This window comes from Nocardia asiatica NBRC 100129 (genome assembly GCF_000308415.1).
Classification (GTDB): Bacteria; Actinomycetota; Actinomycetes; order Mycobacteriales; family Mycobacteriaceae; genus Nocardia; species Nocardia asiatica.
This window is the reverse complement of record NZ_BAFS01000293.1, coordinates 1-57,190: the sequence shown is the minus strand read 5'-3', so window position 1 is coordinate 57,190 and position 57,190 is coordinate 1. Positions and strand designations below refer to the sequence as shown.

Here is a 57,190-nt window from a genome sequence, read left to right as displayed (position 1 = left end):
GTTGGAGACCGAGCGCTCCAAGGCCAGCCATTCCGGGCGGGTGATCAGCGAGGCCGCGATCACCACCGCCACCCACAGCGTTGCGAGGACGACCCGGACGATGTCGCTGGTCCGCCGGATCAGTGGTTGTAGCAGGCTGCCCGTGACCGGGATCTCCCGCCCGTCCACTCGCATGCTCGCCCCGCCTCTCCGGGTATTCAGGCCGTACTGGTCAGGTGGCGCCGGACCGACACGCAGGTCCTGCGTGGGGTGCTTCTCCGCCTCTCCGGGCCTTCGGGCCGTACGGGTGGGGAGACGTGAGACCCGCGTTCAGGTCCTGCGTTGGGCGCCACTCCTCTTCTGGGCGTACCCGGTGAGTTACCCATGTGCGTACGAAATCAGTTGGTAGGTTCGCTGCAGGATACCGGCCGGAGCCCTCGCCGAGCCGCCGGTGGTGTCGTGCATCGACCGCCTGGCGTGCGCTATCTCACTCTTTTCGAGATTGATCCTCACATTAGTGTCAAGTTCGACCATGAGGGCATGGACAACGAACTCTTCGATTACAGCCCGATCATCGATCGTCCGCCGCTGCGCTGGCCCGGTGGCGCCCGAGTCGCGTTCTATGTGGGGCTCAACGTCGAGCACTATCAGGTGGATCGGCCGTCGACGAGCATCTTTCCCGGCACCGCCGGGCTCGCGCCCGACCCGCTGAACTACGGGTGGCGCGACTACGGACCGCGGGTGGGCATCTGGCGGGTCATCGAGGTGCTGGACCGGCACGGCATCCGGGCCAGCGCGCTGCTCAATTCCGACGTGGTCGAGAAGAATCCGCAGATCGTGGCGGCGGGGGTGCGACGGGACTGGGCGTGGCTCGCGCACGGGAAGAACAATTCGATCCTCCAGCCGGACCTGCCGCCGGACGAGGAGCGCGCGTACCTCGCCGACGTGGTCGCGACCATCGAGCGCGCGACCGGTCGCAGGCCGCGCGGCTGGATGGGGCCCGGGCTCACCGAGTCCTTCCGAACCCCGTCGCTGCTGGCCGAACTCGGCCTCGGCTACGTCTTGGACTGGACCAACGACGACCAGCCCTATCCGCTGTCGGTACCCGGCCTGCTCAGCGTCCCGTACTCGGTGGAACTCAACGACAACACGCTGTTCCTCGGCAAGGCGACCAGCGGCCCGGACTTCGTGCGGATCGTCCGCGATCAGCTCGACCAGCTCTACGCGGAATCGGCCGACAGTGGGCGTGTCATGGCGCTGGCCCTGCATCCGTTCGTGATCGGGCAGGCATTCCGGATCAAATATCTCGATCAAGCGTTCGACTATGTGGCCGACCACGCCGGAGTGTGGCTCACCACCAGCGATGAGATCGCCGAGCACTACTCGGCCGCGTCGAAACTTGCCGAATACCCGCGAGCCGAAGACGATCGGGTCACGTAACCGATGCTCGGGAGGCAGGAATGGCAGTGCGAGACCAGGCACAGGAGAAGGACCTCGCCGGCAAGACGGTGGTGGTGACCGGCGCCAGTTCGGGCATCGGCGCCGCCGCGGCGCAGCAACTCGCGGCGCGCGGCGCCACCGTCGCGGTCGTGGGGCGGTCGCCGGAGCGCACGGCGGAGGTGGCGGCGAAGGCGGGCGCGCAGCCGTTCGTCGCCGACTTCGCCCGGCTCGACGACGTACGCAAGCTGGCCGACCAACTGCTCGACCGGTACCCCCGGATCGATGTGCTGGCCAACAACGCCGGCGGCGCGTGGCCCGAGCGCACCGTCACCGACGACGGCAACGAGCTCACCTTCCAGGTCAACCACTTGGCGCCGTTCCTGCTGACCAACCTGCTGCTGGAGCGCTTGGCCCAGTCCGAAGCCAGGGTGGTCAACACCGCGAGCATGACCTACCGGATGGCCAAGCTGGACCTGGACCGGGTCAACGCGGCGACGGGCTCGTTCAGCCAGCTCGGCGCGTACGGCACGTCGAAGCTGGCGAACATCCTGTTCACCAGGGAACTGGCCCGCCGCACCGCGGGCACCGGAATCACCACCGCCGCCTTCCATCCTGGCGCGGTCGCCACCCACGTCTACGACCGGGCCCCGTTCGCCCTCGGCTGGTTCATCCGGTCTCCGCTGTCGCGCCCGTTCTTCATCCGCCCGGACAAGGGCGCCGAACCGCTGGTGCACCTGGCCACCACCGCCGACGGCGCGGCGATCAACGGCCAGTACTTCCACCGTTTCAAGCTGGAATCGCCGAGCAACAAGCAGGCGATCGACGCCGATCTCGCCCGGCGGCTGTGGACGCTGTCCGAGCGGGCCACGGGGCTCGGCACGAGTCGATAGCCCGCGGTCAGGGCTGGACGTCGGCGGATCCGCCCGCATGGTCCAGTTCGACGCCGACCCCGTACACCCCACCGGATTGGTCGCTCGCGTCGAGCTCCACGATCGCCCGCGCCACCTGCTCGGTGGGGACCACGGCGGGGAACGAGGTGGGCGCGATGGCGTTCACGCGCACGCCGAACTCGGCGAACTCGGCGGCGAGCATGCGGGTCAGCTGGTTGAGCGCGGCTTTCGACGCGGAGTACAGGGTCTGGCCCGGGTAGACCTCCGAACCGGAGATGCTCGAGACGTTGACGACGTTGCGGTTGCGCGCGCGATTCTCCGGGCCCGCGTGCAACCAGCACCGCTGCGCCAATCGCGCCGAAAGGCGCAGCGGCACCGCTACGTTCAGCGTGAAATGGGGATCGAAGTCCGCCAGCGCGGCGTCACCGTCGACGATGCCGCGCGGGTGCAGCCGGACGTGCGCCGCGTTGTTCACCAGTAGGTCGACCCGTCCGAACCGGGCCAGTGCCAGGTCCACCACCCGTTCGGCTTCGCCCGGCTCGGTCAGATCGGATCGGACCACGAAGACGCGTGCGTCGTTCTCCGGCACCGCCGCGTGCGGCGCCAGCGGATCGACGTACCACTCCAGCTGCGAGGGCACCGCTGGTGTGCGCGTGCGGCACACCGCGACGATGTCGTAGTCGCGGTAGTAGGCCCGGCAGAAGGCGTCGCCCAGGGTGCCGCTCGCGCCGGTGAGCAGGCAGACGCGGCGTTCACCAGTGGACAATCTTGTCTCCTCCCCAGCGCCGTTCGGCATCCGCCCTGGTGCGATGCACCCACATCACCACGCTGTTGCGGTCTCTGACGTTGTTGCCCGCGAACGTGTGCCAGCTGCGCGGGGTGACCTCGAACAGCAGCAGCGAATTGTCCAGCGGCGGAACCAGCACCACCGACGGCAACGCGGCCCCGTCGGCGACGTGGTCGTAGAGCGCGGTCTCGCCGCCGTCGCCCGGCTGCCATCCCGGATTGCCGAGATAGAACAGCACCGCCACCGCGCGTACGGTCTCGCGCGCGACGACCCCCGGCGCCCGCGCCCCGGTCTTGATGTCGACCGTGCCGTCCGGTAGACGCACGTCGTCGCGATCAGGCGGCGGCCCGGGGAACCAGGCGGGGTTCAGATCGTTGTGCGGCCAGCCGAACGGGCTACCCGGCTCGTGGTGGTGCACCGAGCCTTCGATGTCGCCGGTCGCCTCCACCGCGCCGAGCCGGGCGACGAGGTCGTGCCACTCCCGCGAGCTGAACACCCCCAGCGGACCGTCGCGCAGGTCGGCCAACCGGATGCCGTCGGCGCTGTACCCGGCGGCGACGGTCTCGAACAGCCCGGGGCGCTCCCGGCGAACCCGCCGCAGTTCGTCGGCCAATCGCTGGTAGAACTCGGGAACGAAGACGTCTCTGGCGTACACGTGCGGAAACGGGTGGCTGCGGCGAATCCAGCGCCGATGGGCGAACAACTCCCCGAACCACTGCGGAACCGGCGGCGTCGCGAGGCCCGGCTCGCTTGTCACCATTACTCCCTCCCGGTCGAACCCTTCGCGATCATATTGCCCGCAGCCGGTGCGCGCGGGCTGGTGCGCGCTGCGAGGATCGTGCGGGTGAGTGGTGATCTGCGTGTGTGTTTCGTCGGAGACTCGTTCGTCGCCGGTGTCGGCGACCCGCGCTGCCTGGGCTGGGCGGGCCGGCTCGCGTCCGCCGCGCACGCGCGTGGCGTGCCGCTGACCGCGTACAACCTCGGGGTGCGCAGGCAGACCTCCGCCGAGACCCTCGCGCGCTTCCGGGCCGAATGCGCGCCTCGGCTGCCGGAGGGCGTGGATGCCCGGGTCGTGCTGTCGTTCGGAGTGAACGACGCCATGCACGAAAACGGCGGCCCGAGGGTGACGCCCGAGGAGTCGGTGGCCAACCTGAGCGAGCTGCTCGCGCGGGCAGCCGAGCGGGGATGGCGGGTGTTGCTGGTGGCTCCGCCGCCGATCGCGGACGACGAGCACAATGCCCGCATCGCGGCGCTGGACGCGCGGTTCGCGCGGGTCTGCGCCGCGGCGGATGTGCCGTACGTGCCCGTGCACCAGCAGCTGCGCGGCAATCCGGTGTGGTCGGCGGAGGTACGCGCGGGCGACGGGGCGCATCCCGCGGCGGCGGGCTATGACGAGATGGCTGCGCTCATCGCGCCGCATTGGCACGCGTGGTTGTCGCGGTGACGCGTCGCGCCGGGACGCGCCCAGGCGAATGGAGAGCGGACTGTCTGAGACGAAGTGCTGAAATGATCTTTCGCGGGGCCCGCCTATGCCTACTCGGCAGCATATCGAACGCGCTTGCGAGCCTTGATGATCGGGGTCACCCGATCGGCAGCTCCCGCTCCCCCGTCTCGAGCCGCTGCCTGCGCACGGCGGCCAAGTCCACCGTCGGCGCGGGAGCCTTCGGCAACTCCTCCACGGTGAACGCTTCGCTCAATTGCGGCACCCAGCGGACTATTTCGTCGCGAAATGATCCTTCGGTCTCCAATTGTCCGAGTACGCCCACCAGCGTGAGGAACGAGCGAGCGAACGGTGTGAAGTAAGCGGGCATGGTCATCTGCCGGATCACGTTGGTCAGGCGAGGGTTGGTGGTGCGCAACACCTGGCGGCGCAGCCAGCGCGTGGTGACCCGATAGGTGGTGTGCCGCAGCGGCTCACCGCACGGGGTGATCGCGGCGTAGAGCGCCTCGCTGTCCAGTGCCCGTCCGGTTTCCACGAAGCCGTGCCTGCGCGTGGCCGCCGCCAGCTCTCCCGGGCCGCCTCGGAAGATCGCCTTGCAGCAGTCGAGCGTCAGTTCGTCGAAACCCGCGGGCGGCCAAGCGCAGCACGCGCCGAAATCCATCACGCCGAGCCTGCCGTCGGGCAACACCCGGAAGTTGCCCGGATGCGGGTCGGCGTACAGCAGACCGTGCCTGCCCCAGCCCGAGGTCACGAATCGGACCATGAGCATGCCCACCCGGTCGCGCTCGGCCTGCGTCCCGGAGGCCACGACGCGGGACACCGGCGTGCCATCGATCCACTCGCTGATCAGGACGTCACCCTGCTGGGCAACCACTTCTGGTATGTAGAAGTCCGCGTCAGCCGCATAGGCGGTGGCGAAAGCACTCTGGTATCCGGCCTCGGCCGCGTAGTCGAGTTCCGCGCTGACCGACGCGCAGATCGCTTCGGTGACCGCCTGCACGTCCGCGCCGGGCAGGAATACCGATGCGAGGAAAGAGATCCGGCGCAGCTGGTCCAGATCGCGCGCCACCGCCTGCCTGCCGCCGGGATACATCACCTTGACCGCGACCGGCCTGCCGTCGTGCCAGATCGCTCGGTGCACCTGACCGAGCGACGCCGCCGCGGCGCGGCGATCGTCGAATTCCCGGAAGTTGGAACGCCACTGGGGTCCCATACTGTCGGCCATGGCGGCCTGCACCGTGTGCGGCAGCATGACGGGAGCGGCGTCCTGCAACCTGCTGAGCGCGATCCGATACGGCTCGGCCAACTCCGGCGGCAGCGCCAGCTCGTAGATGGCCAACAGCTGCCCCAGCTTCGCGGCGCAGCCTTTCAGCTCGCCGAGCACCTCGAAGATGTGCTGTGCGGTGCGGAGCTGGATGTCGCGATTGACTTCTTCGGCCGATCTGCCGAGGGCGCGTTTGCCGGCGCCTGTGGCCTGCCGTCCGGCGAACGCCATCGGCAGCGCGGCCAGCTTCGCGCCGCGAACAACGCCGTGAACAGGAGGTTTACCATCGGACCGCGACGCGAAAAGCCGGGATCGTCTACCGATCGACCCCTCCGCGGGGCGCTCTCCGAAGGGCCGGATGGTCATGACTCACCTCACAGTCGCGCGGACCAGTGTGACACAGGTGCAGTACCGCACAGTAGGGCTTAGACTGTCTGGGACGTGATCAAAAGTAATCGAAAGGTGACTTCGATGGGATCCCAGACGGTGGTCGCCGACGTTGCCGACGAGTTGGCGCGCCGGGTTGCCGCGGGGGAATATCAGCCGGGGGATCTCATGCCGTCGGTTCGTCAGGTGGCCGAGGAGTTCGACATGAACCGCGCGACCGCACAGCTGACCTTGGGTCGGTTGGAGTCGTATGGTTTCGTCGAAGCGCGGCGCGGCAAGGGATTCACGATTCGTGACGTCCGGGCGGCCGGCGGGGTCGAGGTGTACGGCCAGCTGTTCCGGTTCTCGATTCCCATGCCCGACATCGCGATAGAGATGTTCCGCGACCTCGTCGATGTCGAGCGCAATCTCGTGCTCGAAGCGCTACTCGGCTATACCGGTGGCGAGTACCGGATCGATTCGGCCGAAATGAAAGCCGCCATCGATGAACTGGAATCGATTGCTCGCGAAGACGATCCGGACTTGCGGCAGCTCTTGGCGCTCGAGGTCGCGCTGGTTCGCCGGTTGCTCACCGCGCTCGGTCTCCCCATGCAGCGCGCGATCTTGAACTCGATCGGCGAGATGGTGCTCCAGGTGCCGGAGGCGGTCGAGGCGTACTTCGCCGGCGCGCCGGACCTGCACGTGCTGGTCTGGCGCGCATTGGCCGCGGTGTGGGATTCCGGCTCCGGCCCGAGCGAGGCGCAGCTGGCGCTGTTCGAGGATCTGTTCGGCATGTACCACGAGAAGGTCATCGTGCGGTTCGAGGAACTGGTGGGCGGGGTCGAGGAAAGGGGCGACGAGACCGGCGCCGCCACAGCCTGACTCTCGTACACCGCATAGTTCGTCTCAGACGGTTCCTGTGCAATCGCTTGCACTGTTTCGGTAGGCACGCCGAAATCGGCATGGCCACCCGCTTTCTCCAAATGCACCGTCCGGGACAATTTGGCTGAAAGTTGGGTCGCTGCCGGAGTCGCGAACACGGGTGGTCCAGGCGAGGTGACTCGATGCCAGTCGTACCGAATACGGCTCCGCCGTAGTGGATCACGCGAAGACTCACGCGGGGTCGAAGCCGGAACCGGGTGGGATGCCGACGGAGGACCCGCACGGCATCGCCCACCCGGAATACGCGCTGGGATCAGGCCCCGCCGTTGAGCATGTCGAGGCGCTCGCACGCCTCGACGTACTCCTGGATAAGCCGGTTGACCACGTCGGCGGAGCGCTCGACCCGGTTCATCATGCCGACGATCTGGCCGACCGGATTGAAGTTCACGTCCTTGGCCGCCTCCGGATAGCGGTGACCACGCTTCACGCCGTCCAGCGCGACCATCATCTGCAGCGGCATCGGCAGCGGGTCGGGAGTGTCGGCCTGCTCCCACGCGTCGGTCCAGTCGTTGCGCAGCATGCGGGCCGGCTTGCCGGTCCATGCGCGCGAACGAACGGTGTCGTGGCTGGTGGCGTCGATGTAGGTCTGCATCTGCGCGGGCGGCACGTTGGCCTCCTCCACCGTCAGCCAGACCGAACCGGTCCACGCGCCCGCGGCGCCCATCGCCATCGCGGCGGCCACCTGGCGGCCGTTGCCGATACCGCCCGCGGCCAGCACCGGCAGGTCGCCGACGGCATCGATGACCTGCGGCCACAGCACCAGCGAGGAGACCTCGCCGCAGTGGCCGCCGCCCTCGGTGCCCTGGCAGACCACGAAGTCCAGGCCCGCTCGCTTGTGGTTGAGCGCGTGCTTGACCGAACCGCACAGCGCGCCGATCAGCCTGCCGGAGTCCTGCACCTGCTTGACCACGTCCTCCGGCGGGGTGCCGAGGGCATTGGCGACCAGCTTCGCCTTCGGGTGCCGGAGGATCACCTCCACCTGCGGCCCGGCGGTGGTGGCGGTCCAGCCGAGCAACTGGTTGTGATGCTCGTCTTCCGGCAGCTTCGGCACGCCGTGGTCGGCGAGGATCTTCTCGGCGAAATCACGGTGTCCCTGCGGAACCATCTCGGCGAGCTTGGCCTCCAGTTCCTCGGGGCTCAGGCCGTCGATGCCCTTGCCCTCGTACTTGGAGGGGATCACCAGGTCGACGCCGTACACGCCCTGTACGTGCTCGTCCAGCCAGGCCAGTTCGACCTCGAGCTGCTCGGCGGTGAAGCCGACCGCGCCCAGCACGCCGAGTCCGCCCGCGTTGCTGACCGCGGCCGCCACGTCGCGGCAGTGGGTGAAGGCGAAGATGGGGAATTCGATCCCGAGCCGTTCGCAGATTTCGGTACGCATGGCGTGCTGGTCTCCCTAACTGCTCCGCCGCGAACGGCGCGGCGCAGGTGTACTAGAACGAGTTGCATAACTGGCGCGCGGCACGGCTCGGCCGCAGCAGGTCGAGTTCGCCGCGAGCCGCTGATATCGCCATGAAGCGGCTGCGGCGTCCTCGACTGGGCCGTGCACCATGCCTTGACAGTAACACGTTCTAGTTTTTCGGGGAATGGACCGCGCTGTCAGACAGCGGCCCGCTCCAGTTCGGCCAGCGACTCCTCCAGGTGATCCAGCAGGCGGGGCAGCTGCGGCACACTGCGGCGGCACCCGACCAGGCCGAAATCGAGGTGGTCGGCATTGGAGGTCAGGGTGATGTTCACCGCCTGGCCGTCGAACGGGATCGACAGCGGGTAGCTCGCGTCCAGCCGCGCGCCGTTCCAGTACATCGGTTCGCGGGGCCCCGGCACGTTCGAGATGACGAGGTTGAAGGTCGGATTGGTCAACGGGATCAGCGCCGGCACGAGGTTGAGGGCGAGCGGGCTGAGCATCAGCGCCGACAGCGCCATCGTCTGGTTGGCCGACAGCGTGCGGTAGACCTCCTTGCCGTCCCGCATCGACGCGCTGACCACCTGCAACCGATCGAGCGGATCGGCGATGTCGGTGCCCAGATTGCAGAGCACCGCCCCCACCTTCACACCGTGGGCCTCCTCGTCGTCCTCGCCGCGCAGCGACATCGGCACCATCGCGATCAACGGCTTGTCGGGCAGGGCGTCGCGTTCGCTCAGGTAGCGCCGCAGCGCGCCCGCCGACATCGTGAGCACCACGTCGTTGAGCGTCGAGCCGGTGGCCTTCTTCACCTGCTGCAGCCGATCCATCGGCCAGGACCGGACCGCTGATCGGCGCGCGCCTCCGATCGGCACGTTGAACATGGTGCGCGGGGCCGCGAACGGCAGATTCCCCTGCTGCCGCAGCAGAGCGGTTCGAGCGGCGCGCAGCAGCGAGGCGCCGGAGGTCGCCGCGGAGAGCAGATTCCGGGCCGCGCCGCCCGCACCGGTCGCCGAGCTACGCCTGCCACGCGGCAGGTGCCACGGCACCGGGGTGGCGCTGGAGGCCGGATCGCTGGTCAGCGTGCGGCGCAAAAGGCGTTGCGCGGAGACGCCGTCGATCAACGCATGATGCATCTTCGAGTACAGCGCGAATCTGCCATCGGCGAGGCCCTCGATCAGATGGAACTCCCACAGCGGGCGATGCCGGTCGAGCAAACTGCTGTGCAGCCCGGAGGCCAGTTCGACGAGCTGGTGCATCCGCCCCGGCCCCGGCACGGCCAGCCGCCGCACGTGATAATCGAGCTCGACCTCTTCGGCATACGTCCATGCCATCTGCGGCGCTCCGAAGATCGTTGCCGGATGTTTGCGAAAAACCGGATCGACCTCTGTGCTGCCCAATAGTCGCGCGTGTACCTGCGCGGCGAAGTCGTCTCCCGCGCCCTCTGGTGGCTCGAACAATTGCAGCGATCCGACGTGCATCGGTTGTTCGCGGGATTCGGCGAGCAAGAAGACGGCATCGACCGGCGCGATGAATTCCATGATGAGTCGCCCCCTGACGACATGGTGCAAGTGTTGGAGTTCAGATCGACCACGTTGTCGGTGGGCCCGCGCGGCCGGGAACCGACGCGCAACACGAACTTACCCGTACGGGATGGACCGCGTTCGGTGAATCACCGATCCTTCGACGCCAGCAGGTAGGCCTGCCCGAACCGCTCGTCGGGCTCCGGCTCGCGCACCATGCGAGCGATCATGGTGAACCCGGCGGCGCCGAGCAAACGCGCGAGACGTTTGGGCGCCCAGCGGTACGCGCGAGTTACCTTGTGGTCGAAGGCTTCCACCGCATCGGGCAGGTCGGCCGTCTGGAAAGCCAGCAGCACGTGCCCTTTGCTCACGAGTACCCGGTAGAACTCGTTCAACACGTGCGGCACGCGCTCCGGCGGGGTGTGGATCAACGAGTACCACGCCACCACCCCGCCGAGCGTCTCATTGCCCAGCGGTAGCTGCTCTATCGAACCTTGCGCGAAGGACAGCTGTGGATAGTCCGCTCGAGCCAGTTCCACCATTCGCGGCGAGAGATCGATGCCGAACACTTCCGCGCCCAGCGACGCGAGATGACCGGTGATCCGTCCGGGGCCGCAGCCGAGGTCGGCGATCGGTCCGCGACCGCCGCGTGTCACGGATTCCACGAACGCGCCGAGCATGGCCCGGTCGAGTGTCGCGCCGGCGAGATGGTGCCGGAAATGCTCGGTGTAGAACTCGGCGATGTCGTCGTAGGCGGCGCGGGTGGCGGCCACGTCGGAGCGTTCGTCTGCGAAGTCTTCGATCGAATCCAGCACCCGGAGCAGCGTATTAGGTTCTCGTTCTCGTTCGTGCGTCCCCTGGCGATTACCTGTCCGGAATTCGGACGGCTGCCTCCGGCGTAGGGGGCGCGGCTCGGTCCGCGGGCGCCCGCTCGCCGCGGCTGCGTGCCGTTCCGAGCACCGAACCGAGGATGACCAGCGGGAAGCCGATCGCCATGCCCGCGGTCAGCGGCTCGTCGAGTGCCGTGACGCCGAGCAGGATCGCCACCGCGGGATTGACGTAGGTGATCACCGTCGCGCGCGCGGGGCCCACTTCGGCGATCAGCGCGAAGAAGAGCAGGAACGCCGCGGCCGTGCAGAGCACCGCGAGGCCGAGCACCGACCAGGCCGCGTCGGCGGTGATGCGCGCGGGCCACAGCCACCCCGCGAACGGCGCGTAGATGGCCGCCGCCAGCAGCAGCGACCCGGTCACCACGCCCAGCGGCGGCAGATCGGCCAGCGCCCGATCGATGACGATCGGACCCACCGCGTATCCGATCGTGGTCAAGCCGATCGCGGCGATGGCCGCCGGATTGCCCAGGTCGACGTCCAGGCCGACCAGTGCGGTGACGCCCGCGAACCCGACCAGCAAGCCGATCACCCGGCGCGCGTCGAACCGGTCGTGGCCGAGCACGGTCACGATCACCACGGCGATCAGCGGCACCGCCGCGATCAGCAGGCCGACGGTCGAACTGTTCAGCGTGGTCTCGGCGTACCCGATCAGGAGCCACGGACCGGTGATCTCCACCAGTGTGTACAGCAGCAACGGCCGCCACCGCCGCAGCACCGGAGCCAGCACGTCGCGGTACAGCGCGATCGGCAACAGCAGCAGGCCGCCGATCAGCGTGCGGCCGAAAGCGACCACCATCGGGTCGAGATCCTCCACCGCGATCCGGATCATCGCGTACGGCACGCCCCAGATCAGGCCCATGGCGAGGAACAGAGACCACCCCCGGCGCGTCACCGCGGGCCCGCCGTTCGGTGCGGACGGATCGGTTCGAATGGAATCCGCTCGATTCGGGGCATATTCCGCTCGCTTCCCACCACTCAGAGCCTATCCAGGTGGTCCGATCATCCGACAGATTCGAATTCCCGCTTGTGACAAGGCCGCCGCACCCGTCCCGTTCGCCCGATTTCGGCGAATGATGCGCGCGGGCAAGACGTTCGAGCTAGTCTCGCCGGGAGCGAAGGGAATGCATCATCGTGGTCGACGTGATCCGCCGGCTCGCCCCGAGCGAGGAGATGTTCGCCGCGGGCGAGGTCTTCATCGGTTATTCGGCCCGGGTATCCGGTCGGCTCGACCTGCGGGCCCTGACGACTGCTTTCGAAGCCGTCGCCCGAGCGCATCCGATGCTGCGCGCCCGCATCGAGGTGTCCGACGAGGGCGGCCACGTCTTCGCCGGCACGGACGCCACCCCCGAGATCTTCGTCGCCGACGCTGATCCCGAATACCCGCTCACCGGCGCCAAATTCGATCAGCGCGCGGGTGTCTGCGCCCTGTGCGTGGTGCGTGACGGCGATACCGCCGCCGTCACGCTCATGATCCATCACAGCATCGCCGACGCGTATCACGCTTTCGCCATCGTCGACGAACTCTGGACGGGCTACCGGGACACGGTCGGCGGCCGCGCGCTCGAACTGCCGGTCCACGCGTTCCCCGAACCGGTGGAGCACCTGCTCGCGGCGCGGGGGATCGAGAAGATGGCGCTGCCCGGCTCCGTGCCCGCCGGTGCATCCTCCGCCGGTGCGCCGTCGCCCCCGCAGCCGCGCGAAGACGAGTACCCGATACTGCGCACCACCCGGTGCCTGCTCACCCGGGAAGAGACCGCGGCGCTGGTCGCACTGGGGCATCGCGAGAACGTGACGGTGCACGGTCTGGTGTCGGCGGCTCTGCTGCGGACCGAGGCCGAGATTCGGGAACTCCCCCTGACCGGGCTGCTCTACCTGTATTCCGTCGACCTACGCACCAGGGTGAGCCCCGAGATCGCCGCCACCGAAGGGACGAACGTCCTCGGTTTCGCCAACTACCTGTCCCCCGCCTCCGACGTGACGCTGGTGGAATCGGCCCGCGGCATCAGCGAGGCCCTGCACGCGGGCTTGACCGCGGGCATCGTGCAGCGCACGCCCCTGAGCATCCCCGATATGGCGGCCGCGCCGAGGCCCGCCCTGCCCGGTGTGGTCATCGCGACCAACTGGGGAACCATCCCGCCGTTACCCGAGCAGGACGCGCTGCGCGTCGACGACTTCCACTCCACCATGCTCGCCAAACCGGACCTGACCGGCCGTCGTCCTCAGCAACCGGGCGGGGGCACCTGTGTAATCAGCACTTTCGACGGCCGGCTGAGCGTGGAGATCCACCACCCCGAGGAATTCACCGACCTCCAGCGTCACCGCGTCGAGGTGCTGAAGCGCAACTTGATCGACTTGCGGTCCTGACCGTCACCCCGCAACGGCCAGGCGGGGTCCGACCGCGGCCTGGTCCGAAGACGCCGCGGGCTCGCGATCTCGCCACCCGGCGGTGATCGCGAGCCCGCGGATCGATCAGTTCGGTGCCTTCGTGGTGGAAGTGGTGCTCGGTGCCGCGGATTGCGTTGTCGTGGTGACCGGCTCGGTGGTGGTCGTCTTCGCGGTCTCCACCGGCGCCGCGACAGCTGACGGTGCGGGCGTGGTGGTGACCTGCGGCGTCGTCGTCGCACTCGAGGTTTCCGACGGCGGCGTCGCGGTCGTCGCCCCACCTGTGGTCGTGGGTGCGGCGCTGGAGGTCTTCGGCGCCGTGGTCGATGCCTCGGCGGGTTCGGTCGTCGCCGCCGCCGAGGTGGTCGTCACCGCCTTGTACACCGCGGCGAGGTCGGCCTCCTGCGGCTTGGACGTCGGGTCGACCTGCTTACCGGCCTGCGCCTGCTCGGCCAGGTGGGTGAGCCAGGCCGCCGCGTATTCGGCCGAGGTCAGCGGCTTGCCCGCGGCGGGGTCGGCGTCGTGCCAGTAGTCGAAGTGGTGACCGCTGTGGTTCGGGCCGAGCGTGCGATTGTAGGGATCGCTCGAGATCACGGGGATCGTGTTCTGGTTCGTCACGATGAGGCCGATGATCTCGTTGAGCACCTTCTGCGGCAGGTAGGCCAGCGGCGACATCTGTTCGGTCGAAATCGAGTCCGCCTTCGCGGGCGCCTTCGGCTGCTCGCCCGGCTTGTACGCCGGATCCGACACCCGCAGCAGCACCTGCAGGAAGGTCTCGTCACTCTGCATCCAGTTCGGCTGCGACTGGATGTCCGCGAACGCCGCCAACGCGATGCGGCTGAGCACCACGGCGACGTCCTGCCCGGTAGCGGGCGTGAGTCCGTCTCGTTCGAGCGCGTCGACGTTCAACTGCCTGCCCACGTTGACCACCAGTTGCAGCAGGGAGATGTTCTCCGGCGCCGAGCAGGTGAGATCGCCGTCGGAGCAGAACGAGGCGATCTTGCCGTTCAGCGCACCGAAATCACCGCTGGTGCCCTGCACCGCACCCTGCCCGGGGACCGGGTTCTTGCCGTTCTGATATTGCTGGTCGAAGCCGTCCGGGTTGCCGAAAGGATCCTTCGATCCGGGGAACGGCCCGTCTCCCGCCGAGCGGCCCGAGTCCGCGAGGATGACGACACCGACGACATCGTCCGGATCGACGATCCCGTATTCCCCGTCCTGACCGGGTTCCTGATGGCCGATCTTCATCGCGACGCGACGGACGACGTCGGCGCCCTCGCTGTAGCCCACGATGGAGAACTTGGTATCGGGGCAAGCCTGCGCGATCTCCCGCATCACCTGCTCGGTGTTCGCGACACCGGCGTTGACGGCGTCCTCATAGGTGGCCATGTTCGCGGGGTACGCGATGTAGACCGCGGCGTACGCACCGGGATCCACGTCATCGGCCGGTGCGTTCACCACCGGATCGACCCACTCGCTGCTGTGGTCACCGGACAGCGCTGCGGGCAACGGATTTCCGTTGGCGTCGACGAGCATTTTCGTGGTCCCGGCCACAGGAGTGTCATTGCGACCGGCCACCGAGATGGTCACCATGTCGTGGCATTCCGTAACCGACGACGTGAGCTGCGTATCCCTGGTTTCCGGCGTTGATGTCAGTGCCAACGAGGCGGCGACGGCCGCCGCCACCCCCAGCACTGCCGGCGCGGCAACCGCCGAGGCGATGCGATGCCGCGCGAAGAACTCGCGAAGAGCCATGTCCTGATCCCCATTCCATACACCGACAAAGTGGACGGACAAGCCCCCCGACGGGCCATACGTCACCGAGGACGTCGCAGTTGGGTACCCGGGCGTTACTCGGCAGTTCGGATCGAGAGCGGCCGAGGAGTTTCCCATCTCGCTTGTTTCCGTCCGCATGTCACAGCCGGATGGGCTGTCTCGTCTCGGGTTCCGAAGACCGGTTCTGTGCAGGACCACACCTCTTACCGCAAGGAGCTGATCATGAACGAGCAGAAGGTGGCGCTGATCACCGGGGCGAACAAGGGAATCGGCCGTGGAGCCGCCGAGCAACTCGCTGCGCTGGGCATGACGGTGCTGATCGGCGCCAGGGACTCGGGGCGCGGCGCGGAGGCCGCCGCGGCGCTGCGCGCGACCGGCGCCGACGCGCACGCGCTCACTCTCGACGTCACCGACGCGACTACGATCACCGCGGCCGCGCAGCAGGTCGAAGCGCGCTTCGGACACCTCGACGTGCTGATCAACAACGCCGGCATCACCGGTTCCGGACAGGTCTCGCCGATGGATGCCCTCGACCAGATCCCGAGCACCGTCGATCCGGACATGGTCCGTGGGGTATTCGAAACCAACGTCTTCGGGGTGATCGCGGTGACCAACGCCATGCTGCCGCTGCTGCGGCGGTCATCGGCGCCGCGCATTGTCAACGTCAGCTCGCATGCCGCGTCGCTGACCCTCAGCAGCGACCTGGACGGCCCCTTCGCCGACCTGCTGCCCTCGGCGGCGTACTCGCCGTCCAAGTCCGCGCTCACGGCGCTGACCGTGCAGTATGCCAAGGAGCTGCGCAAGGACGGCATCCTCGTCAACGCGGTGGCCCCCGGCTACGTCGACACCGACAGCAACAACCACACCGGCGTCCGCACGGTCGCGCAAGGCGCCGTGATCCTGGTGCGCCTGGCCACGCTCGACGCGGACGGACCGACCGCCGGGTTCTTCAGCGACGAGGGGCAGGTGCCCTGGTGAAAGGTGCGAGAGGAGCTGACGTGACCCGGATCGAGGAGTTCGAAGACCTGCGGCCGCTGCTGTTCTCCATCGCCTACCGGATCCTCGGCAGCACGAGCGAGGCCGAGGACGCGGTGCAGGAGACCTGGCTGCGCTACGAGGCCTCCCCGACCCGGCCCGTCTCGGCCAAGGCATTCCTGTCGGCCACCGTGAGCCGGATCTCGATCGACGTGCTGCGGTCGGCCCGCGTGCGGCGCGAGGAGTACGTCGGGCCGTGGTTCCCCGAACCACTGCTGACCGACCCCTACCAGGACCCACAGCGGTCGGCGGAGCTGGCCGACTCGGTATCGATGGCGGCCTTGCTGCTGCTGGAACGGCTCAGCCCGCTCGAACGCGCGGTCTTCGTGCTGCGGGAAGTGTTCGGATTCGGGTTCGCGGAGGTCGCGGCGGCGGTAGGGCGCTCGGCGGCGGCGTGCCGCCAGCTCGCGGTGCGGGCTCGCCGCCACATGGACCTCGGACGGCCCCGCTTCGAAGCCGACCGCGTCGAGCGCGAGGAACTCGCCGTGCGCTTCCTCGACGCGTTCCGGGACGGTGACGTCGACGGGCTGACCGCGCTGTTGGCCGCCGACGTCCAGATGGTCGGCGACGGCGGCGGCAAGGCCCCGCAATGGGCCGAGCGGTTCGTCGGCGCCGGGAACGTGAGCCGAGCGCTCGCCGCGTTATGCCTGCTGTTCACCCGGATCGGCGCGAAAGTGGAGTCGCGTCAGGTCAACGGCCAGCCGGGCGCGATCTTCCGCGACCGCGACGGCAAGGTCCTCACCACCTGGATCATCGACATTCTCGACGGACAGATCCAGACGATCCGCTCGGTGAGCAACCCCGACAAGCTCGGGCACGTCGGTCCCGTGGGAGACGCCTGGGCGGCGCTGCGCGAAGCCCAGCAGGCCCTCCGGCCCGGAGACTGACCACCCGGCACTATGCAGTAGATCCGCAGTCCGTGTGTCATGGATCAACCGCGCTGCCCTGCGGTGGGGCTGAGATTCTCATCGCAATGTCAGGCCGGGATTCTCAGCCCGATGTCATATCGCCCGGCCGAGGCGGTCGCGGCCTTGGAGATCAGGTAGGAGCGAAACCGCCGAGTTCGAACCCGATCGTCAACGCCGCCAGTAGTCCTGCGACAAACCCTGCCGTAAGGGCGTATCCCATCGCGACCCGTCGCACCCTCGGCCACAGCATCAGCGCCGCGCCCGGCGCGAGCAGTACGACTGCGGCGACGAGCCAGGTGAGCCAGTACGAGCCAGGTACCTCGACCGGGCGAGCGCGCAGGTGTGACGGCGTCGCCGGGATCTCGGGAAGATCCAATCACTGCCGCACCACGAAGACAGCGGGTACGAACACCACTGTCGAGACAAACAGCCCCGCGCCGACGCCCCATCCCGCGCTACACGGTCGTGACGGGTCCCTGGGTCGGCGCTGGACATGGGCAGGATCCTCGATCTGTCGGGTGAGGCACTCTGGTTCAGTCCCCCGTGTGGCTATTGTGCGGCATCGCCCCGCCGCGACGGTGCGGCGGGCCGATAGCCATCCTCAGCGGATGCCGGACCAGGAGTGGACCGACGACGATCCGAGCACCAGGAACGGTTTGGCGATGCCCAGCTTCTCCCCTTCGACCGCGACAGCGACCGCATCCTGGGCTGGGTTGCCGTAGTCGTCGCCGGCGGCGTAGTCGTAGACGCCGTGCTCGGTGACCGGCCGCGGGGCTGTCGGCTCGAGTGTTGGGTGTGCCGGTCGCGTGGGTGATGGGGCTGGGGGGTGATTGTGCGGGAGCTGCGGGTGCGCGGCAGGGCTCGATGCCGCGGCAGCTCAAAGGATTTCGTACTGGTGTCGCACCTGCCGAATCACCGAAGGCGGGGCGACCCGCGATCAGCCTGGCCGGCCTCGCGGGCTCCAGGTGCGTTACGTCACTACCCCTACGACATCGCCGGGCCGTCCGAATTACTACTGACCAGCTGTAACCCAACAATGGCGGAGCCTTGGATCCGCCCAATGACGCCATCCTCGATAGGGCATCGGATGGTCCTGGTCGCGAGGGCCCGAGAAAGGGTGTTTACAATAACCAACTAGCAGGCTAGGCTTGAACGCAATCACGGGGGTGATGGTTCATCAAAGTATTGCTTGCGCGCATTGACCTAGCGGCCTGCATTGATCAGGGGGGATGGGGGAAGTACCGGTTTCTTGCGGCTCTCTTCGCACCGCCAGACCGTTGTTCGAATATTAGTACGCGGCTATTCGGCCGTTGGCCGTTCGTGACTGCATTTGGCCAAGCCTTGGACTTTTGACAAACATTCTATCACTGGGGGGTTGAGCTTTGCATCGAGACGCGCTGGAAACCCGGGAGCATAGCGAGCGGTGGTTTGTTGATGAGATGAACGCTGACACTCTGTCGAGCCCTCTGTTCACGGTAGAGGGTGGACGAGAGCTGAGTGGCCGGACGGAGGTTCCCGGGTCTAAACACGGTATGGTTCTGGTTTTTGCGGCTGCCGTCGCGCTGGGCGCCAAGGTGACCTTGGAGAATGTTCCGCAGTCCACAGAGTTCGAGGTTCTTTCCGACATCGTTCACGCCCTTGGCGGAACTATCTCATCCGGTGACCGCAGAACGTGCGTGGTCGATGGTGAAGTTAGTTCCGACCTGCTCCCCGGAGCGCTTACTCGACGGATTCATGGTTCAATTTATCTACTGGCCGCCGTTCTGGCCCAGCGTGGTGCTGTAACTTTTGGTGGCGCTGGTGGCGACGAGCTTGGAACATACGAGTTCGGGCTGACACGGCCGATTCAGCAGATACTCGATGTGATGGCATTGTTCGGCGCCGATTGGTCGTGGCAAGGTTCAGAGCTGACGGTCCGGCGGGAACGGCTTGTCCCGGCCACGGTCGATATCCTTCGTTGGTCCGACGATCCGGAGCGTCCGGCTGGCCCTCGCGTTTCGAGCGCAACCAAGGCGGCCGTCCTGATGGCGGCGGCGACCCCTGGAACGAGCGTCATCCTGAATCCACATGACAAGGAGGCGCAACGCGAGCTTATCGCGGTGCTTCGGGAGCTCGGTGTGGATATCGAGCAGCGAGATCGATGCTGGATAGTGAGAGGTCGCCCAGGCCGGCAAGCGGCTCGCTATCGACTGATGCCGGATCCGGTCGAAGTGATTACATGGCAGTCGGTAGCAGTGATGACGGGATCGTCTTTCGAGTTGGACTGTGGGGACACGTCGCACCTGGTGAAGGCGATCAGGCGTGAGCTCGAGTTTCTCGATCATCTGGGGATTAAGCCGGAGATCGGTGATGGGAGTATTCGCGTGTCGCCTGCAGTGGGCTCTTATGTGGGAGCTCAGCTGATAGCCGAATCGACCGGGATTTCCACTGATATTGCGCCGCTGCTTGCGCTCGTGCTGTTGAAGGCCACGGGGCGGTCGACGGTCGAGGATCGCGTGTGGCGAAAAAGGTTTGGGTATGCGGCGCCGTTGAAGCAATTGGGTGCGTCAACGCAGATTGTGGGTGAGCGCCTGTCGATCGAGCCCTCCATCTTGCGGCCGACCGAAGAGACGGTCCTCGCTGCCGATACCCGTAGTGTCGCAGTCTGTTTGGTTGCAGCGTTAGCTGTCGCGGGACGGACCACCATCGACGGGATCGAGCATCTCGCCCGTGGCTACGAAGCCTTGCCGGAACGGTTGGCGGTTCTCGGCGCGGATATCGCATACGTTCGGAGGGGGTAGGTATGGCGAGTCGATTCCAATTACCGAAGCAGCCTCTTACGCAATGTCGAAGCGGTCGTCGGGTACATGCCGTGGCGACGCAGGTAACCCTCGACTCCGCCGCGGTGGTCATCCATGGATTCGAGAACCATTTGAAGGGGCATCCGCCCCACTTGGCATCGGCGGATCAGTTCAGTGGCGTCTATCCCGCGATCGTGCGCGTACGTGCGGATGGATGGGTCGCAGGCGATGGTATGCGCCATCGCTGCGCGATCGGCGTAAAGGATATCGGCCGGTGGTATCCCGGCAGCACGCAAGAGAAACGCAATGACCACACCGGTCCGATCCTTTCCCAGCGAGCATCCGATAGTCATTCGCGGCGAGTTGGCCAACAGGTTTGCGACAGAGGCGATCTGAGGCCCGCTTACTTCGACGATCGCCGAGTACAGGTTGGTATATTCCTCGATCCCTGGCCTGGCACCAAGCAGGCTGGTGATATTCGGCACGTCAATGGCGAATTCGGACACTGTTTCGAGATCGGATATTTCCGGTTGCGAACGCAGATCGACCGACACAGTGTCGCAGTCCTCGCTTCGGCTTTGTGATGGGCACAGCGAAGCCAATGTCCATCCTGTTCGATACAAGACGCCCTGCTTGACACTCGGAACGAGATCGGCGACATCGAATGTATGCCGGTCTGAGCAGAAAGTACTCGTTAAATGAAAATTCTCGTTCTCTGGCCGCCTCAAGTTCCCAGCTACTTCAATGCTGGGCACCACTTGACGGTGTTCAATGTCGCGAACCATCTGCGAGATACCTTTCCTGATGCAACGGTGCGTGCGGTCGACGCGGGTGCCCTCAATGTGACGTGGAAGGAGCTCGGGGATCTGCTCGTTGAACGTCCGGACTTGGTGGCAATCGCGAACGACTTCGATGCGGTCGACGCGTTGAAGCGGACCATACACTATGCCCGCGAGCTTGCTCCAGAGGCAAAGATTGTCACCTTCGGCCGCTTGGCTGCGGTGCTGCCGGAATTCTTTCAGCAGTTCGATGTCGACGCGATCGTCGGCGCAGGAGATCCTGAGTGCGGTGTCGAGGATATCGCCCGGTCGATCGATCAACCGGATCATCATCCGCGGTCGGTGTGGCTGCGCACTGAGCAAGGGTGGCGCGGGCCCGAGACTGCGATTCCGCTGCTGCCTATTGATCGGCTTCCGCTCCCCGATGTGCGTGAGATCCCCCATGCCGCATATGAACGCCTCTACGCCGACGACTCTGCACGTTTCTGTGGTATTCCGGGCCGGCGGGAACTTGTGGTTCCGGTCGCGCGGGGGTGTCCCGTCGGCTGCGCATTCTGTGACATACCCGGTCGCGAGGGCAAGACTGAGCGACGCCACCCCGTCGACAAAGTTGTCGCCTATATCGCGCAATCGGCCGAGCGGATGCCGTTTGAATACGTATCGATGTATGCACCGACTTTCACGCTGCGTAAACCGTGGGTTCGGGAATTCTGCACGGCGTATGACGCATCCGGCATCGGCCTGCCGTGGAAGTGCACGACGACGTTGCATCACCTCGATGATGCCTTGATTCGACAGATGGGCGCGTCCGGGTGCGTTCGTATCAGCGTCGGGTTGGAAACCTTGGAGGAGGCAGGCCAAGCCGAGTTGCCCCGAGCCAAGCACATCGCCGAGGAGCGCTTTCACGCTGCTGCAGAGTCCTGCCGGTCCGCGGGGGTTGAGCTCAATTGCTTTGTGATCCTTGGATTGCCCGGCACCTCGCCGACGGGGGTGCGGCACACTATCGAACGCGTGCTCGCGGAACGGGGACGGGTTCGCCCGACGATCTACACCGACTTCGACATGATGCGACCGGAAATGGACGAGGCGACGATCGCCTCGTTCAACCGTCAACTGTTCTCTCCAGGCCCCAGACCTGAGGACGCGCAGGAGTACTACAGGCTGCTGTTCGATAGGTCCGCGCCGACCACGGCCGTCACGTCCGCGATCCCGGTGCGAAGCCGATGATTTTTGCCCCCGCCACCGCAACGGTGCCGCGTTGGCTCGACGAGTTGTTTCTGTCCGGTGTGCGACCTGCGGCTCGCTGGCGGCGCAGCTATGGCGGAACTGTCAACCTCGCCAACAACGAGTTGCGACACCCTCTGGTCGAATCGTTGATTCGCCGAGCCGTCGACAAACTCGATCCCCGTGCGTGGGTCGGGTATCCGGACTACGGCCAGTTCCGCTCTCGGTTTGCCGAACTCCTCGGCATCGTTGAGCCATCGGTCTTCTTCACCGCTGGGTCGGATCAGTCCTATCGCGCCCTTTTTCAGCTGTTCGGTCGCGATGGACGCACCGTGGTGACCCAGGTGCCGAACTACTCTCAGCTGTTCGAGTACGCATCGCTGTTGAGGATGCAGGTGCGGAGCGTGCCGTATCGGCTGGATCGAGGTTTCGACGTAGAGGACATGCTCGAAGCGATCGAGGATGCAGAGGCGGGGAGCATCGTCGCGGTGTCGAACCCGAACGGGCCCACCGGGCATTGGTGGAGTCCGGATCAACTCCTGCGTGTGGCGCGCGTGTGCCTCGAGCGTCGATGTCTGCTCGTCGTGGACGAGGCATATGCGGCATACGCCCCTGTGTCTGCGCTCTCGACCCTGTACGGCCAGCCTCATGTCGTGATCGTCCAGTCGTTCAGCAAGGCATACGGTTTGGCCGGAGCACGATTGGCCGTGAATGTATGCGGAGATCCGCGGATCGCTGACGCCGTGCAGGCCTGGAACGTGTCCAACCCTGTGAGCGGGCCAACACTGGCAGTAGCAGCCGAAATGCTCACCCTCGCCGATCAGTTCGCCGATGTCCACGCCGAGCTGATCGCTTCGAGGGGTGCCATGAACCAGGGACTGCGCCTGTTCCTCGATGGCGTGACTGTGCCCGGCGAGGGAAATTTTTCCGCGATCCGATGCCGAAGCATCATTGACGCTGAGCGATTCGCTGATGGTGTCGCGTCGAAGGGGTTCTCGATTAGACGGTTGGACGGTTTCGGTCTGCCCGACTGGGTCCGAGTCACCGCGGCAGACCACAAGACCACCACAGATTTTCTGGATCTCGCACGCACCGTGACGGAGGGCTGGTGGTGACAATTCCGCGCCACGATTTGGCGAATGTGCGGCTGATCCGGGAGGCCACGCGGATTCTCGTAGTGGGCTGTCCAGGCTCCGGGAAGTCGACCCTGGCCGGCCGCCTCGGCGAACTGCGCGATCTGCCCGTGTACGCGCTGGACGACCTGTATTTCGGGCCGAGCTGGTCCGAGCCGTCAGTACAGGATTGGCGAGAGCAGGTCCTCGCACTCTGCGCGCGGGAGTCGTGGATCGTTGACGGAAACCACGCATCCACCCTTCAGGATCGACTGCCGAGGGCAAATGCCGTGATCGTCATCGATCGTCATCCAGTGTTGTGCCTGACTGGCTATCTGCGTCGGCTCCTGCGATACCGCAGAACAGCGACCGAGGATCTGCCTCATTACATGCGATCTCTGGATGGTGGACGACAGACAGCTGATAAGCCGCTGTCGTTCGCATGGTTCATCCTGCGCTTCCGCGCTCGTGTGCTGCCAGGCATGGTCACCGCGATCGAGTCCTCGAGTGTTCCGGTGGTTCGCCTGCGCGACCGAAGCGCGAGCAGACAGATGCTGCGACTACTGGCCGAATCCGAGACGGCTGCTTGTGATACCCGCGCTGCCAACGGCCCCGTGGGAACGGTGCGGCCGCAGCCGAATGCTTCCGACTGTTCGAGATAGCTGCGAACAGTCGGGTAGAGAAGGTCCGGCTTTGTCGGACAACGACTAGGTGAGGAAAGGAGGTAGAGCAATGTCTGAATGGAGCGAAGTCGTCGAAGGCGGCATCTTGGCTGACTGGGACGAGATCAACACCGGCAGCGTGCTGGCCGACTGGGACGCCTGAAAGAGGCGGCTCTGATCCTCGTAGCGAATGCTCGGGGATGACGTACGGCCGGGTGCTTGTCGAGCGGCCGGCCGTACGTCACGCCTTGTCAACGACGTGTCCGTCAGCCACAGCCTAGGAGGAGTCGACGGTGATAGAGAGCCAGCAGGTGGTGCTGCGTGCGCCCCGGTGGCAATCGGTAGCGGCCGTGTACGGATTCGTCGCTCCCGATGAATGGTTCGACGACACGGCCCAGGCAAGGGAAGCGCCGGCGTTTGTGTCCTACAACGATCCGGATCATCCGGACGACGGACTGGTGGGCGTTGGAAGGCAGGCTACCGACTTTGCCAGGGCTAAGGATTCCGCGGACGAACGCCAGTGGTGGAAACACGACTCGCTGCTGATCGATGCGATCCACGGGCGATATGCCTTGGACGGGGTCGCCCTGAGTACTCCTCCAGCCGAGCTACAGGACATCCTGCTGCGTGACGGCGTTCGCCGGCTGGCTGTCGTAGCGCACGGTGATGGCGGCCACCTCAATCTGGGCGAGCTGGTGGTGTGCGGGCTGTACACCGATGTCGAACGAGACCTTGATGCAAAGTCTGATCTGGAGTTCGGCTGCCGAGCTGGGGTGCGCTGCAAGCGAGCATCGGGCTCGGTAACCGTGATCTTGTGCCATCAGGTTCGTGCGTGTGAGGTCGTCATCGTCAGCTGCAAAGCGGGCACGCTCGTCGAGCCCGCTTATCGGACAACGACAAACGTCGTCGTCGGGTTGGCAGATGGATATCCGCGGGCGATCGTAGCCCCGATCGGCAATGCCCAAGTCTCTGCGGCGGTTACCGAAGGGCTGAGCGCTCTTCTCAGCACAGCACCGTTGGGTGCATTGCGCAGCTATCTCGACGATGTCTCCGGGCGAGGTACCGCCCGCTTCCGCATCGTCGGGACTCGAGCCTCGGCCGGTGAGCAACCCGCTGTCGCCGCCTCTGACAGCGTGGTGGTCCACCGGCTGTCCGACGAAATGCGCCAAGCACGGTGGGAAGAGCTGACGGCGGTGCGCCGAGGACCGCAGGTGCGGGTTGCGCCAGGAATTACAGCGGTCTACGGCGGACGACATATGGTGCTTCCCCTCGGGGTCAGTCCATCGGATTTCACGCTGGTCGAACGATGGAGTCCGAACCCGGATATCCTAGCCCACCATCAGGCGATCCTGGATCGAGTACGACTCACTCGGACCCAGCTGGACCTGGCACTGCGGGCGCAACCCCCCGAAGCCGGCGCCCACGAAATCCGGAAAGAACTCAACGAAATCAGTACCGCCTATGAGGCGAATACGTGGTCATCGATGCGCAATCTCAGCATGGGCAGTGAACACGGATTGGGAAGCGAGCCGAGTCCCGCGGGCCAGAAGGGAGACCTGCTCGATCGTTGGGCGGGATCGGTGGGTCGGGCGTTCGCTTCGATTCCATCCATAGACCCCTGCCGAGTGGCTACCTCAGGGCTGTGGGTCAACAGCAGCGAGGTGATCGACGAGTTGTGCGAGTTGTGCGGAAGCGCCTTACGTGTCTCCACGCTGGCTGACGCTCTGTCCGCCACCGCATTCCGCCGCTACGACTGCCCACACTGTGCATGCCGACGGCTCGAACCACAGGGGCTGAGCCCAGGACGCATACATGTCAGTTTTGAGCAGGCGAATGATGGTGGGCACGGGCTGCTGGTGAGCTTTGAGACCGCCCGAGGGGAATCAGCCCACGTGGTATGGACAACCGATTTCAAGGGCGCACAGAGCAGGCAGCAGTCGCAGCAGACGGTCCTCGAATCGTCTGCTCTCCTGCCGATTACCGTGCCTGCCCAAGTGACCGATCAGCTGCATACAGTGCGGGTTGTCGCCATCGTCGGCGCTCATATCTGGACGTGGCGCACCCGTATGAAGGTCCGGTGATCAGATTATGATTCTCGACCCTCGCCGATCCATGCGAGTCCACGATCACCCCTTCCGGCACGTCGTCTACGAAAATTTTGCGCTCATACCCGAATCAGATGTCGCGCACCTGGTGCAGACATTTCCCTCGGGTCTGTTGTCTGCCCGACGGTCACGGCCGGGTGGTGACAAGTCCTACGCCGTCCGAACCGCCACTCTCTATGACATGCAGGGGCCGTCACCGCATCTGTCCGAGCTGCCACAGTGCTGGCGCGACTTGGTCGCCGCAGTGGTCGACCCCGCCTATGGGGACGCGATGGCATCCATACTCGGTCTGGAGACCCCATCATCCGGGTGGGAGGTAAGGCTGAGCGAGTACACCAGCGGTGCGGGGATGTCACGGCACACCGATCGCGCGCACAAACTGTTCTCCCAGAACATCTATTTGTGCCCGGAGTGGCAGACAGCATGGGGCGGTGGGCTCGCCCTGTACGACGGGCCGGACACTCCTGAACCGGCTGTGCACTTTCTGCCGGGGCCCGGCGTATCGGTGGCGTTCGCCCGCAGCGACGACTCATGGCATGAGGTGTTGCCTGTATCGGGTTCGTGTCCGCTCCCGAGGCGGGCCTTGCTCGTGCACGGCTATCGGGACCAGGAGGGTCACAGTGTCTGCTGATCCGATCGAGGCTGTGGGGTACGCGTCTTGGGACTCGGTGCGGGTCGTCGTCTTTGATTTCTTCCGAACGCTCGGTATGTGGCGAGCGGGGACTGTCGGTAGCCCGGCGGAGGTGCTGTATCAGCTCGCTCCAGACCGCAAGGCGATAGATACCAGGCGTTTGGTCGCTCTAGTGGAGGGCGGACTCGGTAGTGAGCAGTTTCCGTACAGGCCGCATGTCGATGAGTACCGTCGGTGGCAGTACGACGCGTGGGCGGCGGCGGCAAACTACGCGGGGGTCCACTATGACGACGCTCTACAGATCCGACTCGAACAGGTTCTGGTTCAGCGGGAGATCGTGCTGTATCCCGACGTTGTGGACGCACTTGACGCTGTGACCGCTTCGGGCATGACTTGGGTGCTGTGTTCGAACGCCTCACCCGACCTCGCGGAAAAACTACACGCGTTGTTGCCCAAGCGGTTGCATCCGCAGGCGATGGTCATCTCGTGTGAGGTTGGAGCCCGCAAACCTCACCGCAGGATGTTTGCCGAGGTAATCGATGCTGCCGGGTTCCCGCCGGCACAGTTGGCCTTCATCGGCGACCAATTAGATTGTGATGTCCTCGGACCGTATCAGCATGGGCTTCGCCCGGTCCTGTTAGACCGAGGCGGTGAGCACGACGGGGAGTGGCCCCCACGGGACGGGCCACTCGTTCCGCGATGGCGAAGCCTCGAACCGCTCCGCGCGCTGGCACCAGGTGTACCGCAGCAGGCGTGATGTGTGCGCGGCCAGGCCAGTACGACGAGATTCCATCGAACGAACAGGGGAAGACGCACGTGCCGACAACGGAGGAACATACAGCGCTGGCCACCACGCTGACCGATGGTGTGTTGCAGCGCCATCCGTGGTCGCATGCCTACCTTCGGCGTGCGCTACCGGAGAGCTTGGGGGCGGACCTGGTTCGCGATTTCGAGCAGTTCCGGCTGATCCGAACCGGCCGTGAAACGGGGGCGAAGCCGTATCAATTCGCCCACACCGAGTTGCGCGGCGCCAGTTGGGGTGGCGTGTCTCCAGCATGGCAATTCGTGGCGGATGTGATCACGGGTTCGGATTACCGACGGAATCTAGAGCGGCTGACCGGTGTCGACCTGGGTGGTGCCGAGGTGGGTATGGACCTGTGGGAATACCGCGGGAACGACTGGCTCGCGCCCCATGTCGACAAGGAGGACAAGATCGTTACACAGATTCTCTACCTCACCGAGAATTGGACGGATCGTGACGGCGGTCAGTTGCTGATCTTGAACTCCAACGACCCAGCCGACCTACATCGAGCGTTGCCGCCGAGGATGGGAAGCAGCGCGATCCTGGTCCGTTCGGAGTCCTCCTGGCATACCGTGGCAAAGATCGCACCGGGCGGTGCACCACGGCGCTCGCTCACGATCACTTTTCGCCAGACGAGGACGAATCGATGACTGATGCGGTACATCCGTCGTCGGTCGATGGCGACAGTGCGTCGGTCGATGGCGACAGTGCGGTCGCTGCGCAGGACCGGCGGACGGGATTCGGGCCGCTGTGGGCCGGTGAGACATTGTCGATGTTCGGGTCCCAGATCACCCTCGTTGCACTGCCGCTGACGGCGGTGTTGGTGCTGAATGCCTCACCAACGACGATGGGATTCCTCACCGCTGCTGGTTGGTTGCCGATCGGGCTGTTCGGTCTCGTCGCCGGGGTCTGGGTCGATCGGATCGATCAGCGTCGAATCATGTTCGTCTGCAACGTGCTACGCGCGGTCTCGATCGGCCTGATTCCCGTCCTTGCGTGGGCCGGCCAGTTGAGTGTCGGTGTTTTGCTGGTTGCCGCTTTTGCTACTGGCTGCTTCGCGGTGTTCTTCGATGTGGCATACCAGACGATCGTGCCGTCCTTGGTTGAGCCGCAGCGTCTGTCTTGGGCGAACAGTCGACTCGAACTGAGCCGTTCGACCGCCCAGCTGGTCGGTCCGGCCTTGGCCGGCGTGCTGGTCGCGGCTGCCTCCGCGCCGAGTGCTCTGGCAGTCGACGCTGTCAGCTTTGCCATCGCCGCGGTGATGATCGCTTTTGTGCCCAAGGTGGCCCGATCCGGTGACGAACCGGGCACGCGCGTCCGTGTTCGCGCGGAGCTGCTGGAAGGATTGCGGTTTGTCCGGAACCATCGGGTATTGGGCTTGCTGATTGCCGCGGGTGCCTCTTCCAATATCTTCCTCGCCGGCGTCAATGCCTTGCAGTTCCTTTTCGCGGTGCAGGAGCTTCGCCTTTCTACTTCAGTGCTTGGCTTCGCGGTCGGGACCATGGGCGCGGCGGCGCTGCTCGGTGCTCTGCTCACCACCCGGATCAACCGGTCGTATGGCGAACCGGTGACGGTGATAGTCGGACTAGCGTTGATCACCGTCGGCGCAACCGCGCTCGCCCTTTCCGCTGTGTTTGGGGGCTGGATGATGTTCGGTCTTGCTCAAGTGCTGTTCGGCCTCAGCGCACCACTCGTCAACATATCCCTGGTCACTTTGCGTCAGCGGATAACTCCGCGCCCGGTTCTCGGCAGAGTTAACGCGATAGCGCGAGTGTGCATCATGACCAGCCTGCCGGTCGGCGCTGTGCTAGCTGGCCTGTTGGCGGAAGGAATCGGTATCGAGTCGACCATCTGGGTCATCGCTGGGGGACTTGCAATGGTGGTGATCATTTTCCTGCGACCGATGGTCCGAATCAAACCGTCCGTCCCATCGTCGTCCGCGGTGTGAATTGGGAGCTGGCGAGGTCGGGCCTGGCCAAGGGCGAGTTCGTCTCGACCGCGTTCATGAGGATGGGGTCGGCGGAGCAGGCGTAACACGGGTGCCGCGTCCATGAGTTCCGCGGCGCCGGTGAGGTGTGAGTTCGACGCCAGCCTCTCGCCCGAATCCGTCCGGGTTGGTGAGCTCGTCGGACTTCGGGAACTGCAGGAATCCATTCGGGCCACCGGTTTGCAGGTACTTGTCGAGAATCGCGCCACAGACCTGGAACGGTGACGGTGGGAAGGTCTGACATGCCATAGCTTGCTTACTCCTTCGTCGCGCTGCATCCCCTCGATGGGAGGGGAGCGACACCCCTCGTCGGTGCCATAACTTCGAACATACATTCGAACACCCGGGTTGTCTGCTCCCCTCCGCAAACTGGCGGCGATCTGGTGAGATGTTGTGTGGGCGACGCAGGATTGTTGTTGTCTTGCAGTAGGAGTCGATCCGTATGTCTGCTGAGCAACCTCGGCCAAGCAGTGCATGAGACCTTCGTGTGGTCGTTGCTCGGAAGCAACCGGTACGGGCAGGGCTTCGGCCCGGGAACAGCTCAGGCGGGTCGTGTGGCGAGCAGCGATTGCATAGCGACAACAGCATCGCGTCCGTGCGGAGCGAGCCGGACCTTGGTCGTGCTGCCGATCCGGTCGAGGAGGTGATGGCCGAGGTCGGCTTCTGTTTCGATGAGGATGAAGTACAGGTCGTTGCGGCCGAGTTGATTGCCGCTGCGGCAGATTCGTAGGTCTTGTATCGGGCGGTGGCCGCGAGGATCTTCAGTCGGTGGAATCCGGCGACCGAGTCGATAGCTGGTCGTAGGATTTCGTAGCCGTCGACGGCGGCGGTTGCGGCATGGCTGGGTCCGCCGGGGGATCGGATGGGAATTCCGGCCTTCTTGGCGCGGCGGCTGATCGCCGAGGTGCTCATTCCGGCCGCGGCGGCGACCTGCGGGAGGGTTCGGCCGAGGGTGACGTATTGGCACCACAACCAGTCCTCGGGGATCTTGGACCGTTGCCGGCCGCCAGGTCGTCGGAGGGGGATCTCGTAGAGCTGCGCTAGGCGGGTGATCGTCGATTTGCTGACCGAGAAGCGTCCGGCGATCTCCTGCAACCCCAGACCCTGGTATCGGTAGAGTTCGATGAACATATGGCGGGGAAGCGCCTGTTCGGCAGCCGCCAAGAGCACGCTGCGTGCGCGGCGTTGCGCGGTCGTCAGTGTTTCGGGCGCGGGCTGGTGTTCCATCACGTAGCGCAGCGCGTCGATGGTTGTGCCCAGCTGTGCCGCGGCGGCCGTGAACGAAATACGATCATCACGGATCAGCGGCCACTGCAGTTGCCACCGGCCCTGAAATTCATCGAGGCAGTGCGGGCAGTAGCGGGATCCGCGGCTGCGGCCCCACGGGAATTTCGCGACGACTCCGCGTTTGCGGCGATCCAATGACAAGGCGGTGTTGTCATAGCGGGCCAGCGTCATCGCGACGATCGTGTCGGCGTCGACCTCAGTCGCCGTGGCGATGCTGGCGACCTCGTCCGGGTGCAGGCATACTGTCCAGTTGCCTCGTGAATAGCGAAACGCTGCTACGGGCGGATCGGCCTGTCAAGGGACCTGACGGATCACCTGGATTCTCAATCCCATGTCATAAATGACATCGGCATGACATCGCGACTGAGAATATGACACGCGATTTGAGAATCTACAGCGGACATCACCCGCGGGCCATGTCCACGAAGCGGGAAAGATGCAGCTGGTGGGCGACGGTGATCGTCGCGGTGGGGCCGTTGCGGTGCTTGCCGAGAATCAGGTCCGCCTCACCGCCGCGCGGGTCGTCGCGCTCGAAAGCATCGGGGCGATGCAGCAGGATCACCATGTCCGCATCTTGCTCGAGACTTCCCGACTCGCGGAGATCGGACACCATGGGGCGCTTGTCGGTTCGCTGTTCGGGACCGCGGTTGAGCTGGCTGATCGCGACCACCGGCACTTCGAGTTCCTTGGCGAGGAGCTTCAAGTTTCGGGAGAAGTCCGAGACTTCTTGCTGGCGGGATTCTACTTTCTTTCCGGAGGTCATCAGCTGGAGGTAATCCACCACAACGAGTTTCAGATCGTGGCGCTGCTTGAGCCGCCGCGCTTTGGCCCGGATCTCCATCATGGTGAGGTTCGGCGAATCGTCCACGAACAGCGGCGCCTCGCTGATCTCGCTCATCCGCCGCGCCAATTTGGTCCAGTCGTCGTCACTCATCCGCCCGGAACGCATATCCCCGAGCTTGATCTTCGCCTCCGCCGACAACAACCGCATGACGATCTCGGTCCGGCTCATCTCCAACGAGAAGATGACGCTCGCCAAGCCGTGCTTGATCGAGCAACTGCGCATGAAATCCATGCCCAGGGTCGATTTCCCAACGCCAGGCCGCGCCGCGACGATGATCATCTGGCCGGGATGCAGGCCGTTGGTGATCTCGTCGAGTTCGGTGAAACCGGTGGGGACGCCGAGGGAGATGCCGCCGCGGCTGGCGATGGAGTCGATCTCGTCCATCGTCGGCTGGAGCAGTTCTTCGAGGGGAAGGAAGTCTTCGCTGGTGCGGCGTTCGGTGACCTCGTAGACCTCGGCTTGGGCGCGGTCGACCACCTCGGCGATGTCCTGGCCGTCGGCGCCCGCGTAGCCGTACTGGACGATGCGGGTGCCCGCCTCGACCAGGCGGCGCAAAATGGCCTTCTCCGCGACGATTTCGGCGTAGTAGCTGGCGTTGGCCGCGGTCGGCACGGTCTGGGTGAGCGTGACCAGGTACGGCGCGCCGCCGATGCGCTTGAGTTCGCCGCGGCGGTCCAGGCCGGCGGCGACGGTGACCGGATCGGCGGGTTCCCCGCGGCCGTAGAGGTCGAGGATCGTGTCGTAGACGGCCTGATGGGCGGGGCGGTAGAAATCGCCGGGACGAATCACTTCGACGACGTCGGCGATCGCGTCCTTGCTCAGCAGCATGCCGCCGAGCACCGACTGCTCGGCCGCCATGTCGTGCGGGGGCTGGCGGCCGAAGTCTTCACCGGGAGGTTCGGGCGGAAAGTCCGTGTGTCCGCGGTCATCGGTGGTTGTCACCAGACTCGACCGTCCTCTCTACCCCACGACCGGGTTCCACCCTGTTGACTCGTTCTACTCCCGGGCACCGACACCTTCGGCATAAGTGGTGGCCGGGGGGCTCAGCTACCGCTGCGGCACCCGCTCGTGCACACCGTTGGGAGCGGTCCGATTACGGCGCTGGGACGAACCTAGGCGACCCCATGGGGATGCGCCAAACCACACTGTGCACACAGCTGTGGATAACTTGGGGAGAGTTCACCCAACCGTGTGCAGCCCCTGTGTACAACTTGGGGAAAACCCAGGTCGGCGCGCTCAAACCCGCAGATAGATAGTGCCTTTTACAGAATTCCACGTGTGGATTAATGAAGTTCCGGCGTGTCGGCCAAGTTGAACAGCCGGGCGTGTTGGGTTAACAGCGCGTGAGCCACATATGATCTGAATCACATTGCGAACGGTCGGTTCGGCCGGTAATCCACAGGTTCGGGAATTGTGGCGCCATCGGGGCGATAGAAACCCCGGATTGCCGCGAATAGCACCTTTCGCCATTGGGCGAACATTTAGCTATTAATGCGACGCCGGGGCAACGGGCACAGCCGAGGACCACTCCCGATGGCAGGCGGGAGCGGTCCTCGACGTGCGGCTCGAATCAGGCGGCGTCGACCGTCAGATCGAACTTGGCCACCACGTCCGGGTGCAGGTGCACCACGATGGCGTGCTTGCCGGTGGTCTTGATGTGCGCCTTCGGCAGCTCGATGCTGCGCTTGTCGACGACGGGGCCACCCGCCGCCTTGACGGCCGCCGCGACGTCCGACTGGGTCACCGAGCCGAACAGCTTGCCGGTGCCCGCGGTCTTGACCGACAGGGTGACCGACTCGAGGTTCTCGATGGCCTGCTTCAGCTCGTTGGCGTGATCCAGGTCGCGGACCCGGCGGGCTTCCTGCGCCCGGCGAATGCCCTCGACCTGCTTCTGCGCGCCACGGCTGGCCGCGATCGCCAGGCCGCGCGGCAGCAGGTAGTTGCGGCCGTAGCCGTCCTTGACCTCTACGGTGTCGCCGGGGGCACCGAGGTTGTCCACATCAGCAGTCAGAATCAACTTCATTTGCGTGCCTCCCTTTCTCAGCGAGCCGTCGACACGTAGGGCAGCAGGGCGACCTCACGCGAGTTCTTGACCGCAACCGCGATATCGCGCTGGTGCTGCACGCAGTTGCCGGTGACGCGGCGGGCGCGGATCTTGCCGCGGTCGCTGACGTACTTGCGCAGCAACGCCGTGTCCTTGTAGTCGATGTTGACGGTTCCGGTCTTGCTCTCCTTGCAGAACGAGCAAGCCTTCTTCTTGAGCACCTTTTCGCGCGCGGGCGCTTTAGGCATGGTCTTGTACTCCGTAATCAGTGATGGCCCGAATCGAGCGGGCCGTTGTGGCCGTTATCAGAACGGCGGTTCGTCATCCATGCGGCCGCCGCTCCCGAAGGAGCCCGCCGCGGGCGCACTGCCCCAAGGGTCGTCCTCGGCACCGCCGGAACGCCCACCGCCACTACCGGAGGAGGCGTAGTTGCCACCGCTGCCGGAGCCGGATCCGAAGCCGCCGCCACCACTGCCGCGACTGGTCTTGTTGACCTTCGCGGTGGCGTAGCGCAGCGAGGGACCGACCTCGTCGACCTCGAGTTCGACGACCGTGCGCTTCTCGCCCTCGCGGGTTTCGTAGGAGCGCTGCTTGAGTCGTCCGCTCACGATGACACGGGAACCTCTGGTCAGGCTTTCGGCGACATTCTCCGCGGCCTCGCGCCAGATATTGCAGCGCAGGAACAGCGCTTCGCCGTCTTTCCATTCGTTCGAATTACGGTCGAACACCCGAGGGGTCGACGCGACGGTGAAATTCGCCACCGCCGCTCCCGCCGGTGTGAATCGAAGCTCCGGGTCGGCCGTCAGATTGCCGATGACGGTGATGACCGTGTCGCCTGCCATGTGGTTCCTCCTGCTCGGTGTGCAGTCCGCGTCTCGCTGTTGCGCTAGAGCCTAGGCACAGGCTCCGACGCGAACGAGAGTTGCCGGACTACTTGTCGTGGCGCAGAACCTTGGTGCGCAGCACCGACTCGTTGAGACCGAGCTGGCGGTCGAGTTCGCTCACGGTGGCGGGCTCGGCGGTCAGGTCGACCACGGCGTAGATGCCCTCGGCGTTCTTGGCGATCTCGTAGGCGAGCCGGCGGCGGCCCCAGATGTCGACCTTGTCGATCTTGCCGCCTTCGGTGCGAACCACACTGAGCATGTTGTCCAGCGACGGACCAACAGTGCGCTCGTCCAGGCTCGGATCGAGGATGACCATCACTTCGTAATGACGCACGGACCAATCACCTCCTGTGGACTAGGAAACGGCCACGGACGGTCCGTGGCAGGAGGGTCGTTGCGTCAGCAACCCGAACAGGCTACATGAGCGGCGCCGGAGCAGCGAAATCGCCCCGTCGGCCACGCGTGCGCGCACGAGTTCGGCCCGCGCGTTCACCTTCGTGGGGAGGGGAATGGCGGCATCGCCTGCCCGGTCCGCTTAGGGTGGATCCATGCCGACCGGACTCGCCGCCCGCGACCTGCCCGCAGGGCGTGTGCGACGCCGCGCGGCGCTGGCCGTGGTGGTGCTGTTGCTCTGTGCCGTGTTCCTGGCGCTGGCATACGCGAACAAGGCGCGCTGCGCGGGGACGCCGTTCGACCAGGACGGCCGCAGCACGGTCTTCGATGTCATCAAGGATTCCGACGTCTGTTATTCGGACATCCAATTCCTCTGGCTCGGCCGGGATATCAACGAGCACGTCTTCCCGTACGTGAGCGGCGGTATCACCGAGGACGGCGCGCTGGTCGGCGGCGCGGTGGAATATCCGGTGCTCAGCGGCGTGCTGATGTGGCTCGGGGCGGTCGAGGCGGACAACGACGCCGATTTCCTGCGGTACTCCGCGCTGCTGCTCGCGCCCTTCGCGCTGCTGACCGCGTGGATGCTGGCTCGCCTGGCCGGCGCCGCCGCCCTGCTGTGGGCGGCCGGACCGCCGCTGGTGCTCTATGCCTTCCACAACTGGGAGCTCCCAGTGGTGTGCACCGCGGTCGCGGCCGTCTACGTGATGGCGGCGCTGCCCCGCTACTCGGTGCGCACCAGGGGGATCGTGGCCGCGGTGCTGCTCGGTCTCGGGTTCTGCCTCAAGTTGTATCCGGGGATCTTCGTGCTGCCGCTGCTGGCGTACGTGCTGACCAGAGGCGGCGAGCGCGATCCGCGAGAGCCGGATCGACATCGACGGCTGGACGTGCGCGGCGCTCTGCTCACCGCCGCCGCGGCGATCGGCACCGTCGTCGCGGTGAATCTGCCGTTCGCGCTGGTGGGGTACGAGGGCTGGCGCGCGTCGATCACCTTCCAGCAGTTGCGGCAGGCCGACATCACCACCAATTCCATCTGGTACTGGGGCATCCGGCCGATGTTCGGTCCGGACGCGCACAGTGAGGCGGCGTTCCAGCAGTTGGTCTCGATCGCCTCGCCCGTGCTGGTGCTCGTGGCGTTCGCGCTGGCGATGTGGCTCGGCTGGAAGCGTTACCTGACGACCGGCGTCTTCCCCTGGGTCGGGGTGAGCGGGGCGATGCTCTGTGGATTCCTGTTGTTCCACAAGGTTCATTCGCCGCAGTACACCCTGTGGCTCGTGCCGTTCCTGGTGCTGCTGGAGGTGCCCTGGTGGCTGATCGGCAGCTATCTCGTCGCCGACGCGGCCATCGGGGTCGGGGTCTTCCGTTACTTCTACTCGATGGGTTCGGGTAGATCGGTCGAGCTGATGGAGAACATCGTTCAATTCGGGGTGTGGGGGCGCGCGAGTCTGCTGATCGTGTTGTTCTTCGTGTTCTTGTGGTCCTTGCCGCGCGGGCGCCGTTCGATGTCGCCGCGGGTGTCGCGATCCGACCCCCGCGATCTGGTCCCGGTGGTCTAGGGGCCGCCATGCCGGGCGCGGAAGGCGGCGCTCTTGGCGCGGTTACCGCACAGCGTTACGTCGCACCAGCGGCGGGAGCCGCCGCGAGAAGTGTCCACGTACAGGCGGGTGCACGCGGCGCGCGGCCGCACTCCTTGACCAGTGCCGGGCCGCCCAGTAACTCGATCGCGGAACGAGCGACGGCGGGCGCCGCAGCCGGTGCTCGCGGCGCGCTGACCTACTTGCGGGCGCTGTGCCACTGCATGCCCCACTGGTAGGCCTGGTCGAGTTCGCGCTGGGCGCCGTGGACGTAGTGCACTTCCCGGTGCACGGTGATCCCGGCCCCCTGGTTCTGGAGCAGGGCGATGGCGCAGGAACGGGCGCCGTCCACCGGCGAGTCGAGGCGGACCTCGATCTGCGGGCCCGCGGTCGGGTGGAGCGTCACCACCCCGTCGGCGGCGGCCCAATTAGGCACGCCGTCGTAGATGAAGGCGAAGATCAGGATGCGCTTGAACAGTTCCGGCCTGGCGAGGTTGATGTGCATGTTCTCGCCGGTCGCGCCCGTACCGCTGCGATCGTCGCCGTCGAGCACGATGTACGGTTCGGCCTCCAAGGCTCCGAAATTGCCGCCGATCGCCTGAATGACGCCTTTGGCGCCATTGGCGAGTTCGTAGAGGCAGCCGAGGTCCAGGTCGACGGGCTTGGAGCGGCGGAAGAATCCCCTGGATCCGCTCGACCAGTTCAGGTTGACCCGCATGGTGCCCTGCTGCTCACCCGGCTTGGTCAGGTTGATGCTCGGTGTCGCTTTCGACAGGGTCACCTTGGACAGGTTGACGCCGCCGGGGTTGCCGTCGATCGCCATGGTGCGATCCCCCCTCTGTGGAAACGAGAGCGGCAGCGGCCATCCGTCGGGATGGGGCCGCTGCCGCCACGGGTCTTCGGCTGCTTGCCGGGAATCAGCCTACCGGCGTGGGTTCGCGTTCGCTGTCGAGTTCCTCTTCGTCGGCTCCACGGTTGCGGATGATGCTGGTGACGAGCGCCGCACCGATGAACGCGACACCGATCAGACCGGTGACGAGCTCGTTGACGTGCACGCCGATCGAGATGAGCAGGATCGCCGCCAGCGCACCGATCGCCCAGTGCGCGCCGTGCTCCAGATAGACGTACTCCGCCAGGGTGCCCTTACGGACCAGGTACACCGTGATCGACCGGACGAACATGGCGCCGATCAGGCCGAGGCCGAGGGCGATGATGATCGGGTCGGAGGTGATGGCGAATGCGCCGATCACGCCGTCGAATGAGAACGACGCGTCGAGCACCTCGAGGTACAGGAACAGGAAGAAGCCCGCCTTACCGGTGGCCTTGGCCAGCTCGGACGGGCCGCTTTCGGTGTACTCCTCGGTGTGGAACATGGAGCCGAGCCCGTCCACCGCGATGTAGGTGATCATGCCGAGCAGGCCCGCCACCAGGACCGTCGAGCGGTGCGCCTCGTCGGCGACGAACTCCGCGGTGAGGATCAGGCCGGTGCCGGCGACCACCACCGAGAGCATGTCCAGCTTGCCCGCCTTGGCCAGCGGCCGCTCCAGCCAGCTCAGCCAGGTGATCTCGCGCTCCTCGAAGATGAAGTTCAGGAACAGCAGCGCCAGGAACATGCCGCCGAACGACGCGATCTGCGGATGCGCGTCGGTGAGCAGTTTCTCGTAGCTCGGGCTGCCGTCCGGGAAGGTCAGGGCGTCGTTCGGGGGCGGGTTGAGGGCCAGGTCGAAGGCTTCCACCGGATCCAGTCCGGCCGTGATCCACACGATGGCGAGCGGGAAGACCAGTCGCATGCCGAAGACGGCGATCAACACGCCGATGGTGAGGAAGATCCGCTGCCAGAACGCGCTCATACGTTCCAGCACGGTGGCGTTGATCACGGCGTTGTCGAACGACAGCGACACCTCGAGGATGCCGAGGATCGCGGCGAGCGCGAGGGCGGTCGGGCCGCCGTACAACACCGCCACGACGAGGGAGACCACCGTGACGAGGAAGGACATGCCGAATATGCGCAGGACCACGCTGGGACCTTTCATGAGGTGAAGACTTGGCGGCGACGGTTGCTACCAGCGTGGCTGCTGAATCGCCGGTTGTCCAACGCTGCTCCCGAGGGCGCCCGGCATGCCTGGGCCACACGACGAGGGGGCCCGTCGCCGGGCCCCCCGCGAGGCGATGTGTTCTCTAGACGTTCACGCCGTAGTCACGGGCGATGCCGGACAGGCCGGAGGCGTAGCCCTGGCCGATCGCGCGGAACTTCCATTCCGCACCGTTGCGGTACAGCTCGCCGAAGACCATGGCGGTCTCGGTCGACGCGTCCTCGCTGAGGTCGTAACGCGCCAGCTCCTCGCCGTTGCTGCGGTCCACGACGCGGATGTACGCGTTGCGGACCTGGCCGAAGGACTGCGACCGGGAGTCGGCGTCGTAGATCGAGACCGGGAAGAAGATGCTCTCGATCGTGGGCGGGGTGTTCGCCAGGTCGACGTTGATGACCTCGTCGTCGCCCTCGCCCTCGCCGGTCCGGTTGTCGCCCGCGTGCTCGATCGAGCCCTCGGGGGAGCGCAGGTTGTTGAAGAAGACGAAGTGCTGGTCGGACACGACCTTCTTGTCCGCGCCGGTCGCGATGGCGCTCGCGTCGAGGTCGAAGTCGGTGCCGGTGGTGGTCCGCACATCCCACCCGAGGCCGACTGCAACAGCCGTGAGGTTAGGCGCCGCCTTGGTCAGCGAGACATTGCCGCCCTTGGACAAACTGACACCCATGCGGGATTCCCTTTCAATAGTCCGTCATTGGTTCCCAGCATGTCCGAATCGCCGGGTACGTCATACGACAGTAGTAGGTTTCCGCGAACTTGCGTAGGAACCGGCGTAACCCTCGCCGAACAGGAAGATCTCCTACCATCGCAGCGTGGCAGGGCGCAGGCGCGGTTGGTTCCGTTCGTCGGGAGACGACGCGTGGATCGAGCATGCCCGCGCCACGCTGGCCGCCGCGTTCTTGGACATGGACCGGCGCCAGAGCGCGGCCGACGCGGCGGTGCACGCCGCCGATCAGGTTTTCCCGGAGCGGGGCACGGGCGCGCGATGGGAACCGGTGCGCCACAGATGTTATGGCGCGGGGGAGGTCTACCTGACGTTGAGCGCGGAGCTGGAGGCCGCGCAGCGCGGCGGTTCGCCGATGCCGCAGCTACGGCAACGCGTCGACGCCGCGGTCGGGCAACTGACCGCCGCGGCGCACGCCGTCGAGGAGTTCTATCGCGGCGACCAGAGCAGGCTCGAGGAGGCGGTGGCCGTGCTCGGCGCGGTGCCCCAGCTGGTCGAGCAGGTGCGGTCCGCCGCGGCCGGAGTGCGCGCGCAGGCCGTCGAGTCGGAGTACGCGAACTATCCCTCGGTGCGCGAACGCGCCGCCGCGGTGGATGAGGCGCTGGTCACACTGGAGGCGGCGGGGGCAGGCACGCCGGCGGGCACGGTGCGGGAGACCGCCAACCGGCTGGCCGCGCTCACCAAGGAGCTGGCGGATGCCTTGGCGCAAGCGCCATCTCGGGCCGCGGCCGCGAACACCGCGATATCGTCGGTGACAACCCGGCTCGCCGCCGTCCGGACCAGGGCCGAAGGCGTGCCGCGGGCGTTCTCGGCGCTGCTGCGCGAGTTCAATGCTGCGAGTTCGGCCGATCTGGCTAACAATGAGCGGGACAGCCAGCGAGCCATCGAGGCCGCGGACGCGGACCTGGGCAGGGCGCGTGCGGCGGCGGCAGAGAACAATCCGGAGTTTGCACTTGATCTGACCACATCCGCGCGCGGGTTCCTCACCGAGGCCGAACAGCGGGTCGACGCCGTGACCAAGCGGCTCGCCCTGCTGCGGGCGATCCGGTCCGACCCGCAAGAACAGGCCAAGGCCGTACGATTCCGGCTGCGGGACGCGCAGATGCTCGCGGTGAGCCGCGGGCTGGTCGCCGAATGGGGTTCGGTGCTCGACGCGCAAGCGGCACGGATCGACCGAATCAGCGAAACACTGTCGGGCCGTCATCCCGACTACTGGGCCTATGTGGCGGAACTGGAAGCCGTCACCGAATTCATAGCCGGGGTAGTGGATCGAATGAGAAAACAAGCAGGACCACGACGAGAATGAGGATGGGGCAACGATGACCGCAGGCATCGCCTTCCAGCAGGAGGTTTCCCTGCGGAAGCGAATGCCGCTGCGCCACTTCCGGCAGTTGCACGGCCCAGAGGCGAGGCGACTCTTCCACCGGCAGCCCGAACCGTTCGGCGACGACCACACCGATCGCGAGCTACTCGCGATCGGGCTCGGCGCGACGCTGTACGCGCCCGCGACCAGGCCCGACTTGGCGCTGACGATCGGCAGGCGCGCCGCGCACGGTGTGTGCTCGATGGTGATCGACTTGGAGGACGCCGTCGCCGATCACGAGGTGGAGTACGCCAAGCAGCAGACCGTCGCCGCCCTCGATCTGCTGGCGGGCAGCCACGACGCCAATCCGCTGCTGTTCGTCCGGGTGCGCGACGCGGAGACGATCACCGAGCTCATCGAGCAGCTCGGACCGGGCGCCAAGGTGCTCACGGGGTTCGTCTTCCCGAAGTTCGACGGCGTCACCGGACCGGCGTACCTCGACGCGCTGAACGCGGCGGCCCAGCGGGTGCAGCGCCCGCTGTACGGGATGCCGGTGCTGGAGTCGGCGGGGCTGGTGCACCGGGAGACCCGCGATCACGAGCTCACCCAGATCGCGGCGCTGCTGGCCGCGCACCGGGAACGGGTGCTCGCGGTGCGGGTGGGTGCCACCGACATGTGCTCGACCTTCGGCATCCGGCGGGATCGCGACCTGACCATCTACGACGTGCGCGTGGTCGCCGACGTCATCGCCGACATCGTGAACTACCTGGGACGTGCGGACGGGACGGGATTCGTGATCACCGGGCCGGTGTGGGAGTACTTCGCCGACCACGAGCGGATGTTCCGGCCGTTGCTGCGGACCGCTCCGTTCGAGGAGTCCGACGCGGTGCCGTTCCGGCAATACCTGGTCAGCCGGGATCTGGACGGTTTGCTGCGGGAGATCACCCTGGACCGGGCCAACGGCATTCAAGGCAAGACGGTGATCCACCCGTCGCACGTGGCCGCCGTGCACGCGCTGTCGGTGGTCACCCACGAGGAGTATTCCGACGCACTGGACATTCTCCGGGACGATGTCGGCGGCGTGGCGGCCTCCGGCTACCGGAACAAGATGAACGAGATGCGGCCGCATCGCAGCTGGGCGCGACAGACCCTGCTGCGCGCGCGAGTGTTCGGCGTGGCGAACAAGGGAGTGTCGTTCGTGGATCTGCTGACGGCGTTGGTCACGGTATGAGCCGGGCGACCACCGAACTCGGCGACGGCGAAATCTTCTGGGCGACGCGCACTCTCGGCATCGGTCTGCATCGGGATCCGGTGCGCGAACGCGATTCGGAGCGGCTGCGTTCGGCACGACTGCCGATCACGGCACTCGTGCAGCCGGGCGTTCGGCGCAACAATCCGCGCCGGGCGCACCTGCTGGTGTCCACCGTGCTCGGCAAGCACTTGCCGACCGATCCGCGGATCGTGCTCGGGGCCGGCGATCACCTGGGCGACCTGGTGCGCGCGGTGCTCGGGGATCGCGAGGCCGTCGTGCTCGGGTTCGCCGAGACCGCGACGGGGCTCGGCCACTGTGTGGCGGCGCGGATCGGCGCGAGCTGCTATCTCCATTCGACCCGGCGCGCGGTGCCGCACGCGCAGACGCTCGCCGGGTTCGAAGAGGGGCATTCGCATGCCACCTCACACCTGCTGCAACCGGCGCCGGCCGACATCTTCGTCAACGATCTGCCGCTGGTGCTCGTCGACGACGAGATCTCCACCGGCGCCACCGCGATCGATGCGGTACGCGCGCTGCACGCCTTCTCGCCGCGCGCCCACTACGTGCTCGCCTCCCTGGTCGACCTGCGCGACGCGGCCGATCGTGCCGCGTTCGACTCCGCCGCCGCGGAACTCGGGGCACGCATCGACACGGTCTGCCTCGCCACCGGCCGGGCGTCGCTGCCGGAAGGGCTGGTGGAAGCGGTCGGCGCCCTCCCCGAACCACGCCTCAATCCGACTGCTGGACAGAGCGGTTCGTTCCGGCGGGTCGAGCTCCCCTGGCCCGCCGCCGTTCCGGAAGGCGGCAGACACGGCATCCTCGCCTCCGACACCGGCGCGTTCGAGGCGGCGCTGCTGGACGCGGGCCAGGTGCTGACCGCCCGGCTCGCCGCCGATTTCCCCGGCCGGGCCGCCATCGTGCTCGGGCACGAGGAGCTGATGTATCTGCCGCTGCGGTTGGCGGCGCTGCTGGCCGAGTCGGGGACGCCCACGCGCTTCCAGACCACTACGCGTTCGCCCGCCTACGTGCTGGACGAGCCGGGGTATCCGTTGCGGCGTGGGTTCCGGTTCGTCGCACCCGAACCGGGCGATGCCGCGCCGCGCTATCTGTACAACGCGCATTGGCCGGTGGATTCGTTCGACCTGTTCGAGGCCGATCTGGCGGGGCCGAACGGCCTGATCGCCGATCCGGCCGCGGCGGGCGAGGACGCCCTCGAGACGACCGTGGGCGCCGACCCCGTCGCGCACGATCCGGTGCTCGTCGTCGTGGTCGATTCGCCTGCCGACACCGCGGCGTTGACAGCCGAGAACGGGCTGGTCGACGTGCTGACCGCGTCCGGATCGGACGTAGTGCTCGCGGTGCTGCGGGAAGCCGACCCGCGGCGGCTGCACGCTGAACGGGCGTCGTCGTCGGAGGTACTGGAGGGGAGCCGGCCGTGACGAACACCAGCGTGGGCGCGCTACCCACTCCGCTGCACGGCCCGGCATTCGGCTCCTATGCCGCCGACGAGGTGTCCTGGCTGCTGAAGGACCTCTCGCACGTCGATCTCGAGGCCGACGTCGCCGACCGGGAACGCCGGATCCAGGCCGGGAAGGCGCACTACGCCGAGTCGCTGCCGATCGAGTACCAGCCGGACGCGTCGTATCGGTCGCTGTTCGACGAGGTGCTGTCCGCCAGCGCCGAGCGGCTCGCGCTCGCCGTGGCCACCGTGTCGGAACTGGTGGTCGCCGAGCGCGGCGAGGACATCGTCCTGGTGTCGCTGGCGCGCGCGGGCACGCCGGTCGGCATCCTGATGCGCCGCTGGCTGCGCTCGCGGAACCCGAGCCTCGAGGTGCCGCACTACGCGGTGTCGATCGTGCGTGATCGCGGCATCGACGCGGTGGCGCTGGACTATCTGGCTCAGCAGCACGATCCGGCCGCCGTCGTCTTCGTGGACGGTTGGACCGGCAAAGGCGCGATCACCCGCGAGCTGACCGAGGCGCTGGACGCCTATCACGCCGCCGGCGGCGCCCGGTTCGACGACGAACTGGCGGTGCTGGCCGACCCGGGGCACTGCGTGCGCACCTACGGCACCCGCGACGACTTCCTGATCGCCTCGGCGTGCCTCAATTCGACCGTTTCCGGATTGATCTCGCGCACGGTCCTGAACGACACACTGATCGGTCCCGGCGATTTCCACGGCGCCAAGTTCTACCGCGAACTGGCCGGTGCCGACGTGTCCGTGCGTCTGCTGGACACGGTGAGCGGCGCTTTCGACGCGATCCGCGATCAGGTGCCCGCCGAAGTGGCCGCGATCCGCGCGAGCGACCGGACGCCCACCTGGACCGGCTGGGCGTCGGTGGAGCAGGTGCGGGAGCAGTACGGCATCGCCAGCGTGAACTTCGTGAAGCCCGGCGTCGGCGAGACCACCCGGGTGCTGCTGCGGCGAGTGCCCTGGATGGTGCTGGTGCGCGAGGCGGACGCGCCGGAGCACGCGCACATCCGGATGCTCGCCGCGGCCCGGGGTGTCCCGGTCGAAGTCGTCGCGGACCTGGCATATTCGTGTATGGGATTGATCAAGGACGTGCAGCAGTGAACCTATCTCCGAGCGCACACCGAAGACATGCGCTGATCGCGACCGACTTGGACCGGACGATGATCTACTCGCGCAATGCCTTCAGCACCACCGACGACGTGCCGACGGTCTGTGTGGAGCATCTGGACGGGGCGCCGCTGTCGTACATGACCACCACCGCGGCGCTGCGGATGCAGACCCTGACCGAACCCGCCGCTGTCATTCCGACCACCACCCGCACCATCAAACAGTTCGGGCGTATTCGACTACCCGGGGCGCCGTGGCGCTACGCGATCACCAGCAACGGCGGGAACATCCTGGTCGACGGCGTGCCCGATCTCAGCTGGCGCATCGACATCGATGCCGAGGTCCGGGCGGGCGGCGCCACCCTGTCCGAGGTGACCAAGGAACTCCAGACGCGCATCGACGACTCGTGGGTCACCAAGTTCCGCGTGGCCGATCATCTGTTCTGCTACCTGGTGGTGAAGCCCAAGGCCGTCCCCGAGGGGTTCCTCGCCGAATGGGACGAGTGGTGTCGTGCGCGGGGCTGGTCGGCCTCCCAGCAAGGCCGCAAGATCTACGCCATGCCGCTGGCGGTGTGCAAGAGCCGCGCGGTCGCCGAAGTGCGCAAACGCCTCTGGGAAAGCGGGGAGCTGGCCGACGACGCCCGCACGCTCGCCGCGGGCGACGGCGCCCTCGACGCCGAGATGCTCCGCGCGGCCGACTCCGCCATCCGCCCCCGTCACGGCGAACTCGAGCAACTCGACTGGACCTACCCCACCCTCACCATCACCCGAGCCACCGGCATCCTGGCAGGCGAGGAAATCGTCAACTGGTTCCTGGCGGAAGCCCCCATGTCCTCCGATTAGCTCCACGCGGGGACGGACCAGGTCTGCGTACTCACGCGGGTTCGGACTCGAACGTCGACTTGAAGTCCGGGCACTCGACCAAGGGGTCGTGGGTGCAGGTGGCGGCGTGGCGGAGACTGTCGCGCATGCGGACGAGGCGGGCGATGTCGTCGTCGAGTTCGCGAGCTTTCTGCGCCATGCGGGTGCGCAGTTCGGCGTCGGAGGGGGAGGCGCGCAGGAAGCGGGCGATCTCGGCGAGGGTGAAACCGGCGCCGCGGGCGCAGGCGATGAGGGCGAGGCGGCCGAGCACGTCGGGGTGGTAGGTGCGGCGCAGGCCGTTGCGGCCGGTCGCGGCGATGAGCCCGCGCTTCTCGTAGAAACGCAGCGCGGAAGGAGCGAGGTTCGCTTGTTCGGCGACCTCGGCGATGTCGAGCGGGACGTGGGCCATCTCGTCTCCTTGACTTGAACCGCGCTTCAAGTCAGAGACTAGCTCGCATGACAGTTCATCACCTCAATTGCGGCTCGGTACGGCAGATCGAAGCCACCTACGACGGACCAGCGCCCGCCCACGCGGTAAACCACTGCCTGCTGGCAGAGACCGAATCCGACGGTCTGGTGCTGATCGAGACCGGTATCGGGCTGGACGATGTCCGTGACCCGGCGGGCACGCTCGGCGCCGACTGGGTCGCGCTCTCGCAGCCGGTGCTGTCGGAGGACGAGACCGCCATCCGGCAGGTGCGACGCCTCGGCTACGACCCCGAAGACGTGCGGCACATCGTCCTCACCCACCTCGACGTGGATCACTGCGGCGGGCTGCCCGACTTCCCGCACGCGCGGGTGCACGTTCTCGCCGCTGAACTCGCGGCGGCGCAGGCCGAAGCGCCGAGTTTCCGCTACCGCCCCGCACATTGGGCCCACGACCCGCACTGGGTGACCTACCCGTCGGACCCGACCGGGAAGTGGTTCGGCTTCGACGCGATCCAACCGAAGGATCTGCCGGACGACTTCCAGCTGATTCCGCTGGGCGGGCACACCGCGGGCCACACCGGGGTCGCCGTGCGCGACGGCGAACGCTGGCTGCTGCACTGCGGCGACGCCTACTACTACCATCGCGAACTCGACCCGCAGCCGCACCCGCACCCGATCCTGGACATCGTGCAGACCTCCTCGGAGGTCCACCACGACCTGCGGGTGGGCACCCAGGCGCGGTTGCGCGAATTACACCGCGACCACGGTCACGAAGTCACCTTGCTCAGCGCGCACGATCCCTGGGAATTCCAGCGCCTGCGCTGAGCCGCGGGATCAGCGCCGCTGCCAGCACTGCGCCGTGTCGCCGAGATTCCACCACGAGACGTAGTCCGGGTCCTGGTCGAGCAGCGTCCATCCGGCCTCCAGCATGTCGAAGAACGCGCTGTCGGCCGTGCGCCCGCCACGTGGTTCGCCGATGTATACCAGCGACGAACCGCCTGCCTCCCGGTAGGCGGCGAGAGTGGTCGAGGCCATCGGGTTCTCCCAGCCGGGTGGCCAGCAGAGGAACAAGACATCCTCGGCATGGGCGGCGACCAGATCGGCTGTGCGGGAGGGCGGCGTGGCGGTGGGATGCCACGTCGCGGTTTGCCCGGCGGCGGCCGGGAACGCCGTGTTGGCGACCCGATCGGGTGGATGCGAGTCGAAAGCGCTCGTCGGAACGCCGATTCGGGTGAGCTGATGCGCCCAGTAGCCGCGACCGGAACCCACTTCCAGCACCGGCCTGCCCTGCGCGGCGTCCGCCACCCAGCGCAGCGTCGCAGGAGAGGGAATCGCGTAGGCGTATGCCGCCTGCAGCACGATCTGCGCGTAGGCCAGCCGCGCACTGCCTTTCGGGTTTCCGCCGTTCACCTCCGGGCGGTTGGCCCGCTCTCGCGGGCCTGGCGAGACCGCGGCGGCGACGATGTCCCAGTAGGGATTCGTGCTGGCGCCGCCGGTCAAGTAGTGCAGCAGGTGCAGGTCGAACGTGGCGTCGGCGATGTCGTCTCCGGTGCCGGGCAACCGGCACGCGGTGGACCAGTAGTCGGCCACTCGCGGATACGCTTTCGCGAAGGTGGATTCGTCCTCGACCAGGTTCGTCAGCGCCGTGCGACGCTGCGGCGAGAGCGCCAAGTCAGCCATGACCCGATTCTGCGCCGCCCGTGGACCGGCTTCGGCGCACATCGAGACGAGTTCACCGTTCCGTCGCGAATCCTTTGCTGTCCGTATGCGATTCGCCCGTCGGCCCGATTTACCCTGACGCGGTTTGCCCGGTTCCCGAGCCGTCGCGCGGCGACACCGGTCCGCCGCGATCCCCCGCGACTCAGTACTGCTGCTGCCCGGCCAACTGCTGTGCGATGAGCCCCTGCAGTCGTTGCAGGCCGCCCACGGTGATGCCGCTCTGGATCTGTCCCTCGATGGTGCGCACCAGCGCCGAATCGCTGAGCACCTTCTCGCTGGACTGGATCAGCACCGTTCCAGCACCGGTGAAGTCGAACTGCCGCTCCTCACCGGAGTTGACGCCGAGGCGCGCCGCACCGGCGGCCAGGAAATCGGTGACCCAGCGCTGGTCGTAGTGGTGACTGGGGGAGGGGCAATCCGCCCAGCCGACCAGCGATTCCGGGTCGACCCGCAGCGGTGGCTCGGCGAACATGACCGGCCCGTTGGACGAGGCGAGGAACTTGCCGGTGCCGATCAAGGTGAGGAACCCGGGCACGATGGACTGGTTGAGCGACAGGCCCGGCTCGAAGGCCAGCAGGTTCGCCGCCCGGATGGTCAGGTTGCCGTTGTCCTCGAGGTCGTAGGAATTGATGTCGTAGCCGCGATCGCCGATGATCAGCTTGCCGTGGCCCTCCGCGACGACATAATCGCCGGTGAACAGCGGCGCCGAGAACTGCTGCGACACCATGTGCAGCAGCCCGCCGTGCAACCCGTGGGTCAGCGTCTGGAACCGCATGTCGCCGTAGTAGGCGATCATCGCCCCCTTGCGCATGAACCACGGCTTGTTCAAGTCGATGCAGTACGCGTAGCTGTTTCCCGGGATGTTGTCGCTCTCGCCGAGATTCATGGGATTCAGGATCTGGGACATGCTCACAACTTCTCTTCGGAGGCCTGCACGTAGACGACACCCTGCCCGACGCAATGCAACTGCATGGCCTCGCCTGCGCCGCGGCCGACGGCATCCCGCCAGCTCATCGCCGTTTTGAGCTCGGTCTGCACATTGCCGTAGGCGGCGACGAACGCCTGTGGATCGACCACGACCGGATTGGGCCCGCCCACCTGGAGTTCCAGGAACCCGCCGTGCGCGAGCAGCACCGCGGCGCCCTGCCCGGACAACTGGGTGGTGAACATGCCCTGCCCGGTCAACGCGCCCGAGGCGGCGCCGCGCAGCGCGCCCATCAGGCCTCCGCCGCCACCGCCTCCGCCGCCCGAACTCATCACCGAGACCACCGAACTCTGCAATCCGGCGGTATTGGCCAGCAGTCGCGAGGCCTCCACCCGCAGCGCCGCGCCCGGCTGCATGTGCACCACGTGGACCTCCAGGCCGGCGAACCCGTAGTGCACCTCGCCGTTGCCCTGCGCCAGCATGGTGCGCTCGTGCTCGCCCGCCATCGCCCGGCCGGCGATGCCCATCAGCCCGCCCATGCCGCCCATCCCTTGCGCCCCCGGAATCTGATGGGGCGCAAAGGAAACGTCGCCGGTGTAGAACAGCATCGCACCGTTGCGGGCGACCACTCCGCCCGCCATTCCGACGTCGACCTTGACGACTTTGCCGTTGACCTTCTCGAACACCGCTCGCCCCTACCGTTCCGCCGGTTGGATCAACACCACGCCTTGGCCGTCCCAGCGCAGCGAGAACGCCTCGCCCGCGTCCTGGCCGACGAAACTGCGCCACGACACGTCGGAGACGAAGGACTGGTTGAGGTTGCCGCGCGCCGCGACGAACGCGTCCGGATCCACGATCAACGGGTACTGCGGGGAGACCTCCAGGTGGATGAGCGGACCGCCCGCCGAGAGCAGCGCGACCTGACCCTGACCGGAGACGGTCGTGGTGAACAGGCCCTGCCCGCTGGACGCGCCGCGCAACCCGGCGAAACGCACGTCGGTGCGCAGGTTTCCGGCGAACGCGAGCAGTTGTTGCGACTCGACCTGCAGCGTCTCGTTGTTCAGGTTCACGACGGTGACGTGCTGGCCGCTGACCGCGAAGAACACCCGGCCGTGCCCGGCGCACTCCATCAGCGACAGTTTCTCGCCGGTGGCCCGCCGCTTCAGCCCGGCGAGCACCCCGTCGCCGCCGCCGAAACCGGCCGATTTGAACTGCACATTGCCTTCGTAGGCGATCATCGAGCCGGAGATCGCGCGAAGGCTGGTGCCGGCCAGATGGGCCTCGATCACCTTCTTCGACTGCTCGAACAGTTGCGCCATGGAATTTGCCTGCTGTCTCGTTCGGGAACGCGGTGAGATCGCCGCGCGCCATCTGCGTGCCGTCACCCTAACCGATGCTCGCGCGGGTGTCGGAGCAGCGCGTCCGTTCAGTCCGAGCGGCGCGGAGCGCGTTTCTCGTAGAGTGTCAGGCGAACGCACCGACAAGCGAAGGGTCGAACTTGTCCGCAACACTCGCCAAGGGCCAGAACGGTCCGCTGGCCACCAACGACGTGGTGATTTCCGTCCAGCTCTCGGCGCCGGCGGATCTGTCGGCACTACTGGTCACCGAGCGGGGCAAGGTCCGTTCCGATGCCGACTTCGTCTTCTTCAACCAGCCCAGCGGCCCCGGCGTGAATCTGCAGCCGGCACCGGCCGGTCAGCCCGCGTCGCTGGCGGTGTCGCTGAACGGGGTGCCCGCCGACATCGACCAGATCCGGGCGGTGATCACGCTGGACGACGCGAACAGCAATTTCGGCAGGTTCCCCGCGCCGGTCGCGATCGTGTCGGACGCTGCCGGTAATCAGTTGTACGAGTACCGGATCGAAGGGCTGAACACCGAATCGATCGTGATCGCGCTCGAGCTCTACCGCCGCCAGGGCGCGTGGAAGGTGCGTGCGGTCGGACAGGGCTACGCGGGCGGTTTCGCCGCGCTGGTCACCGACCACGGCGTCTCGGTCGACGACGCGCCCGCCCAGGCTCCGCAGCCCGCGCAGGCTCCGCCACCGCCGCCGCAGCAGCCGGTTCAGCAGCAGCCGCCGAACTACCCGCCGCCGACCACTCCGGCGTACCCGACCCAGCAGCAGGCGCCGCAATACGCGCCGACCGGCGGCTACCCGCCGCCCGGCCCCGGTTACCCGCCGCAGGGGGCTCCCGGTCAACCGCCGCAGGGTGGCCCGGGGTACCCGCCGCCCGGCCAGGGTTACCCGCCGCCGCCCGGGCCCGATGCCGGTTACCCGCCGCCCGGTCAGCCCGCGCCGCAGCAGCCGCAGCAGCCGGCCGAGGTCAGCCTGACCAAGGACCGCCCGGTCAGCCTGGTCAAGGGCCAGCGGGTCACGCTCCGCAAGGAAGGCGCCGCGCTGACCTTCGTCAAGATGGGCCTCGGCTGGGATCCGGTGCGCAGCCGAGGCATGTTCGGCAACCGCACGGTCGACATCGACCTCGACGCGTCGGTCATCATGTTCGCCGACATGAATCCGGTCGACGTCGCCTACTACGGCCAGCTGACCTCGAAGGACGGCTCGATCCGCCACCAGGGTGACAACCTCACCGGCGAGGGCGCGGGCGACGACGAGATGATCCTGGTCGACCTGACCCGCATCCCCGCCCACATCACCACGCTGGTGTTCATCGTGACCTCCTACAAGGGCCACACCTTCGAGCAGGTGCAGAACGCGTTCTGCCGCTTGGTGGACGGGACGAACAACGGCGAGCTGGCCAGGTACACCCTCGCCGGTGGCATGCCGTTCACCGCGATGGCGATGTCCAAGCTGTACCGGGTGGGCGGCGACTGGAAATTGCAGGCGCTCGGCGAGGGCTTCCAAGCCAAACATCCGGGTGAGGCGGTGCCGCAACTCGGCCGGTTCCTCGTCAACGGCTGACCGGCGGCGCGACAACAGGGCAGACATCGTGATTCAACTGCAGGCCGGTCAGAACATCCCGCTGACCGGCGAGGTCGTTCGTTTCAGTGCGAAAGCCGAGGCTGCCCTCGATGTTTCCGCGCTGGTGGTCGCCGAGAACCTGAAGGTGTTCTCCAGCGACGATTTCGTCTTCTACAACCAGCCCGACACCGCGGGGGTGGTCTTGGCCGCCGACGGGGTCAAGGTCACGCTCGCCGAGGTGCGCGCCGACGCGAAGGCTGTGTTCCTGGTGGTCAGCGCCGACCCGGCCGCCCCCGCGCGGGCCGACGGGCTGGGGCCGGTCATCGCGACGATGTCCGAGAACGACAATGCGATCGCCGAATTCGCGATCACCCCGTCGTCCGGCGAGACGGCGCTGATCTGTCTCGAGGTCTACCGGCGCGGCCCGGCCTGGAAGCTGCGCGCCGTCGGCCAGGGCTACGCGGGCGGGCTCGCCGTACTGCTCACGGCGCACGGCGTCGAGGTGGACGGTGCGTCCCCGGAGCAGGAGCACGACGACCGGCCCGGTGCGCACACCATGGCGGGTCCGCTGGCGGGTGACGCGCAGATCGCGACCGCTGGTGCGCCGCTGGAGGTCGGGCACGGCCTGGAACGGCTGTGGATGGTGTTCGAGGACGCGGCGCGGTCGGCCGCCGCGCTGGTGTCGGCGCGTGAGTACGCGGCCAAGCGGCTGGACAACGAGCTGTCGCAGGCCGTCTCCGATCCCGCGACCAGGAATACACCGGCAGCCGAGAAGGCCCGTAGTGCCGCGCAGCAACGGCACGACGAGCTGATCGGCACCGCCGAGCGCAACCACCAGCGCGACGCCGAACAGTTGATGCGCGAACTCGCGGAGGCCGACCAGGTACTGCCGCCCGCCTTGGCCTCCTGGGACTCACCCGCGTGGGACAAGCCGCCCGCGCCCAGCGACGGCATCCGGCTCGGCGAGCTGTACGCGCTGGACCGAGGTCCGCTGCGCATTCCGTATTGCGTTCCCGTTCCGCTGAATCGGCCGCTGTGGATCGATGCCGAATCGACCCGTGCGGTCGCGCCCGTCGTGGGCGCGCTGCTGGCCCGGTTGCTCGCCACGGCGCCGCAACGCCGGACGCTGGTCGACATCATCGACCTGACCGACGCGTTCAGCGGCTTCACCGGCCTGCTCGCTCCCGTGCTGAACGGCCCGCCGATCACCGACCACGCCGACATTTCCGCGCGGCTGCAAACGTTGGTGGACGCGGCCGAGCTGGCCGAATTGGCGTACACCAGCGGGGCGTTCACCCCGCCCAGCGAGCATCGGGTGCTGTTGGCGGCGGATTTCCCGCACGGCTACCAGACCTCGGACGCGCAGCGGATCGGCGCGTTGATCACGCGCGGGGAGTTGATCGGACTCTCCATCGTGATCGTGGGCGCGAACGAATCCGATTCGGCCGACACCACCGTGGCGATGCTGTCGCAGTCGTGCCGCCACCTGCCGACCATCGGCGGCACCCCGCTGTTCGATCCGTGGACCGGCAGCGCATGGGAACTCGATCTGGACCTGCTCCCGCAGGAGCCGGAACGCCAGGCGCGCTTCCTGCGCACCAAGTGAGGGCCTGAACCTCGGGCAGCGGCCGGTCAGCCGCGTGCGACCGCCACGCGCGGCCGCAGCGGCTCCGGCAGCCAGGCCAGCAGGGGATCGGGCATGCGGTCGACGATCCCGCCCGCGGGGTCGTCGACGAAGTCGCGGCGCACCAGGTCCTCCTCCGGGCGGTAGATCTGGCGCACGATCAGGGCGCACAGCCCGACCACCGCCAGGTCACGCAGCGCGACGGTGCCGGTGAACCACTCCTCGGGCAGGCCTTTGCGGTCCAAGCCGAGGTAGTAGAACATCCGCGGCACCCAGACCAGCGCATCGATGGTCATCCAGGCCAGCAGGATCCGCCGGTGCGGCAGCGCCAGCACGGCGAGCGGAACCAGCCACAGCGAATACTGCGGACTCCACACTTTGTTCGTCAGCAGGAACGCCGCCACCACGAGGAAGCACAGTTGCGCCAGCCGCGGCCGCCGCGGCGCGGTGAGGCCGATGTAGGCGATCACCGCGCAGGCCACGACGAACGCCAGCAGTGAGACGGCGTTCAAGATGGCGGGCTGCTGCCCGTGCGCGAGTTCCCCGTCGAAGCCGGGCCAGCCGGTGAACGAGGTGATCACGTTGTAGATCGAGTCCGGGTCGGCATGCCGGGTGGTATTGAGCCGGAAGAACTCTCGCCAGCCGTTCGGATACAGCGCGGCGATCGGCAGGTTCACCGCCAGCCAGGTCGCCAGCGCCGCGCACACCGTGACGAACGCGGCGCCGAGCGGGCGGGCGGCGAGGAATTGGATGCGGTAGGGCGTCTCGCGCACCCACGCCAGGAAGGTCGGCCAGCCGTCGATGTCGCGCATCCGCAAGCCGAGATGCGTGCGCGGCGTGCGCTGCAAAGTCTCGGTCCGCAGGCACAGCACGACGATGGGACCGAGCAGCAGCAGCGGATACAGCTTGGCCGCGCCGCCCAGACCGAGCAGGATGCCCGCGAGCACTGGTCTGCGCCGGGCCCAGGCGAGCAAGCCGGTGGCTGCGAAGGCTGTCGCCAGCGCGTCGAAATTCGTGAACGCGTGCACGATCACCAGCGGCGAACAGGCGATCAGCGCCGCGTCCCAGATCCGGCGGCCGGCCAGCAGCGCCGACGCCCACACCGTGGTCAGCCAGGCCAAGGCGAGACCGAACGCGACCACGTTGAAGTAGATCACCACTTGCAGCGCGCCCGGCAGCGGCGAAGCGTCCCAGCTCTTGGCGATCCGCATCGCTAGGTACTGATAAAGACCCGAGAGCACGGGATACTCCATGTATCGCGTCTCCCGGCCACCGTCGGGGGTCTGCTCGGTCCACTGCTTCTTGTACGGGAAGGCGCCTTCGTTCAGCCGTTCCGCGCCGTAGAGCGGCACAGTGTCCGAATAGCACATGGCCACGTACTGGCGGCCGTTGTTCCAGTCGAGAGTAGGACCGTCCGCGCCGTCGGTCTGCTGGATGCACCCCGCCTTACCGAACCAGCCCAGCGCCAGGAACACCACGGTGAACGCCAGCAGCACCCGCATGGGCGTCCAGAACCGCACCCGCCCGATCAAGGCGTGATCCCCGACCGGCCCCCCGATCACCGTGGACAGCTGCGCGGTGAGCGAATCGTTGCGACTCGGCCGGTCTCGCGCATCCGCAGAGCGGAGATCCGACGCGATCGGGGCGGGCGCGGCGTAGTACGCCCCACCGGGCCCCATCTGATCCGACAGCGGCGCCCTCCCGCTCCGACGTAGCTCCACCAGCTGCTGATCGGTCACGGAACCCGAGGCTACCTTGGGAGCGCCCTCCGGTTGGGGTCGACTCGTTGCGTGCCCCACGGCGATCGCCCCCACGCGCAGCGCAACCATTATTCTCCTTTGCCAAGTTTTCGATCACTGTTAAAGTTGGTAGCGATCGGCGCGCATGGAGGACGCGTCGGTTCCGAAGGTGGGGTGGAAATGTTCAGGAAGTTGCTTGTCTCGACAATTGTCGCCAGTGCTGCGTTGGTCGGATTCGCGGGTAACGCGAGTGCGGGACACCCGTCCTACGCGGCGTGCCTCGGCGGTAAAGGGGTAGCCGACAAGTGCGTCCAGATATCGGACGGTACCTGGGTCGTGCTGCGGGGATACTGGAAGTTCACTGACTGCTTGAGTGACAAGGGGGTTTTCGAGGACTGCTATCAGGATCCGAACGGCTTCTGGTACAAGACGCCTAATCGGTAATTCTGGTGGATTTTCAGCGGATCTCGCAAGCAGATCGCAGAATGCTCCTTCAAGGGTAGTCGTGGAGTTGTTGTAACTCCTGCGGATCGACTGCTAATGAATGATCGGTGTTGAAACGAAATCGGGCCGGCCACTTTGTGGCCGGCCCGATTTCCTATGACGACTATCTGCCGCGGGTCGGCGGCGCGCTGTCTTCCTGGCTGGAGCTGTCATCGCGTTGGTTGCCGGAGCGAGGTGCACCGGTAGCTGTCGGCGATGCGCCATCGGTCGGCGCGACCGGCTGGCCGGGCAGCGGACCGGAGTCCTGCTCACGCTGCTGCTGCGGGCGTTGCTGCTGTGGAGCAGGTTGAACGCCAGGGACCGGGATCGTGATGCCGGGCAGGATCTCCACCTGAGTCGGCGCGACTACCACCGGAGGCAAAAGCGGGGAATCGACAGTAGACGGCGGAGTGTAGGGCGCCGACCATTCCGGTACACCTGCCTGCCCCTTGATGGGGGCAGGCTTCGGGAAAGTCTCGTTCGGGGTGCCCTTCAGAGCACCGTCCATGGTGGCCTTCCAGATGTCCGACGGCAGACCTGACCCGTAGATCATGCCGCCGCTGGCGTTGCGCAGCGGATCTCCCTGCTCCGTGCCTACCCAGACCGCGGTCGACAACGAGGGGGTGTAACCGACCATCCAGGCGTCTCGGTTCTCGCCGGTGTCCCCGAGCTGAGCGGTGCCGGTCTTCGCGGCGGAATCGCGGCCGCCGGCCAATCCATGGTTGCGTGAATAGGCGGCGATAGGCCGCATGGCGGCGGTCACGTTGTCGGCTACAGCGGCAGAGACGCGCTGTTCCCCGGCAACCTCGCCCCGGTCGAGCAGAACCTGACCGTCGGCGGTCACCACCTTCGACACGAAATGCGGCGCGTGGTAGACACCGGAAGCCGCCAGGGTTGCGTAGGTAGACGCCATGTCGAGCGGCCGGGCCTGGTATTGGCCGAGCACGATGCCGTTATTCGGGCCGGAGCCGTCCGACTCGGTGAGCGTCTTGCCAACCCCTGGGATGGTGTCGGGGATGCCCAGCTTGTGCGCCATGTCGGCGATCTTGCGCGGGCCGTTCTGCATGTCCAGCTGCATCCGGTAGAAGCTGGTGTTCAGCGAGCGTTTCAGGGCCTCGGCGATGGTGCACATCCCGCACTGTTCGCCCTCGACATTGGTGATCTTGATGCCGTTGACCGTGATCGGCGAGCTGTCGTACATCTGCGAGAGCGGGATGCCCTGTTCCAGGTTCGCCGCTAGGCCGATGACCTTGAACGAGGACCCGGTCTGCAAGCCGGCGTTGGCGAAGTCATAACCCTGACCGTCGTTGCCGCCGTAGTAGGCGCGTACCGCGCCGGTACGGGGATCGACGGAGACCACAGCGGTGCGCAGGTTCGCCGGCTCGCCGTCCATGTTCTTGTTCACCGCGTCGACGGCCGCCTGCTGCGCCTTCGGGTCGATCGTGGTGGTGATCTGCAGGCCGGAGGTGTTCAGCTGCTGCTCGCTGATGCCCGCCGCGGCGAGTTCCTTGAGCACCTGCGTCTTGACCAGGCCTTCGGGACCGGAGTCCTGCTCCTTGTCCCGGGTCGAGGCGAGGGGGACGACCGTGGGGTATTGCAGACCCTGGCGCTCGGCCGCGTTCAGGCTGCCCGCGGAGACCATGCCGTCGAGCACGTAGTTCCAGCGTGTCTTCGCGCCTTCCGGATTCTTCTCCGGGTCCAGGCTGGAGGGCAGCTGGATGGTGGCGGCGAGCACCGCGCCCTCGGCCACGGTGAGTTCCTGCACCGGCTTGCCGAAGTAAGCCTTGGCCGCCGCGTCGATGCCGTAGGCGCCGCGACCGAAGTAGATGGTGTTGAGGTACGCGGCGAGGATCTCGTCCTTGCTCCACTGCCGTGCCATCTTCGCCGAGATGACCAGCTCGTGCATCTTGCGGGTCAGCGAGCGTTCGTCACCCACCAGCGCGTTCTTCACGTATTGCTGGGTGATCGTCGAGCCACCGCCCGCGCTCTCCTTGCCGAGGATGTTGTCCCTGGCCGCGCGCGCGAAGCCGGAGATCGAGAAGCCGGGGTTCGTGTAGAAGTCCCGGTCCTCGGCCGCCATCACCGCGTTGCGCACATGCGGCGGGATCTGCTCGATGGTGACGTCGGTCCGGTTGCCCTCCGGCGGCACCACCTTGCTGAGCACCGTGGTGCCGTCGGAGGCCAGGATGGTCGCGACCTGGTTGGTCTTCAGGTCGCCCGGCTGCGGCACCGACACCGTGGTGTACGCGGCCAGGAAGATGCCGCTGGGCACCAGGATGGCCAGCGCGACCAGGACGTAGATGGTGCGGCGCACGATCCGCCACGGAGATTTCTTCCGCTGTGCGGGCCTGCGGCGGCCGGGCCCGTCGGGGCCGTCGCCGTTGCCCCCGCCACGGCGCGGCGGCGGGCCGGACGGCGGG

52 protein-coding genes are annotated in these 57,190 nt (G+C 66.7%); 25 read left to right on the top strand and 27 right to left on the bottom strand.

Going from position 1 to position 57,190, the window contains the following annotated elements; genetic code table 11:
• Positions 1-519: 519 nt before the first annotated feature.
• Positions 520-1,419, top strand: a complete 900-nt coding sequence (locus ON27_RS28750; protein WP_043734368.1) for a polysaccharide deacetylase family protein — start codon at positions 520-522, stop codon at positions 1,417-1,419.
• A gap of 20 nt (positions 1,420-1,439) precedes the next feature.
• A complete protein-coding gene (locus ON27_RS28745) occupies positions 1,440-2,309 on the top strand; it encodes an SDR family NAD(P)-dependent oxidoreductase (RefSeq protein WP_043734367.1) in 870 nt (289 codons plus the stop codon).
• Positions 2,310-2,316: 7 nt separating this feature from the next.
• Here ON27_RS28745 and ON27_RS28740 read toward each other — a convergent pair whose 3' ends face one another.
• Together ON27_RS28740 and ON27_RS28735 are read right to left on the bottom strand one after the other, a co-directional pair.
• Complete coding sequence (locus tag ON27_RS28740) at positions 2,317-3,075, bottom strand: SDR family NAD(P)-dependent oxidoreductase (RefSeq protein ID WP_245560254.1); 759 nt, start codon at positions 3,073-3,075, stop codon at positions 2,317-2,319.
• The gene (locus tag ON27_RS28735; protein WP_373282800.1) at positions 3,062-3,853 is read right to left on the bottom strand and encodes a 2OG-Fe(II) oxygenase family protein; all 792 of its coding nucleotides are present in this window, start codon (positions 3,851-3,853) and stop codon (positions 3,062-3,064) included. Before ON27_RS28735 ends, ON27_RS28740 begins: the two co-directional genes overlap by 14 nt.
• 87 nt (positions 3,854-3,940) lie before the next feature.
• Here ON27_RS28735 and ON27_RS28730 point away from each other — a divergent pair, with 87 nt between their 5' ends.
• Entirely contained in the window at positions 3,941-4,540 is a 600-nt protein-coding gene (locus ON27_RS28730) for a DUF459 domain-containing protein (RefSeq protein WP_086007566.1), read from the top strand.
• A 136-nt stretch (positions 4,541-4,676) separates the two neighbouring features.
• Here ON27_RS28730 and ON27_RS28725 read toward each other — a convergent pair whose 3' ends face one another.
• Complete coding sequence (locus tag ON27_RS28725) at positions 4,677-6,167, bottom strand: ABC1 kinase family protein (RefSeq protein ID WP_245560252.1); 1,491 nt, start codon at positions 6,165-6,167, stop codon at positions 4,677-4,679.
• A gap of 105 nt (positions 6,168-6,272) precedes the next feature.
• Between ON27_RS28725 and ON27_RS28720 the strand changes: the two genes are divergently transcribed.
• A complete protein-coding gene (locus ON27_RS28720; RefSeq protein ID WP_043734365.1) occupies positions 6,273-7,049 on the top strand; it encodes a GntR family transcriptional regulator in 777 nt (258 codons plus the stop codon).
• A 313-nt stretch (positions 7,050-7,362) separates the two neighbouring features.
• Here the strand turns inward: ON27_RS28720 and ON27_RS28715 are convergent, their stop codons facing one another.
• The 4 genes from ON27_RS28715 to ON27_RS28700 form a co-directional block, all read right to left on the bottom strand.
• Positions 7,363-8,487: an NAD(P)H-dependent flavin oxidoreductase gene (locus ON27_RS28715; RefSeq protein WP_043734364.1), complete on the bottom strand. Its 1,125-nt coding sequence runs from the start codon at positions 8,485-8,487 to the stop codon at positions 7,363-7,365.
• A 218-nt stretch (positions 8,488-8,705) separates the two neighbouring features.
• A complete protein-coding gene (locus ON27_RS28710; RefSeq protein WP_043734363.1) occupies positions 8,706-10,049 on the bottom strand; it encodes a WS/DGAT/MGAT family O-acyltransferase in 1,344 nt (447 codons plus the stop codon).
• A gap of 131 nt (positions 10,050-10,180) precedes the next feature.
• The gene (locus ON27_RS28705) at positions 10,181-10,846 is read right to left on the bottom strand and encodes a class I SAM-dependent DNA methyltransferase (protein WP_218003050.1); all 666 of its coding nucleotides are present in this window, start codon (positions 10,844-10,846) and stop codon (positions 10,181-10,183) included.
• A 49-nt stretch (positions 10,847-10,895) separates the two neighbouring features.
• Positions 10,896-11,813 carry a DMT family transporter gene (locus ON27_RS28700; protein ID WP_043734361.1) on the bottom strand — a complete coding sequence of 306 codons (918 nt, stop codon included), beginning with the start codon at positions 11,811-11,813 and terminating at the stop codon, positions 10,896-10,898.
• A 239-nt stretch (positions 11,814-12,052) separates the two neighbouring features.
• Here ON27_RS28700 and ON27_RS28695 point away from each other — a divergent pair, with 239 nt between their 5' ends.
• Positions 12,053-13,285: a phthiocerol/phthiodiolone dimycocerosyl transferase family protein gene (locus tag ON27_RS28695; RefSeq protein ID WP_051047075.1), complete on the top strand. Its 1,233-nt coding sequence runs from the start codon at positions 12,053-12,055 to the stop codon at positions 13,283-13,285.
• A gap of 105 nt (positions 13,286-13,390) precedes the next feature.
• Here the strand turns inward: ON27_RS28695 and ON27_RS28690 are convergent, their stop codons facing one another.
• Positions 13,391-15,058: a cutinase family protein gene (locus ON27_RS28690; protein WP_043734359.1), complete on the bottom strand. Its 1,668-nt coding sequence runs from the start codon at positions 15,056-15,058 to the stop codon at positions 13,391-13,393.
• A gap of 243 nt (positions 15,059-15,301) precedes the next feature.
• Here ON27_RS28690 and ON27_RS28685 point away from each other — a divergent pair, with 243 nt between their 5' ends.
• Together ON27_RS28685 and ON27_RS28680 are read left to right on the top strand one after the other, a co-directional pair.
• Positions 15,302-16,057 (top strand): SDR family NAD(P)-dependent oxidoreductase, encoded by a 756-nt coding sequence (locus ON27_RS28685; protein ID WP_043734390.1) that lies wholly within the window; start codon positions 15,302-15,304, stop codon positions 16,055-16,057.
• 20 nt (positions 16,058-16,077) lie between these two features.
• Positions 16,078-17,001 (top strand): RNA polymerase sigma-70 factor, encoded by a 924-nt coding sequence (locus tag ON27_RS28680; RefSeq protein ID WP_043734357.1) that lies wholly within the window; start codon positions 16,078-16,080, stop codon positions 16,999-17,001.
• 151 nt (positions 17,002-17,152) lie between these two features.
• Here ON27_RS28680 and ON27_RS28675 read toward each other — a convergent pair whose 3' ends face one another.
• Positions 17,153-17,398, bottom strand: a complete 246-nt coding sequence (locus ON27_RS28675; RefSeq protein ID WP_051047074.1) for a hypothetical protein — start codon at positions 17,396-17,398, stop codon at positions 17,153-17,155.
• A 1,063-nt stretch (positions 17,399-18,461) separates the two neighbouring features.
• Here ON27_RS28675 and ON27_RS41625 point away from each other — a divergent pair.
• Entirely contained in the window at positions 18,462-19,802 is a 1,341-nt protein-coding gene (locus tag ON27_RS41625) for a carboxyvinyltransferase (protein WP_157227378.1), read from the top strand.
• Between the two features lie 20 nt (positions 19,803-19,822).
• Here ON27_RS41625 and ON27_RS43215 read toward each other — a convergent pair whose 3' ends face one another.
• Positions 19,823-20,587: a tyrosine-protein phosphatase gene (locus ON27_RS43215; protein ID WP_157227377.1), complete on the bottom strand. Its 765-nt coding sequence runs from the start codon at positions 20,585-20,587 to the stop codon at positions 19,823-19,825.
• Here ON27_RS43215 and ON27_RS28655 point away from each other — a divergent pair.
• The 8 genes from ON27_RS28655 (at position 20,501) to ON27_RS28615 (ending at position 29,065) form a co-directional block, all read left to right on the top strand.
• Positions 20,501-21,808: a B12-binding domain-containing radical SAM protein gene (locus ON27_RS28655; protein ID WP_043734352.1), complete on the top strand. Its 1,308-nt coding sequence runs from the start codon at positions 20,501-20,503 to the stop codon at positions 21,806-21,808. The genes ON27_RS43215 and ON27_RS28655 overlap by 87 nt on opposite strands.
• Positions 21,805-22,920 (top strand): pyridoxal phosphate-dependent aminotransferase, encoded by a 1,116-nt coding sequence (locus tag ON27_RS28650; RefSeq protein WP_083887858.1) that lies wholly within the window; start codon positions 21,805-21,807, stop codon positions 22,918-22,920. Before ON27_RS28655 ends, ON27_RS28650 begins: the two co-directional genes overlap by 4 nt.
• Positions 22,914-23,579: a P-loop NTPase family protein gene (locus ON27_RS40120; protein WP_051047073.1), complete on the top strand. Its 666-nt coding sequence runs from the start codon at positions 22,914-22,916 to the stop codon at positions 23,577-23,579. The genes ON27_RS28650 and ON27_RS40120 overlap by 7 nt, the downstream gene beginning before the upstream one ends.
• A 293-nt stretch (positions 23,580-23,872) precedes the next feature.
• Positions 23,873-25,660, top strand: a complete 1,788-nt coding sequence (locus ON27_RS43210) for a hypothetical protein (protein WP_157227375.1) — start codon at positions 23,873-23,875, stop codon at positions 25,658-25,660.
• 7 nt (positions 25,661-25,667) lie between these two features.
• Positions 25,668-26,315, top strand: a complete 648-nt coding sequence (locus tag ON27_RS45910; protein WP_083887857.1) for a 2OG-Fe(II) oxygenase — start codon at positions 25,668-25,670, stop codon at positions 26,313-26,315.
• Positions 26,305-27,072 (top strand): HAD family hydrolase, encoded by a 768-nt coding sequence (locus ON27_RS40110; protein WP_157227374.1) that lies wholly within the window; start codon positions 26,305-26,307, stop codon positions 27,070-27,072. Before ON27_RS45910 ends, ON27_RS40110 begins: the two co-directional genes overlap by 11 nt.
• 59 nt (positions 27,073-27,131) lie before the next feature.
• Entirely contained in the window at positions 27,132-27,767 is a 636-nt protein-coding gene (locus ON27_RS40105) for a 2OG-Fe(II) oxygenase family protein (RefSeq protein WP_051047070.1), read from the top strand.
• Positions 27,764-29,065: an MFS transporter gene (locus tag ON27_RS28615; protein WP_043734345.1), complete on the top strand. Its 1,302-nt coding sequence runs from the start codon at positions 27,764-27,766 to the stop codon at positions 29,063-29,065. The genes ON27_RS40105 and ON27_RS28615 overlap by 4 nt, the downstream gene beginning before the upstream one ends.
• Positions 29,066-29,119: 54 nt before the next feature.
• On the opposite strand, the gene ON27_RS44950 is transcribed toward ON27_RS28615, so the two are convergent.
• The 6 genes from ON27_RS44950 to rpsF form a co-directional block, all read right to left on the bottom strand.
• Complete coding sequence (locus ON27_RS44950) at positions 29,120-30,628, bottom strand: TniQ family protein (protein WP_308418024.1); 1,509 nt, start codon at positions 30,626-30,628, stop codon at positions 29,120-29,122.
• A 166-nt stretch (positions 30,629-30,794) separates the two neighbouring features.
• The gene (dnaB, locus tag ON27_RS28605; RefSeq protein WP_083887853.1) at positions 30,795-32,177 is read right to left on the bottom strand and encodes a replicative DNA helicase; all 1,383 of its coding nucleotides are present in this window, start codon (positions 32,175-32,177) and stop codon (positions 30,795-30,797) included.
• Positions 32,178-32,805: 628 nt separating this feature from the next.
• Positions 32,806-33,258: a 50S ribosomal protein L9 gene (rplI, locus tag ON27_RS28600; RefSeq protein ID WP_043734342.1), complete on the bottom strand. Its 453-nt coding sequence runs from the start codon at positions 33,256-33,258 to the stop codon at positions 32,806-32,808.
• A 17-nt stretch (positions 33,259-33,275) separates the two neighbouring features.
• The gene (gene rpsR / locus ON27_RS28595; protein ID WP_043734341.1) at positions 33,276-33,527 is read right to left on the bottom strand and encodes a 30S ribosomal protein S18; all 252 of its coding nucleotides are present in this window, start codon (positions 33,525-33,527) and stop codon (positions 33,276-33,278) included.
• A gap of 57 nt (positions 33,528-33,584) precedes the next feature.
• The gene (locus ON27_RS28590) at positions 33,585-34,121 is read right to left on the bottom strand and encodes a single-stranded DNA-binding protein (protein ID WP_043734340.1); all 537 of its coding nucleotides are present in this window, start codon (positions 34,119-34,121) and stop codon (positions 33,585-33,587) included.
• 88 nt (positions 34,122-34,209) lie between these two features.
• Complete coding sequence (rpsF, locus tag ON27_RS28585) at positions 34,210-34,497, bottom strand: 30S ribosomal protein S6 (RefSeq protein WP_043700353.1); 288 nt, start codon at positions 34,495-34,497, stop codon at positions 34,210-34,212.
• 214 nt (positions 34,498-34,711) lie between these two features.
• Between rpsF and ON27_RS28580 the strand changes: the two genes are divergently transcribed.
• A complete protein-coding gene (locus ON27_RS28580) occupies positions 34,712-36,109 on the top strand; it encodes a glycosyltransferase family protein (RefSeq protein ID WP_086007565.1) in 1,398 nt (465 codons plus the stop codon).
• Here the strand turns inward: ON27_RS28580 and ON27_RS44945 are convergent.
• The 4 genes from ON27_RS44945 to ON27_RS28565 all read right to left on the bottom strand — a co-directional run bounded on the left by ON27_RS44945 (position 36,106) and on the right by ON27_RS28565 (position 38,881).
• The gene (locus tag ON27_RS44945; protein ID WP_245560246.1) at positions 36,106-36,207 is read right to left on the bottom strand and encodes a CGNR zinc finger domain-containing protein; all 102 of its coding nucleotides are present in this window, start codon (positions 36,205-36,207) and stop codon (positions 36,106-36,108) included. The two genes, ON27_RS28580 and ON27_RS44945, sit on opposite strands and share 4 nt — an antisense overlap.
• Before the next feature lie 119 nt (positions 36,208-36,326).
• The gene (locus ON27_RS28575; RefSeq protein WP_043734338.1) at positions 36,327-36,950 is read right to left on the bottom strand and encodes a TerD family protein; all 624 of its coding nucleotides are present in this window, start codon (positions 36,948-36,950) and stop codon (positions 36,327-36,329) included.
• 94 nt (positions 36,951-37,044) lie between these two features.
• Positions 37,045-38,145, bottom strand: coding sequence for a DUF475 domain-containing protein (locus ON27_RS28570; protein ID WP_043734380.1), 1,101 nt, complete (start codon positions 38,143-38,145; stop codon positions 37,045-37,047).
• Between the two features lie 160 nt (positions 38,146-38,305).
• On the bottom strand, positions 38,306-38,881 hold the full coding sequence (locus ON27_RS28565) for a TerD family protein (protein WP_043734335.1): 576 nt from the start codon (positions 38,879-38,881) through the stop codon (positions 38,306-38,308).
• A 145-nt stretch (positions 38,882-39,026) separates the two neighbouring features.
• Here ON27_RS28565 and ON27_RS28560 point away from each other — a divergent pair, with 145 nt between their 5' ends.
• Genes ON27_RS28560 through ON27_RS28540 form a run of 5 tightly spaced genes read left to right on the top strand, consistent with a single transcriptional unit; the run spans position 39,027 to position 44,916 of the window.
• A complete protein-coding gene (locus ON27_RS28560; RefSeq protein WP_083887852.1) occupies positions 39,027-40,244 on the top strand; it encodes a hypothetical protein in 1,218 nt (405 codons plus the stop codon).
• Positions 40,245-40,257: 13 nt separating this feature from the next.
• Positions 40,258-41,472 carry an HpcH/HpaI aldolase/citrate lyase family protein gene (locus ON27_RS28555; RefSeq protein WP_083887851.1) on the top strand — a complete coding sequence of 405 codons (1,215 nt, stop codon included), beginning with the start codon at positions 40,258-40,260 and terminating at the stop codon, positions 41,470-41,472.
• On the top strand, positions 41,469-42,932 hold the full coding sequence (locus ON27_RS28550; RefSeq protein WP_051047069.1) for a phosphoribosyltransferase domain-containing protein: 1,464 nt from the start codon (positions 41,469-41,471) through the stop codon (positions 42,930-42,932). The genes ON27_RS28555 and ON27_RS28550 overlap by 4 nt, the downstream gene beginning before the upstream one ends.
• Positions 42,929-44,068 (top strand): cysteine protease StiP family protein, encoded by a 1,140-nt coding sequence (locus tag ON27_RS28545; protein WP_245560244.1) that lies wholly within the window; start codon positions 42,929-42,931, stop codon positions 44,066-44,068. The genes ON27_RS28550 and ON27_RS28545 overlap by 4 nt, the downstream gene beginning before the upstream one ends.
• Before the next feature lie 59 nt (positions 44,069-44,127).
• On the top strand, positions 44,128-44,916 hold the full coding sequence (locus tag ON27_RS28540; protein ID WP_051047068.1) for an HAD family hydrolase: 789 nt from the start codon (positions 44,128-44,130) through the stop codon (positions 44,914-44,916).
• A gap of 31 nt (positions 44,917-44,947) precedes the next feature.
• Here ON27_RS28540 and ON27_RS28535 read toward each other — a convergent pair whose 3' ends face one another.
• Positions 44,948-45,343: a MerR family transcriptional regulator gene (locus tag ON27_RS28535; protein WP_043734334.1), complete on the bottom strand. Its 396-nt coding sequence runs from the start codon at positions 45,341-45,343 to the stop codon at positions 44,948-44,950.
• Between the two features lie 47 nt (positions 45,344-45,390).
• On the opposite strand from ON27_RS28535, the gene ON27_RS28530 reads away from it, so the two are divergent.
• Positions 45,391-46,188 carry an MBL fold metallo-hydrolase gene (locus ON27_RS28530; protein WP_043734332.1) on the top strand — a complete coding sequence of 266 codons (798 nt, stop codon included), beginning with the start codon at positions 45,391-45,393 and terminating at the stop codon, positions 46,186-46,188.
• A 9-nt stretch (positions 46,189-46,197) separates the two neighbouring features.
• On the opposite strand, the gene ON27_RS28525 is transcribed toward ON27_RS28530, so the two are convergent.
• The 4 genes from ON27_RS28525 to ON27_RS28510 form a co-directional block, all read right to left on the bottom strand.
• Positions 46,198-47,043, bottom strand: a complete 846-nt coding sequence (locus ON27_RS28525) for a hypothetical protein (RefSeq protein WP_043734371.1) — start codon at positions 47,041-47,043, stop codon at positions 46,198-46,200.
• A gap of 181 nt (positions 47,044-47,224) precedes the next feature.
• Complete coding sequence (locus tag ON27_RS28520; RefSeq protein WP_043734331.1) at positions 47,225-47,989, bottom strand: AIM24 family protein; 765 nt, start codon at positions 47,987-47,989, stop codon at positions 47,225-47,227.
• A 2-nt stretch (positions 47,990-47,991) separates the two neighbouring features.
• Positions 47,992-48,693: an AIM24 family protein gene (locus ON27_RS28515; protein WP_043734330.1), complete on the bottom strand. Its 702-nt coding sequence runs from the start codon at positions 48,691-48,693 to the stop codon at positions 47,992-47,994.
• 9 nt (positions 48,694-48,702) lie between these two features.
• A complete protein-coding gene (locus ON27_RS28510) occupies positions 48,703-49,326 on the bottom strand; it encodes an AIM24 family protein (RefSeq protein ID WP_043734329.1) in 624 nt (207 codons plus the stop codon).
• A 179-nt stretch (positions 49,327-49,505) separates the two neighbouring features.
• Between ON27_RS28510 and ON27_RS28505 the strand changes: the two genes are divergently transcribed.
• Both ON27_RS28505 and ON27_RS28500 read left to right on the top strand, forming a co-directional pair.
• Positions 49,506-50,924, top strand: coding sequence for a TerD family protein (locus ON27_RS28505; protein WP_043734328.1), 1,419 nt, complete (start codon positions 49,506-49,508; stop codon positions 50,922-50,924).
• Positions 50,925-50,952: 28 nt separating this feature from the next.
• Positions 50,953-52,530, top strand: a complete 1,578-nt coding sequence (locus ON27_RS28500) for a TerD family protein (protein ID WP_051047067.1) — start codon at positions 50,953-50,955, stop codon at positions 52,528-52,530.
• Positions 52,531-52,556: 26 nt separating this feature from the next.
• Here ON27_RS28500 and ON27_RS28495 read toward each other — a convergent pair whose 3' ends face one another.
• On the bottom strand, positions 52,557-54,227 hold the full coding sequence (locus tag ON27_RS28495) for a glycosyltransferase family 87 protein (protein WP_043734327.1): 1,671 nt from the start codon (positions 54,225-54,227) through the stop codon (positions 52,557-52,559).
• Positions 54,228-54,894: 667 nt separating this feature from the next.
• The coding region (locus ON27_RS28485) for a transglycosylase domain-containing protein (RefSeq protein ID WP_043734323.1) at positions 54,895-57,190 on the bottom strand (2,296 nt) is incomplete at its 5' end.

What these genes read in the sequence shown, in the direction of transcription:
- ON27_RS28750 (WP_043734368.1), top strand. Translation starts at nt 520, where the DNA reads ATGGACAACGAACTCTTCGATTACAGCCCGATCATCGATCGTCCGCCG.
- ON27_RS28745 (WP_043734367.1), top strand. Translation starts at nt 1,440, where the DNA reads ATGGCAGTGCGAGACCAGGCACAGGAGAAGGACCTCGCCGGCAAGACG.
- ON27_RS28725 (WP_245560252.1), bottom strand. Translation starts at nt 6,167, where the DNA reads ATGACCATCCGGCCCTTCGGAGAGCGCCCCGCGGAGGGGTCGATCGGT.
- ON27_RS28720 (WP_043734365.1), top strand. Translation starts at nt 6,273, where the DNA reads ATGGGATCCCAGACGGTGGTCGCCGACGTTGCCGACGAGTTGGCGCGC.
- ON27_RS28715 (WP_043734364.1), bottom strand. Translation starts at nt 8,487, where the DNA reads ATGCGTACCGAAATCTGCGAACGGCTCGGGATCGAATTCCCCATCTTC.
- ON27_RS28710 (WP_043734363.1), bottom strand. Translation starts at nt 10,049, where the DNA reads ATGGAATTCATCGCGCCGGTCGATGCCGTCTTCTTGCTCGCCGAATCC.
- ON27_RS28690 (WP_043734359.1), bottom strand. Translation starts at nt 15,058, where the DNA reads ATGGCTCTTCGCGAGTTCTTCGCGCGGCATCGCATCGCCTCGGCGGTT.
- ON27_RS28685 (WP_043734390.1), top strand. Translation starts at nt 15,302, where the DNA reads ATGAACGAGCAGAAGGTGGCGCTGATCACCGGGGCGAACAAGGGAATC.
- ON27_RS41625 (WP_157227378.1), top strand. Translation starts at nt 18,462, where the DNA reads ATGAACGCTGACACTCTGTCGAGCCCTCTGTTCACGGTAGAGGGTGGA.
- ON27_RS28655 (WP_043734352.1), top strand. Translation starts at nt 20,501, where the DNA reads ATGAAAATTCTCGTTCTCTGGCCGCCTCAAGTTCCCAGCTACTTCAAT.
- ON27_RS43215 (WP_157227377.1), bottom strand. Translation starts at nt 20,587, where the DNA reads ATGGTTCGCGACATTGAACACCGTCAAGTGGTGCCCAGCATTGAAGTA.
- ON27_RS28650 (WP_083887858.1), top strand. Translation starts at nt 21,805, where the DNA reads ATGATTTTTGCCCCCGCCACCGCAACGGTGCCGCGTTGGCTCGACGAG.
- ON27_RS45910 (WP_083887857.1), top strand. Translation starts at nt 25,668, where the DNA reads ATGATTCTCGACCCTCGCCGATCCATGCGAGTCCACGATCACCCCTTC.
- ON27_RS28615 (WP_043734345.1), top strand. Translation starts at nt 27,764, where the DNA reads ATGACTGATGCGGTACATCCGTCGTCGGTCGATGGCGACAGTGCGTCG.
- rplI (WP_043734342.1), bottom strand. Translation starts at nt 33,258, where the DNA reads ATGAAGTTGATTCTGACTGCTGATGTGGACAACCTCGGTGCCCCCGGC.
- rpsR (WP_043734341.1), bottom strand. Translation starts at nt 33,527, where the DNA reads ATGCCTAAAGCGCCCGCGCGCGAAAAGGTGCTCAAGAAGAAGGCTTGC.
- ON27_RS28590 (WP_043734340.1), bottom strand. Translation starts at nt 34,121, where the DNA reads ATGGCAGGCGACACGGTCATCACCGTCATCGGCAATCTGACGGCCGAC.
- ON27_RS28580 (WP_086007565.1), top strand. Translation starts at nt 34,712, where the DNA reads ATGCCGACCGGACTCGCCGCCCGCGACCTGCCCGCAGGGCGTGTGCGA.
- ON27_RS28575 (WP_043734338.1), bottom strand. Translation starts at nt 36,950, where the DNA reads ATGGCGATCGACGGCAACCCCGGCGGCGTCAACCTGTCCAAGGTGACC.
- ON27_RS28565 (WP_043734335.1), bottom strand. Translation starts at nt 38,881, where the DNA reads ATGGGTGTCAGTTTGTCCAAGGGCGGCAATGTCTCGCTGACCAAGGCG.
- ON27_RS28555 (WP_083887851.1), top strand. Translation starts at nt 40,258, where the DNA reads ATGACCGCAGGCATCGCCTTCCAGCAGGAGGTTTCCCTGCGGAAGCGA.
- ON27_RS28550 (WP_051047069.1), top strand. Translation starts at nt 41,469, where the DNA reads ATGAGCCGGGCGACCACCGAACTCGGCGACGGCGAAATCTTCTGGGCG.
- ON27_RS28540 (WP_051047068.1), top strand. Translation starts at nt 44,128, where the DNA reads ATGATCTACTCGCGCAATGCCTTCAGCACCACCGACGACGTGCCGACG.
- ON27_RS28535 (WP_043734334.1), bottom strand. Translation starts at nt 45,343, where the DNA reads ATGGCCCACGTCCCGCTCGACATCGCCGAGGTCGCCGAACAAGCGAAC.
- ON27_RS28530 (WP_043734332.1), top strand. Translation starts at nt 45,391, where the DNA reads ATGACAGTTCATCACCTCAATTGCGGCTCGGTACGGCAGATCGAAGCC.
- ON27_RS28525 (WP_043734371.1), bottom strand. Translation starts at nt 47,043, where the DNA reads ATGGCTGACTTGGCGCTCTCGCCGCAGCGTCGCACGGCGCTGACGAAC.
- ON27_RS28520 (WP_043734331.1), bottom strand. Translation starts at nt 47,989, where the DNA reads ATGTCCCAGATCCTGAATCCCATGAATCTCGGCGAGAGCGACAACATC.
- ON27_RS28510 (WP_043734329.1), bottom strand. Translation starts at nt 49,326, where the DNA reads ATGGCGCAACTGTTCGAGCAGTCGAAGAAGGTGATCGAGGCCCATCTG.
- ON27_RS28495 (WP_043734327.1), bottom strand. Translation starts at nt 54,227, where the DNA reads ATGGGGCCCGGTGGGGCGTACTACGCCGCGCCCGCCCCGATCGCGTCG.